This window comes from Embleya sp. NPDC059213, assembly GCF_042754445.1.
GTDB lineage: Bacteria > Actinomycetota > Actinomycetes > Streptomycetales > Streptomycetaceae > Embleya.
This window is the reverse complement of record NZ_JBHZAV010000006.1, coordinates 57672-115342: the sequence shown is the minus strand read 5'-3', so window position 1 is coordinate 115342 and position 57671 is coordinate 57672. Positions and strand designations below refer to the sequence as shown.

General features: G+C 71.3%; 46 protein-coding genes (2 of these 46 cut by a window edge). 35 read left to right on the top strand and 11 right to left on the bottom strand.

What is annotated here, in order from left to right:
• From ACFXMF_RS04465 to ACFXMF_RS04415, 11 genes are all read left to right on the top strand, one after another.
• Positions 1-273, top strand: the final stretch of a protein-coding gene (locus ACFXMF_RS04465; protein WP_360304720.1) for a hypothetical protein. The gene continues 2103 nt to the left of window position 1, outside the view; the window shows 273 of its 2376 coding nt (coding positions 2104-2376); its start codon lies off the left edge, out of view; the stop codon is at positions 271-273.
• A 44-nt stretch (positions 274-317) separates the two neighbouring features.
• Positions 318-1838, top strand: coding sequence for a PucR family transcriptional regulator (locus ACFXMF_RS04460; protein ID WP_360304722.1), 1521 nt, complete (start codon positions 318-320; stop codon positions 1836-1838).
• A gap of 107 nt (positions 1839-1945) precedes the next feature.
• On the top strand, positions 1946-3388 hold the full coding sequence (locus tag ACFXMF_RS04455; RefSeq protein WP_360304724.1) for an aldehyde dehydrogenase family protein: 1443 nt from the start codon (positions 1946-1948) through the stop codon (positions 3386-3388).
• Between the two features lie 233 nt (positions 3389-3621).
• On the top strand, positions 3622-5547 hold the full coding sequence (locus tag ACFXMF_RS04450) for an acyl-CoA dehydrogenase family protein (RefSeq protein WP_360304726.1): 1926 nt from the start codon (positions 3622-3624) through the stop codon (positions 5545-5547).
• 117 nt (positions 5548-5664) lie between these two features.
• Positions 5665-6924 carry a 1-deoxy-D-xylulose-5-phosphate reductoisomerase gene (gene dxr, locus ACFXMF_RS04445; RefSeq protein ID WP_379991151.1) on the top strand — a complete coding sequence of 420 codons (1260 nt, stop codon included), beginning with the start codon at positions 5665-5667 and terminating at the stop codon, positions 6922-6924.
• A gap of 8 nt (positions 6925-6932) precedes the next feature.
• Complete coding sequence (locus ACFXMF_RS04440; RefSeq protein WP_360305449.1) at positions 6933-8225, top strand: site-2 protease family protein; 1293 nt, start codon at positions 6933-6935, stop codon at positions 8223-8225.
• Positions 8226-8381: 156 nt separating this feature from the next.
• A complete protein-coding gene (gene ispG, locus ACFXMF_RS04435; protein ID WP_379991150.1) occupies positions 8382-9539 on the top strand; it encodes a flavodoxin-dependent (E)-4-hydroxy-3-methylbut-2-enyl-diphosphate synthase in 1158 nt (385 codons plus the stop codon).
• Positions 9540-9712: 173 nt separating this feature from the next.
• The gene (locus tag ACFXMF_RS04430; RefSeq protein ID WP_379991149.1) at positions 9713-11167 is read left to right on the top strand and encodes an alpha/beta hydrolase; all 1455 of its coding nucleotides are present in this window, start codon (positions 9713-9715) and stop codon (positions 11165-11167) included.
• The gene (locus tag ACFXMF_RS04425) at positions 11164-12657 is read left to right on the top strand and encodes an alpha/beta hydrolase (protein WP_379991148.1); all 1494 of its coding nucleotides are present in this window, start codon (positions 11164-11166) and stop codon (positions 12655-12657) included. Before ACFXMF_RS04430 ends, ACFXMF_RS04425 begins: the two co-directional genes overlap by 4 nt.
• Before the next feature lie 123 nt (positions 12658-12780).
• On the top strand, positions 12781-13638 hold the full coding sequence (locus ACFXMF_RS04420; RefSeq protein WP_379991147.1) for a GNAT family N-acetyltransferase: 858 nt from the start codon (positions 12781-12783) through the stop codon (positions 13636-13638).
• A gap of 58 nt (positions 13639-13696) precedes the next feature.
• Positions 13697-14224, top strand: coding sequence for a GNAT family N-acetyltransferase (locus tag ACFXMF_RS04415; RefSeq protein ID WP_360304737.1), 528 nt, complete (start codon positions 13697-13699; stop codon positions 14222-14224).
• A gap of 19 nt (positions 14225-14243) precedes the next feature.
• Here the strand turns inward: ACFXMF_RS04415 and ACFXMF_RS04410 are convergent, their stop codons facing one another.
• The 3 genes from ACFXMF_RS04410 to ACFXMF_RS04400 are packed head-to-tail and all read right to left on the bottom strand — an operon-like array spanning position 14244 to position 16113.
• Positions 14244-15161: an aminoglycoside phosphotransferase family protein gene (locus ACFXMF_RS04410; protein ID WP_360304739.1), complete on the bottom strand. Its 918-nt coding sequence runs from the start codon at positions 15159-15161 to the stop codon at positions 14244-14246.
• Positions 15158-15643, bottom strand: coding sequence for a ferritin-like domain-containing protein (locus ACFXMF_RS04405; protein WP_360304741.1), 486 nt, complete (start codon positions 15641-15643; stop codon positions 15158-15160). Before ACFXMF_RS04405 ends, ACFXMF_RS04410 begins: the two co-directional genes overlap by 4 nt.
• Positions 15640-16113 carry a hypothetical protein gene (locus ACFXMF_RS04400; protein ID WP_360304743.1) on the bottom strand — a complete coding sequence of 158 codons (474 nt, stop codon included), beginning with the start codon at positions 16111-16113 and terminating at the stop codon, positions 15640-15642. The genes ACFXMF_RS04405 and ACFXMF_RS04400 overlap by 4 nt, the downstream gene beginning before the upstream one ends.
• Before the next feature lie 221 nt (positions 16114-16334).
• Between ACFXMF_RS04400 and rimP the strand changes: the two genes are divergently transcribed.
• The 9 genes from rimP (at position 16335) to ACFXMF_RS04355 (ending at position 25810) form a co-directional block, all read left to right on the top strand.
• The gene (rimP, locus tag ACFXMF_RS04395; RefSeq protein ID WP_379991146.1) at positions 16335-16877 is read left to right on the top strand and encodes a ribosome maturation factor RimP; all 543 of its coding nucleotides are present in this window, start codon (positions 16335-16337) and stop codon (positions 16875-16877) included.
• A 3-nt stretch (positions 16878-16880) separates the two neighbouring features.
• On the top strand, positions 16881-17903 hold the full coding sequence (gene nusA / locus ACFXMF_RS04390; RefSeq protein ID WP_360304747.1) for a transcription termination factor NusA: 1023 nt from the start codon (positions 16881-16883) through the stop codon (positions 17901-17903).
• 8 nt (positions 17904-17911) lie between these two features.
• On the top strand, positions 17912-18280 hold the full coding sequence (locus ACFXMF_RS04385) for a YlxR family protein (RefSeq protein ID WP_360305451.1): 369 nt from the start codon (positions 17912-17914) through the stop codon (positions 18278-18280).
• Positions 18281-18378: 98 nt separating this feature from the next.
• Positions 18379-21558, top strand: coding sequence for a translation initiation factor IF-2 (infB, locus tag ACFXMF_RS04380; protein ID WP_360304749.1), 3180 nt, complete (start codon positions 18379-18381; stop codon positions 21556-21558).
• A gap of 238 nt (positions 21559-21796) precedes the next feature.
• The gene (locus ACFXMF_RS04375) at positions 21797-22090 is read left to right on the top strand and encodes a DUF503 domain-containing protein (protein ID WP_360304751.1); all 294 of its coding nucleotides are present in this window, start codon (positions 21797-21799) and stop codon (positions 22088-22090) included.
• Positions 22091-22222: 132 nt separating this feature from the next.
• Positions 22223-22708: a 30S ribosome-binding factor RbfA gene (gene rbfA / locus ACFXMF_RS04370; protein ID WP_360304753.1), complete on the top strand. Its 486-nt coding sequence runs from the start codon at positions 22223-22225 to the stop codon at positions 22706-22708.
• A complete protein-coding gene (locus ACFXMF_RS04365; RefSeq protein WP_379992668.1) occupies positions 22705-23832 on the top strand; it encodes a bifunctional oligoribonuclease/PAP phosphatase NrnA in 1128 nt (375 codons plus the stop codon). Before rbfA ends, ACFXMF_RS04365 begins: the two co-directional genes overlap by 4 nt.
• Positions 23829-24722, top strand: coding sequence for a tRNA pseudouridine(55) synthase TruB (gene truB, locus ACFXMF_RS04360; protein ID WP_360304757.1), 894 nt, complete (start codon positions 23829-23831; stop codon positions 24720-24722). The genes ACFXMF_RS04365 and truB overlap by 4 nt, the downstream gene beginning before the upstream one ends.
• Positions 24723-24859: 137 nt before the next feature.
• Positions 24860-25810, top strand: a complete 951-nt coding sequence (locus tag ACFXMF_RS04355; RefSeq protein WP_379992669.1) for a bifunctional riboflavin kinase/FAD synthetase — start codon at positions 24860-24862, stop codon at positions 25808-25810.
• 95 nt (positions 25811-25905) lie between these two features.
• Here ACFXMF_RS04355 and ACFXMF_RS04350 read toward each other — a convergent pair whose 3' ends face one another.
• The 3 genes from ACFXMF_RS04350 to eccE form a co-directional block, all read right to left on the bottom strand.
• Complete coding sequence (locus tag ACFXMF_RS04350; protein WP_379992118.1) at positions 25906-29685, bottom strand: AAA family ATPase; 3780 nt, start codon at positions 29683-29685, stop codon at positions 25906-25908.
• Positions 29686-29871: 186 nt separating this feature from the next.
• The gene (locus tag ACFXMF_RS04345) at positions 29872-30714 is read right to left on the bottom strand and encodes a hypothetical protein (RefSeq protein ID WP_360304763.1); all 843 of its coding nucleotides are present in this window, start codon (positions 30712-30714) and stop codon (positions 29872-29874) included.
• A 40-nt stretch (positions 30715-30754) separates the two neighbouring features.
• Positions 30755-31945, bottom strand: a complete 1191-nt coding sequence (eccE, locus tag ACFXMF_RS04340; RefSeq protein ID WP_379992120.1) for a type VII secretion protein EccE — start codon at positions 31943-31945, stop codon at positions 30755-30757.
• A 258-nt stretch (positions 31946-32203) separates the two neighbouring features.
• On the opposite strand from eccE, the gene eccB reads away from it, so the two are divergent.
• The 7 genes from eccB to ACFXMF_RS04305 all read left to right on the top strand — a co-directional run bounded on the left by eccB (position 32204) and on the right by ACFXMF_RS04305 (position 40056).
• Positions 32204-33682, top strand: coding sequence for a type VII secretion protein EccB (eccB, locus tag ACFXMF_RS04335; protein WP_379992119.1), 1479 nt, complete (start codon positions 32204-32206; stop codon positions 33680-33682).
• 287 nt (positions 33683-33969) lie between these two features.
• Entirely contained in the window at positions 33970-34275 is a 306-nt protein-coding gene (locus ACFXMF_RS04330; RefSeq protein WP_360304769.1) for a WXG100 family type VII secretion target, read from the top strand.
• A gap of 100 nt (positions 34276-34375) precedes the next feature.
• Complete coding sequence (locus ACFXMF_RS04325; RefSeq protein WP_355536648.1) at positions 34376-34663, top strand: WXG100 family type VII secretion target; 288 nt, start codon at positions 34376-34378, stop codon at positions 34661-34663.
• Between the two features lie 359 nt (positions 34664-35022).
• Positions 35023-36174 carry a type VII secretion-associated serine protease mycosin gene (gene mycP / locus ACFXMF_RS04320; protein ID WP_360304771.1) on the top strand — a complete coding sequence of 384 codons (1152 nt, stop codon included), beginning with the start codon at positions 35023-35025 and terminating at the stop codon, positions 36172-36174.
• Between the two features lie 201 nt (positions 36175-36375).
• Positions 36376-36765 (top strand): hypothetical protein, encoded by a 390-nt coding sequence (locus tag ACFXMF_RS04315; protein ID WP_360304773.1) that lies wholly within the window; start codon positions 36376-36378, stop codon positions 36763-36765.
• Positions 36766-36774: 9 nt separating this feature from the next.
• On the top strand, positions 36775-38925 hold the full coding sequence (locus tag ACFXMF_RS04310; RefSeq protein ID WP_379992137.1) for a hypothetical protein: 2151 nt from the start codon (positions 36775-36777) through the stop codon (positions 38923-38925).
• 36 nt (positions 38926-38961) lie between these two features.
• Positions 38962-40056, top strand: a complete 1095-nt coding sequence (locus tag ACFXMF_RS04305) for a hypothetical protein (protein ID WP_379992138.1) — start codon at positions 38962-38964, stop codon at positions 40054-40056.
• Between the two features lie 24 nt (positions 40057-40080).
• Here the strand turns inward: ACFXMF_RS04305 and ACFXMF_RS04300 are convergent, their stop codons facing one another.
• From ACFXMF_RS04300 to eccCa, 3 genes are all read right to left on the bottom strand, one after another.
• The gene (locus ACFXMF_RS04300; protein WP_379992139.1) at positions 40081-41385 is read right to left on the bottom strand and encodes a S8 family serine peptidase; all 1305 of its coding nucleotides are present in this window, start codon (positions 41383-41385) and stop codon (positions 40081-40083) included.
• 1690 nt (positions 41386-43075) lie between these two features.
• Positions 43076-43549: a hypothetical protein gene (locus tag ACFXMF_RS04295; RefSeq protein ID WP_379992140.1), complete on the bottom strand. Its 474-nt coding sequence runs from the start codon at positions 43547-43549 to the stop codon at positions 43076-43078.
• A 162-nt stretch (positions 43550-43711) separates the two neighbouring features.
• Positions 43712-47662 (bottom strand): type VII secretion protein EccCa, encoded by a 3951-nt coding sequence (gene eccCa, locus ACFXMF_RS04290; RefSeq protein WP_379989332.1) that lies wholly within the window; start codon positions 47660-47662, stop codon positions 43712-43714.
• A gap of 277 nt (positions 47663-47939) precedes the next feature.
• On the opposite strand from eccCa, the gene eccD reads away from it, so the two are divergent.
• The 6 genes from eccD (at position 47940) to ACFXMF_RS04260 (ending at position 54955) form a co-directional block, all read left to right on the top strand.
• On the top strand, positions 47940-49340 hold the full coding sequence (gene eccD, locus ACFXMF_RS04285; RefSeq protein WP_360304785.1) for a type VII secretion integral membrane protein EccD: 1401 nt from the start codon (positions 47940-47942) through the stop codon (positions 49338-49340).
• A gap of 144 nt (positions 49341-49484) precedes the next feature.
• Positions 49485-49772: a 30S ribosomal protein S15 gene (gene rpsO, locus ACFXMF_RS04280; protein WP_360304787.1), complete on the top strand. Its 288-nt coding sequence runs from the start codon at positions 49485-49487 to the stop codon at positions 49770-49772.
• Between the two features lie 321 nt (positions 49773-50093).
• A complete protein-coding gene (locus tag ACFXMF_RS04275) occupies positions 50094-52316 on the top strand; it encodes a polyribonucleotide nucleotidyltransferase (RefSeq protein WP_379989330.1) in 2223 nt (740 codons plus the stop codon).
• Complete coding sequence (locus ACFXMF_RS04270) at positions 52313-53674, top strand: M16 family metallopeptidase (protein WP_379989329.1); 1362 nt, start codon at positions 52313-52315, stop codon at positions 53672-53674. Before ACFXMF_RS04275 ends, ACFXMF_RS04270 begins: the two co-directional genes overlap by 4 nt.
• Before the next feature lie 49 nt (positions 53675-53723).
• Positions 53724-54476 (top strand): 4-hydroxy-tetrahydrodipicolinate reductase, encoded by a 753-nt coding sequence (dapB, locus tag ACFXMF_RS04265; protein ID WP_360304792.1) that lies wholly within the window; start codon positions 53724-53726, stop codon positions 54474-54476.
• 5 nt (positions 54477-54481) lie between these two features.
• A complete protein-coding gene (locus tag ACFXMF_RS04260) occupies positions 54482-54955 on the top strand; it encodes a hypothetical protein (protein WP_360304794.1) in 474 nt (157 codons plus the stop codon).
• On the opposite strand, the gene ACFXMF_RS04255 is transcribed toward ACFXMF_RS04260, so the two are convergent.
• Positions 54952-55626, bottom strand: coding sequence for a helix-turn-helix domain-containing protein (locus tag ACFXMF_RS04255; RefSeq protein ID WP_360304796.1), 675 nt, complete (start codon positions 55624-55626; stop codon positions 54952-54954). The genes ACFXMF_RS04260 and ACFXMF_RS04255 overlap by 4 nt on opposite strands.
• Positions 55627-55721: 95 nt before the next feature.
• Positions 55722-56267, bottom strand: coding sequence for a GNAT family N-acetyltransferase (locus ACFXMF_RS04250; RefSeq protein ID WP_360304798.1), 546 nt, complete (start codon positions 56265-56267; stop codon positions 55722-55724).
• A 174-nt stretch (positions 56268-56441) separates the two neighbouring features.
• Between ACFXMF_RS04250 and ACFXMF_RS04245 the strand changes: the two genes are divergently transcribed.
• Positions 56442-57194 carry a hypothetical protein gene (locus ACFXMF_RS04245; RefSeq protein ID WP_360304800.1) on the top strand — a complete coding sequence of 251 codons (753 nt, stop codon included), beginning with the start codon at positions 56442-56444 and terminating at the stop codon, positions 57192-57194.
• Between the two features lie 48 nt (positions 57195-57242).
• Positions 57243-57671: the 5' portion of an FAD-dependent thymidylate synthase gene (gene thyX / locus ACFXMF_RS04240; protein ID WP_360304802.1), read on the top strand. It continues 315 nt past the right edge of the window; only the first 429 of its 744 coding nucleotides appear in the window; its start codon is at positions 57243-57245; its stop codon lies beyond the right edge, outside the window.

Below are 57671 nucleotides of genomic sequence, written 5' to 3'. Positions count from 1 at the left end.
TACTGGGGAATGACCAAGGAACAGGAGAAGTCGATCACCATGGGCACGCCCGAGGGCGGCCTGGTCAAGCGGATCCGCTACTCGGTGCTGGGCGCGTTGTTCGGCGAGAAGGCGAGTGGGCGGTCCGAGCGGGTGACCACCCGTACCGTCGAGCGCTTCCGCTGGTCCCCGACCGAGATCACCGGCGATCTGCCCACCCGGCACGCCATCGTCAGCCTGACCACCCGAAAAGGCGAGCGAACCCCTCCCGTGCTGATCGATCTCGGCCGCTGAGTCAGACTGGAAGCCTCTCCCACTCCAGTTTGGACAACACCCACATGCCGCCCACCCTCGCGTCCCTGGTCCGCGCACCCGCCCTCGACCTGCGGGTGCTCGCGGGCAAGGGCGGACTCGACCGCGAGGTGCGGTGGGTGCACACGAGCGAACTCGCCGATCCCACGCCCTATCTGGAGGGCGGCGAACTGCTGCTCACCACCGGGATGAAGCTCGGCCGCAACAACGCCGAGCGCCGCGCCTACGTCGAGCGGCTCGCGGCGGCCGAGGTGGCCGGGCTCGGGATCGGGGTGGGCCTGACCCTGGACCGGGTGCCCGCGGTGATCGTCGAGGTCGCCGAGGCGCACGGCTTCCCGGTGTTCGAGGTGCCGCGGCCGACGCCGTTCATCGCGATCAGCAAGGTGGTCTCGTCGGCGCTGGCGGCCGAGCAGTACGAGACCGTCACCACCGGCTTCGCGGTCCAGCAGGAGTTGACCCGGGCCGCCGCCGGGCGCGAGGGCCCCGCGACGCTGATCCGCCGGCTCGCGGCTCGGCTGGACGGCTGGGCCGCGCTCTACGACGCGGACGGCACGCTGCGCCAGGTAGCGCCCGCCGCGGCCCGGGGGCGCACCGACGGGTTGCGCGCCGACATCGAGAAGTTGCGCGGGATGCCCGCGCCGTCGTCCGCGTCGTTGCCCGGGATCGAGGACACCGGGCGGGTGGTGGTCCAGTCGCTGGGCGCCGAGCGGCGGATCAGCGGATTCCTGGCGGCGGGCACGGACCGGCCGCCGCGCACCGCCGACCGGCAGACGCTGGGCACCGCCGCCTCGCTGCTCACCCTGGCCCTGGAGCAGTCCCGGGTCAGTGCCGACGCGGGCGCCCGGATGCGCACCGCGCTGCTGCGGTTGTTGCTCACCGGCGAGCGGGCGACGCCGGCCGAACTGGCCCACGACATCGCGGCGGACCTGCCGCCCGGGCCGTGGCGGGTGGTGGTGGCCACCGGGCCGGAGCCGGTGGTGGCGGCGTTCGTGGAGCGACTGTGCGCGCGGGCGGTCCGGGCCGGCACCCCCGCGCTCACCGGCGAGCTGGGCGGGGCGAGCGTGCTGGTGTTGCCGGAATCGGTCGAGCCGGTCGAGCCGGTGGACCTGCCCGGCCTGATCGCGGGCGTGTCCGGTCCGGTGGAGCCGCCGGCCGCCGCCGACGGCTACCGGCAGGCGCTCGGGGCGCACGCGGTGGGCCTGCGCTCGGAGAAGGCGCTGACCGTGCACGGTCGCGACGCCGGCGGGTTGTTGCCGCTGCTGGACGGGGACGCCGTGCACGCGTGGGCCGAGCAACTGCTCGCACCGTTGCGCGCGCACGACGCGGGCGGCCGGGGCGACCTGATCGGCTCGCTGCGCGCGTGGCTGGCCCGGCACGGGCAGTGGGACGCGGCGGCCGGCGAGCTGGGCGTGCACCGGCACACGTTGCGCTACCGCATCCGGCGGGCCGAGGAGATCCTCGGCCGTACCCTGGACGATCCGGACACCCGCGCGGAACTGTGGTTCGCGCTGCGCGACCCGAGCGTGGTCCGTGAGGACAAGTCGTAGCACCGGAGATGCGGGAATGGCCGGGATGGACAAAAACGCGGACGCCCGATCGGCCTACCGTTGAGTCACCGGGATCATCGGCACCCGTTGACGGAGAAGGAGCAGCAGTGACCACCACCCACGCGTTCTGGCAGGCAGGCCGACAGGCCACCGGCGAGACGGCCTTCGACGTCACGAACTCGTACGACGGCCGGCTCGTCGGCCGCGTCTCCGAGCCCACCGACGCGCAGATCGAGGAGGCCGTCGCCGCGGCGCACGCCGTCGCCCACGAGTTCGCCGCACTGCCCGCCTACCGGCGCGCCGCGGCCCTGGACCACGTGGCCAAGCGGCTCGGCGAGCGCACCGAGGAGATCGCCCGGCTGATCACCGCCGAGAACGGCAAGCCGATCAAGTGGGCGCGCGGCGAGGTCGGCCGTGCGGTCTCGGTGTTCCGCTGGGCGGCCGAGGAGGCCCGCCGGTTCAACGGCGAGGGCATGCGGCTGGACACCGACGCGGGCGGCACCGGTCGTTACGCGCTGGTCCGCCGGATCCCCAAGGGCGTGGTGCTGGGCATCGCGCCGTTCAACTTCCCGCTCAACCTGGTCGCGCACAAGGTCGCCCCGGCGATCGCGGTCGGCGCCCCGATCATCCTCAAGCCCGCGCCGGCCACCCCGCTGTCCGCGCTCGTGCTCGGCGAGATCCTGGCCGAGACCGACCTGCCGAACGGCTCGTGGAGCGTGCTTCCCGTCCCCAACGACCGGATGCCGGCGCTGGTGAAGGACGAGCGGCTGCCGGTCATCTCGTTCACCGGCTCGGGCCCGGTGGGCTGGAGCATCATGGACTCGGTACCGCGCAAGCACGTCACCCTGGAACTGGGCGGCAACGCCGCCGCCGTCGTGCTCGCCGACTGGTCCTCCGAGGCCGACCTGGAGTGGGCCGCACAGCGGATCGCGACCTTCTCCAACTACCAGGGCGGCCAGTCCTGCATCTCGGTGCAGCGGGTGATCGCCGACGCGAGCGTCTACGACCGCCTGGTCGAGAAGGTCGTGGCGAAGGTGGCCGCGCAGGTCACCGGCGACCCCGAGGACGACACGGTCGACGTCGGCCCGCTTGTCAGCGTCGCCGCCGCCGAGCGGGTCCAGTCCTGGGTGGACGAGGCCGTGCAGGCCGGCGCCAAGGTGCTCACCGGCGGCACCCGCGACGGTGCCGCCTACGCGCCGACGGTGCTCAGCGAGGTCCCGGCCGGCGTCACCATCGCCTGCGAGGAGGTCTTCGGCCCGGTGCTCACGCTGACCCGGGTGGATGGCACGGACGCCGCGTTCGCCGCGGTCAACGACTCCGAGTTCGGTCTCCAGGCCGGCGTGTTCACGCACGACATCCAGACCGCCTTCCGGGCCCAGCGCGAGCTGGAGGTGGGCGGCGTGATCATCGGCGACGCCCCGTCCTACCGCGCCGACCAGATGCCCTACGGCGGCGCGAAGAACTCCGGCGTCGGCCGTGAGGGGGTCACCTACGCGATGACCGACTTCACGTACGAGCGCGTCATGGTGCTCACGGGCCTGGACCTGTAGACACCCCACCGACGAAGGGCCCGGCCACCTGGGGTGGTGCCGCCGGGCCCTTTCGCATTTCTCCGGGGGCGGTGCGCCCGCGATCCCCCGCGCGACCTCGCGGGCCGGTGATCCGCCAAGTGGCCGTAGCTCTGGACAAATGGGCGTCACGCGGCATTCAGTGGACGTGCACGGGCAGGTAACACCGGTCGGTAACAACGCCGGTTCCGCTGCGAGTCCGCGAGGAGTCCGCCATGCCCCCTGTCAGCGAACGCGAAGCCCGCAAGGTTGCCGAGGAAGCCCGGCAGCAGGACTGGGACAAGCCCAGTTTTGCCAAGGAACTCTTCCTCGGGCGGCTGCGGCTCGACCTCGTCCACCCGCATCCCGAGGCGGACGCGGAGGAGATCCGTCGGGGGGAGGACTTCCTCCGCGTGCTGCGGGAGTTCCTCACCACCCGGGTGGACCCCACCGTGATCGAGCGCGACGCGCGGATCCCGGACGAGGTGCTCAAGGGCCTGGCCGAGATCGGCGCGCTGGGCATGAAGATCGACACCGAGTACGGCGGCCTGGGCCTGAGCCAGCTCTACTACAACAAGGCGCTGGTCCTGGTCGGCTCGGTCAACGCGGCACTGGGCGCGCTGCTGTCCGCGCACCAGTCGATCGGGGTGCCGCAACCGGTCAAGATGTTCGGCACCGACGCGCAAAAGCGCGAGTTCCTGCCGCGTTGCGTGCGCGAGGTCAGCGCGTTCCTGCTCACCGAACCCGACGTCGGCTCGGACCCGGCCCGGCTGGCCACCGCCGCGGTGCCCACCGAGGACGGCGAGGCGTACGTCCTGGACGGCGTGAAGTTGTGGACCACCAACGGCGTGGTGGCCGGGCTGCTCGTGGTGATGGCCCGGGTGCCCAAGGCGGAGGGTCGGCGCGGCGGGATCACCGCGTTCGTGGTGGACGCGGACAGCCCCGGCATCACCGTGGAGAACCGCAACGCGTTCATGGGCCTGCGCGGCATCGAGAACGGGGTGACCCGCTTCCACAACGTCCGGGTGCCGGCGGCGAACCGGATCGGCGCCGAGGGTGCGGGCCTGAAGATCGCGCTGACCACGCTCAACACCGGCCGCCTCTCGCTGCCCGCGATGTGCGCCGGCGCGGCCAAGTGGTCGCTCAAGGTGGCCCGCGAGTGGGCGGGCGAGCGCGAGCAGTGGGGCCGCCCGATCGCCGGCCACGAGGCGGTCGCGGGCAAGATCGCCTACATCGCGGCCAGTGCCTTCGCGCTGGAGGCGGTGCTGGAGCTGACCGCCCGGATGGCCGACGAGGATCGCCGCGACATCCGGATCGAGGCCGCGCTGGCGAAGCTGTACGCGTCCGAAGTGGGCTGGACGGTCAGCGACGAACTCGTCCAGATCCGCGGCGGTCGCGGCTACGAGACCGCCGCCTCGCTGCGCGCCCGGGGCGAACGCGGGGTGCCGGCCGAGCAGATGTTGCGGGACATGCGGATCAACCGGATCTTCGAGGGCTCGACCGAGATCATGCACCTGCTGATCGCGCGGGAGGCGGTGGACGCGCACCTGGCCGTGGCCGGCGACATCATCGACCCCGACGCCGACCTGAAGGCCAAGGGCAAGGCCGCCGCCGACGCGGGCGTCTTCTACGCCAAGTGGCTGCCCAAGCTGGTCGCCGGAAAGGGCCAGGTGCCGACCTCCTACCGCGAGTTCGCCCCGGTCGGCGCACCGAGCCTGGCCGCGCATCTGCGCTTCGTCGAGCGCGCCTCGCGCCGGCTGGCCCGCTCCACCTTCTACGGGATGGCCCGCTGGCAGGGCGCGATGGAGCGCAAGCAGGGCTTCCTCGGCCGGATCGTCGACATCGGCGCCGAGTTGTTCGCGATGAGCGCGGTGTGCGTACGGGCCGACATGCTGCGCCGCCGCGACGTCGAACAGGGCGGGGCCGCGTACGAACTCGCCGACCTGTTCTGCCGGCAGGCCCAGGTCCGGGTGGACGAGTTGTTCGGCCGGTTGTGGACCAACACCGACGTGTTGGACGTCAAGGCGACCGAGGGTGTGCTGGCGGGCCGGTATCTGTGGTTGGAGGAGGGCGTCCTCGACCCGTCCACCGAGGGCCCGTGGATCGCCGACGCGACGCCCGGCCCGGCCAAGGTGGCCAACGTGCACCGACCCGTCGGCTGAGCCGCGCGCGGCCGGCGGGAGCGCCCGCCGGCCGCCGCCGCACGGTCCGCGGGCGGTCGCCGCGGGCAATCGTCGACCTGGGCTCGGCGCCGGGCCGGCGCGGGCCACAATGGTCGGATGGACTCCCTGGCCGATCCGTACGCGCCCTTCGCCCCCGACCAGTCGACCAGCCGACGGGACATCGTCCTGCTCGGCTCCACCGGGTCGATCGGGACCCAGACCATCGACGTGGTTCGCGCCCACCCCGAGCTGTTCCGGATCGTCGGCCTGTCCGCCGGCGGCGGGCGGGTGGACGAGCTGGCCCGGCAGGCACTCGAACTGGGGGTCGAGGTGGTCGCGGTGGCCAAGGCGTCCGCCGCACAGGACCTGCAATTGGCCTTCTACGCCGAGGCGCAACGCCGCGGCTACGCCAAGGGCCGGTACAAGCTGCCGCGCATCCTGGCCGGCCCCACCGCCGCCACCGAGCTGGCCGCACACCCGTGCGACGTGGTCCTCAACGGCATCACCGGCTCGATCGGCCTGGCCCCCACCCTCGCCGCGCTGACCGCGGGCCGCACCCTCGCGCTGGCCAACAAGGAGTCGCTGATCGTCGGCGGCCCGCTGGTCAAGGCGATCGCCAAGCCCGGCCAGATCGTCCCGGTCGACTCCGAGCACTCGGCGCTGATCCAGGCGCTGCGCGGCGGCCGGGCGGACCAGGTCAAGCGGCTCGTGGTGACCGCCAGCGGTGGCCCGTTCCGCGGTCGCAGCCGCGCCGACCTGGTCGACGTCACGCCGAAGGAGGCCGCCGCCCACCCCACCTGGGACATGGGCCCGGTGATCACGATCAACTCGGCGACCCTGGTCAACAAGGGGCTGGAGGTGATCGAGGCGCACCTGCTCTACGACATCCCGTTCGACCGCATCGACGTCGTGGTGCACCCGCAGTCGATCGTGCACTCGATGGTCGAGTTCGTCGACGGCTCGACCCTGGCCCAGGCATCGCCGCCGGACATGCGACTGCCGATCGCGCTCGGCCTGTCCTGGCCCGACCGGGTGCCCGAGGTCGCGGCCGGCTGCGACTGGACCAAGGCGGCCACCTGGGAGTTCTTCCCGCTCGACCACGAGGCGTTCCCGGCCGTCGAACTGGCCTGCGCCGCGGGCCGCGCGGGCGGCACCGCGCCGGCCGTGTTCAACGCGGCCAACGAGGAGTGTGTCGACGCGTTCATCGCGGGACACCTGAAGTTCAACGGCATCACCGATACCGTCGCCGCCGTCGTGAGCGAGCATGATGTACGTGGGGACGGCAACCGGCTGACACTGGAGGACGTCCTCGACGCGGAGGACTGGGCGCGCCGACGGGCACGCGAGATCATCGCCCACGGAGGAGAACCCCGTTGACCCTGTTCATGACGATCCTCGGCATCGTCGTCTTTGTCGTGGGCCTGCTGTTCTCCATCGCCTGGCACGAGGCGGGCCACCTGATCACCGGCAAGATGTTCGGTGTGCGGGTGCCGCAGTACATGGTCGGCTTCGGCAAGACGTTGTGGTCGAAGAAGATCGGTGAGACCGAATACGGGCTCAAGGCGATCCCGGCGGGCGGCTACTGCCGGCTGATCGGCATGTTCCCGCCCGACGCGTCGGGCAAGGTCCAGGCCCGCAGCACCTCACCCTGGCGCAGCATGATCGAGGACGCCCGCGAGGCGTCCTACGAGGAGGTCGGTCCCGGCGACGAGGACCGGATGTTCTACCAGCGCAAGCCGTGGCAGCGCACGATCATCATGCTGGCCGGTCCGTTCATGAACCTGGTCCTGGCCATCGCGCTGTTCGCGGTGTTCCTGATGGGCTTCGGGATCAACCAGCCCAGCACCACGGTGAGCAGCGTCTCCGAGTGTGTGGTCAGCGCCGACGCCAAGACCGACAAGTGCCCGGAGAACGCGCCGGACGCGCCGGGCAAGGCCGCCGGGCTGCGCGCGGGCGACAAGATCGTCAGCTACAACGGCACGAAGATCACCGGTTACGACACGCTGCGCGATCTGATCCGCAAGACCGAGGGCCAGGCCACCATCGTGGTCGAGCGCAAGGGGGAACAGCTCACCCTGACCCCGACGATCGCCCGCAACAAGGTGGCCAAGCTCGACAGCCACGGCGCCCCGATCCCCGGGCAGTTCCTGGAGAACTCCGGCTTCCTCGGCTTCAGCCCGGCGAGCGGCATCCAGCGACAGAGCGCGTCGCAGTCGGTCACCTACATGACGGACATGGTCGACAACGCCTTCCACAGCATGTTGCGCATCCCGCAGAAGGTGCCCGCACTGTGGGGCGCGGCCTTCCAGGGCGACGACCGCGACCAGGACTCGCCGGTGGGCGTGGTCGGCGCGGCCCGGGTCGGCGGCGAGGTCGCCGCGCTGGATGTGCCCGCCTCCCAGCGGGTGGGTCTGATGATCTTCATCATCGCGGGCTTCAACCTGTCGCTGTTCCTGTTCAACATGCTTCCGCTGCTCCCGCTCGACGGCGGACACGTGGTCGGCGCGTGGTGGGAGTCGATCCGTCGGCGGATCGCGAGCCTGCGCAAGCGGCCCGATCCGGGCCCCTTCGACGTGGCCAAGCTGATGCCGGTGGCCTACGTGGTGGCGTCGATCTTCATCGCCTTCACCGTGCTGGTGTTGATCGCCGACCTGATCAACCCGGTCAAGCTCACTTAGCGCGGTACGCCCCACCCCGTCCGGCTCCCACTCCGGCCCACGTGTGTCGATCAGGCAACAGGTGGGCCGGCATGGGGGTACACGCGCGTCCGCACCTCGTCGCGGTGGCGTAGCTTTGAGGACGACCTACCGCGCCGACCCACGGGACCGAAAAGAATGACCGCGATCCAGCTCGGAATGCCGTCCGTACCTGCCCGGCCCCTCACGCCGCGCCGCAAGTCACGGCAGATCATGGTCGGCAGTGTGGCCGTCGGTGGAGACGCTCCGGTGTCGGTGCAGTCCATGACCACCACCCTGACCTCCGACGTCAACGCCACGCTTCAGCAGATCGCCGAGCTGACCGCCTCCGGCTGCCAGATCGTCCGCGTCGCGGTGCCCTCGCAGGACGACGCCGACGCGCTGCCCGCGATCGCCCGCAAGTCGCAGATCCCGGTGATCGCGGACATCCACTTCCAGCCCAAGTACGTGTTCGCCGCGATCGACGCCGGCTGCGCCGCGGTGCGGGTGAACCCGGGCAACATCAAGCAGTTCGACGACAAGATCGCCGAGATCGCCAAGGCCGCGTCCGCCGCCAGCACCCCGATCCGGATCGGCGTCAACGCCGGGTCGCTGGACAAGCGGCTGCTCGCCAAGCACGGCAAGGCCACCCCCGAGGCACTGGTCGAGTCCGCGCTGTGGGAGTGCTCGCTGTTCGAGGAGCACGACTTCCGGGACATCAAGATCTCGGTCAAGCACAACGACCCGGTCGTGATGATCGAGGCATACCGGCTGCTCGCCGAGCGCTGCGACTATCCGCTGCACCTGGGCGTCACCGAGGCCGGTCCCGCGTTCCAGGGCACGATCAAGTCCGCGGTCGCGTTCGGCGCGTTGCTCGCGCAGGGCATCGGCGACACCATCCGGGTCTCGCTCTCCGCTCCGCCGGTCGAGGAGATCAAGGTCGGCAACCAGATTCTGGAGTCGCTGGGCCTGCGGCAGCGCGGCCTGGAGATCGTCTCGTGCCCGTCCTGCGGTCGCGCCCAGGTCGACGTGTACAAGCTCGCCGAGCAGGTCACCGCCGGCCTGGACGGGCTCAAGGTGCCGCTGCGGGTGGCCGTCATGGGCTGTGTCGTCAACGGCCCCGGCGAGGCCCGCGAGGCGGACCTGGGTGTGGCCTCCGGCAACGGCAAGGGGCAGATCTTCGTCAAGGGCGAGGTGATCAAGACCGTGCCCGAGTCGAAGATCGTCGAGACCCTGATCGAGGAAGCCCTCAAGCTCGCCGAGCAGATGCAGGCGGACGGCGTGCTCAGCGGCGACCCGATCGTCGACATCGCCTGAGCCGAGTCCGATCCGCCGCGGCCGCTCCGGCCCGCCCGGCCCGCCGCTCGACCGGATCAATCCACTCGGCCACCCGGGTGACATATCGTTGATGCGCCCCTACCCCCGGTAATCGCGCCCTGATCATCGAGAGATGTGATCGGGGCGCCGCCCCGGGGGGAGGGGCGTCGCGCGTGGGACGCATCATCGTGGCCGCACTGGCCGTCGTCGGCATGGTCGTGGGCACCGCGGCGGTTCCCGCGAGCGGACCCGACCCGGGCGCGAGGCGACCGTCCGCCCGGGTGCCGGCCGCGATCGCCTGGGGTGCGTGTCCGGCCGACGTGGCCGCACCCGGACTGCGTTGTGGAACGCTGGCGGTCCCGGTCGACCACACGCGCGCCGACGGGCCCACCACGACGCTGGGCCTCTCGCTCGCACCGGCCGGCGGCGGTGCGCCCCGGCGCGGCACGATCGTGGTCAATCCCGGCGGTCCGGGCGGCGGCGGCATGTGGCCGGCCGACCTGGTCAGGCGCGCGATGCCGGAACGGGTGCGGCAGAGCTACGACATCGTCGGCGTCGACCCGCGCGGCAACCACCACAGCGACCCGATCTCCTGCGTCGACGCGAGCTTCGACCGGGCCCCGAAGCCGGACCCGGTGCCCGCCACGGCGCAGGACGAGCAGCGGCTGATCGAACGTGCCCGCGACTACGCGCGCGGCTGCGCAGAGCGGGCCGGCGACCTGCTGCCGCACCTGGGCACCCTGGAGAACGCGCGCGACCTCGACCTGGTCCGCGCCGCGCTCGGCGAATCGCGGATCTCCTTCATCGGCTGGTCCTACGGCACCTACCTCGGCGCGGTCTACGGGCACCTGTTCCCCGAGCGGGTCGACCGGATGATCCTGGACAGCGTCGTCGACCCGCGGCCGGACCAGGTCTGGTACCGGATCAACCTGCGTCAGGACATCGCCTTCCAGGGCCGCTGGCGAGACCTCGTCGCGGCCGAGGGCGCCGACCTGGACGACCTGTTCGCCCGCACGCTCGCCGGCGTCCGAGCCGAGCCCGCCGGCGGCCTCGTCGGCCCCGCCGAACTGCGCGACCTCGCCACCCGCGCCCTGTACAACTCGCGGAGCTGGCCGGAATTCGCCGCGGCACTGCGCGCGCACGATCGAGGCGACCCGGGCCCGCTGGCCGCGCTGTACACGCCGGCCACCGCACAGGACGCCAACGGCACCGCGATCTACACCGCCGTCGAATGCCACGACGGGCCCTGGCCGCGCGACTGGTCGGTGTGGGACCGCGACGCCCGCGCCGTGGACCGCACCGCGCCCCTGACCACCTGGTCCAACACCTGGCTGAACGCACCCTGCGCGTTCTGGCCGGTGCCCGCCCGCACACCGCCGACGATCGACGGCCACGACCTGCCACCGGTGCTGCTGGTCCAGGGCACCCGGGATCCGGCCACCCCGCCCGCCGGGGCGAGCGCGCTGCACCAGGCACTGCCTTCCTCGCACCTGATCACCGTGCTCGACGAGGGCGACCACGGGATCCTCGCGTTCCAGCCCGCCCCATGCGTCCTGCGGGCCGCCTCGGCCTATCTGACCGACGGCACGCTCCCGCCGGGCCGCGACACCACCTGTGAGGCATCGTGATCCGCGCCGTCCGCGTCCTGTTGGCGGGCGTGCTGACCGCCGCCGTACTGACCGTCGCCGGCCCCGCCGGGGCGGACCCCGGGCCGATCACGTGGGGCGGCTGCCCACCGGGCACCGCGGCGGGGGAGCGCTGCGGCACCATCGGCGCCCCGCTGGACCACGCCCGTCCGGGCGGCCCGCGGATCCGGGTCGGCGTCTCCAAGGTCGCGGCGAGCGGGACGAAGGCGGAGTACCAGGGCATCCTGATGGTCAACTTCGGCGGCCCGGGCGCCGCCGGCGTCGGCTCGATGGGAGCGCTCGCCGGTGGTCTGCCCGAGCGGCTGCGCCGGGCCTACGACCTGATCGGCTTCGACCTGCGCGGGCGCGGCACGAGTACCCGCGTGGAGTGCACCGACCCGGAGACCTTCGGCCGCTCCCCCCGGCCCGACCCGGCGATGCCCGGCAGCCGAGCGGCGCACCTGGCCGCGACCCGCGCGTTCGCCGACGGTTGCCGCAGGTCCGCCGGCGACCTGCTGCCGCACCTGACCACCCGGGACATCGCCCGTGACCTCGACCTGGTCCGGGCCGCGTTCGGCGCCGACCGGATCTCGATCCTGGGCTACTCCTACGGCAGCTACCTGGGCGCGGTCTACGGGCAGCTCTTTCCGAACCGGGTACACCGGATGTTGCTCGACAGCCTGGTCGACCCGACCGAGGTCTGGTACGGGACCGGCTTCCTGCAAGCCCGCGGGTTCGACGCGCGTCGGCACGACTGGGCCGCGTGGACGGCCGAGCGCGCCGACCGCTTCCACCTGGGCGACTCCACCGCGGCCGTACTGGCCGGCTGGGACCGGCTGCGCGGGCAACTCGCCGAACACCCCGCCGGCGGCGTGTTCGGCGGCGTCGAACTCGACCAGTACACGCTCGGCAAGCTGTACACCGACCGGAACTGGGCGAGTCTGTCCGGCGCACTCGCGGACTACGCGTCGGGCGATCCGACCGCGCTGATCGCCGGGCGCAAACCGGCCACCGCGGACGAGGTCAACTTCGAGTCGGTGTTCCAGACCGTCGCCTGCGCGGACGCGCCCTTCCCGGCCGACGAGGCGGTCCTGGAACGGGACATGGCCGTGTTCCGGGCCCGGCACGGCGCGCTGGGCGCGGCCATCGCCGCTCCGGGCGCGTGCCTGTACCTACAGAGCAACACCGCCCCGCCGACCCGGATCGACGGCGCCGGTCTGCCCGGTGTCCTGCTCGTCCAGTCCGTCGGCGACCCGGCGACGCCCTACGAGGGGGCCCTGCGCATGCACGCGGCGCTGCCCTCGTCGCGGCTGCTCACCGTGCGCGGCAACGGCAACCACGGGCACTACCTGGTCGAGGGCTCGTGCGTCGACGACCGGGGCACCGCCTACCTGGTCGAGGGCACCCTGCCCGCGACCGACGTCGAGTGCACCGGCCCCGCGTCGGCCGATTCCGACCCGCGCCGATCGCCGGTCCCACACCCGCGCCGCTGACCCGCCCACAGGCCGCACCGGCCCCGGTCGCCGATCCCGTCGCCTCCCGGGCGGCGCGGGCGGCCCGGACCTGCATAGGGTGGTGCCGCAAGACTGGCATTTCCCCAAGGTCCGCCTGATGGCATGGTGAGGCACGTGCTGAGCTCGGTTTCCACCAAAGTCCTGGACGGGAGCGACCTGTCCGCCGTCCAGGCGCTGCTCGACCGTGACCCCGTCACGAACGTCTTCGTCGCGTCCCGGGTTCGACTCGCCGGCGTCGACCCGTGGCGACTGGGCGGCGAGCTGTGGGGTTATTACGAGGGTGGTCGGCTCACGTCGCTGTGCTACGCGGGGGCGAACCTGGTCCCGGTCGAGGCCGGCCCGGACGCCATACGTTCGTTCGCCGAGCGGGCCCGCCGCCAGGGCCGACGCTGCTCGTCGATCGTCGGCCCGGCCGAGGCGGCCGGCGACCTGTGGCGTCTGCTCGAACCGGTGTGGGGACCCGCTCGCGACGTGCGGCCGGTGCAGCCGCTCATGGTCGCCGAGGAACCCTCGCGCGAGGTCGCCCCGGATCCGCTCGTGCGCCGGGTGCGTCCGGACGAGCTGGACCTGGTGATGCCCGCGTGCGTGGCGATGTTCACCGAGGAGGTCGGCATCTCGCCGCTGATCGGCGACGGCGGCACCCTGTACCGCGCTCGGGTGGCCGAACTCATCGCGGGCGGGCGAGCGTTCGCCCGGATCGAGGACGGCCGGGTGGTGTTCAAGGCGGAGATCGGCGCGGTCACCCGACACGCGTGCCAGATCCAGGGCGTGTGGGTCGCGCCGGAGCGGCGCGGCGAGCGCCTGTCCGAGATCGGCATGGCGGCCGTCCTGCGGCACGCGCTGAGCGAGGTGGCCCCGATCGCCAGTCTCTACGTCAACAGTTACAACGGCCCCGCGCGCGCGGCCTACCGGCGGGTCGGCTTCGCCGAGACCGGGGCCTTCATGAGCGTGCTGTTCTGATCCGGCCCGTGGTGTCCGGACAGCGGCGGCGACCCGATTCCAGGGAGTGCGTGTGCTGATGGAGTGGACGTGCCGGGTCGTCGATCTCGCCGAGTACGCGGACGAGGCGGTCGACGTCCAGGCCGGCGCGTTCGGTCTCGCCGACGACGAGATCGCGGTGCGGCAGCGGATAATGCGCCGGCACGCGACCTTCGCCGGGGTGCGTTCCCTGGGCGCGTTCGACGACGACGGTCGACTGGTCGGCTTCGGCTACGGCTATCCCAATCTCACCGACCAGTGGTGGAGCCTGGTGATCGAACCGCACCTGGCCCGGGCCGGATACCGGGCCTGGCTGGACGAGTCGTTCGTGGTCGGCGAACTGCACGTGTTGCCGCGCTGGCAGGGGCACGGCATCGGACGCACCCTGATCACCCTGCTGTGTCGGGGCCAGGACCGGTCGCACATCCTGCTGTCGGCGATCGACGAACACACGCCGGCCCGCCGGTTGTACCGCGGTCTGGGATTTCGGGACCTGGCCCGTCCGGTCCTGTTCCCGGGCAACGACCGCCCCTACGCGGTGATGGGCGCGGTGCTGCCGTTCACGTGAGGCGTCCGCACCGCGCGGATCAGGACAACCACTCCGCGACGGACAGCAGGTCCTCGCCCGCCGGATCCTCCACCGACACGCACCACAGGCCGAGCGCCAGCGCCTGCACCAACGCCCAACCACGCACCCGCTCGGCGTCCAGGTCCAACGCGTTCGCCAGCCAGGTCACCCGCCGCCGCACCAGCGCCTGCGGACGCGGCTCGGCGACCACCGTGGCCATCCGGTCCCGGACCAGCGCGCCCAGGTCGAAGGCCCGTTCGCCGAGCATCGGGCGCGGGTCGATGGCCAGCCACTTCGTCCGCTCGGCGGCCAGCACGTTGCCGTGGTGGAAGTCGGTGTGCAGGACCACCACCTCCGGCTGCGACGCGGCCAACTCGCGGCACAGCGACACCGCCTCGTCGACCAGTGCCCGGGGACACGGGCCGGCCAGGTCCGCGTAGCGGCGCGGGATCGATTCGCCCCAGTGCTCGGCCCGATCCGCGACCGGTTCGATCGCGCAGTCCGCGGGCGGGGTCACCCACAACCTGCGCACCACCTCGGCGGCCTCCAGCATCGCCCGGTCCTCGGCCAGGGAGCGCAGCGACACGTCCGGCTGGAGTCGCTCCAGCAACAGCGCGCCGCGCTCGGGATCCGCGTCGAGCAGGCGAACCGCCCCGACGCCGTTCCACAACGCGAGCGCGCTCGCCTCGTGCGCGGTGTAGCGGTCGATCAGGCCGAGCTTGAGGGTGGCCGGCGTGTCGTCCGCGCGCCGGACGAGGAAGGTCAGGCTGAGTGCGCCGCCGGGAATGATCGCCCGTTCCACGGTCAGTTCCCAGCGCCGCGCGTATTCGGCGACCGCCTCCGGCAGCCCCGCCAGCCAGGGGCGGGCCACCTCCTCGCCGCACCAGCGCAGCGCGGTCCGGGTCAACCGCTCCGGGACCTCGACCGGATCGTTCACGTGCGGCTCCCGGCCGCCGGTGCCGCCGGGTCGCTCGGCGCGGGCAACCCCGGGAACGCGGTGCTCGCGCCCCGCCACCGCACCGCCCACACGGCGCTCTCGCGCAACCAGCCCGCCGCCTCGTTGCGCAACGGCGCCCCGCTCGCGGCCACCAACTCGCCCAGATGCAGGGCGACCGCGTCCTCCAGGTGGATCGCGAGCCGGGTCGCGTCGGCGGGCGTGGCCACCGTGAACGGGATCGTGTACGCGGCCGCCGCCGGTTGCGCGACCGCGCCCCGATCGCCGATCAGCCGCGCGATGGTGTCCCGGCGGGCCCGGTGCGCGTCCAGCGCGCTGCGGGCCTGGGTGCGCTCGGTACCGGTCAATCGGCCGCCGGCCACGCCGTAGCCGTAGACGGCCGCGTGCTCCGCGTCCAGCGCGTCGCGCAGCGCCTTGACCTCGGGGGTGGCGGACCCGGACGGGGTCGGCCGCGGCGTGCTCACGATGTGCTCCGAAGCAATTGGGCGTGTCCGGCCAGGCACGCGGCGGTGGCGGCCAGGGTGCGGGCCAGTTCGGGGGAGACCGCGTCCAGTCCGCTCAGCCGCTCGTCGGACGCCTGCCGGGCCCAGTCGGCGATCGCGGTGCCCGCCGCGGCGGCGTCCTCCGGCGCGTTGCCGGCGGGCGGCGCGGAGTGCGCCGCGCCCTTCGCGAAGACGGTCAGGTGCTGGCGCAGCTCGACCGAAAGCGGCCGGATGTGTTCGGCCAGCGTGGCGTGTCGCGCGGCGACCGCGTCGTAGCGCGCGAGCAGTGCCCCGGTCGCCGCGTGGGCCCGCTGCCGCGCCGCGTCGTCCGCCTTGCGTCGTCCCTGGCCCGAACCCCCGCCGCCGTCGTCGCAACCCACGACGCCGGCGGCGATCGTCGCTGCGGCCACGGCGCCCAGGACGGCCCGTCGCGTCGGCCCCGCGTCGCGCATGCGTCCCGCTCCTGACCCTCGTCCGTGATGTCCGTTGCCGGCCTCCGGCCGTGTCGGACGCTATCGCATCCGCGGTCGTGCGGACCCCGGTGGACATCCGGCGTACGCCGGGCGGACGTGCGCGAGATGGGCTCCGGACCGGATACTGTTGTCCTTCCACGACCCGCCCCGGCGGTCGACGCACCTGAGACAACAGCACACGCAGCCGAGGAGTCACCCGGATGAGCACCACCACGTTGGACCGGCTGCGGGAGTTGCTGGAGCCGGTGGTATCGACGGTGGGCGTGGATCTGGAGGATCTCTCCCTCACCCCCGCCGGCAAGCGCCGGGTGCTGCGCGTGATGGTCGCCGCCGACGGCGGCGTGGATCTGGACAAGGTCGCCGAGGTCAGCCGGGCCGTCTCGGACGTGCTGGACCCGAGCGACGTACTGGGCAGCCTGCCCTATCAGTTGGAAGTCACCACCCCGGGCGTGGACCGTCCGCTGACGCTGGAGCGCCACTGGCGCCGCGCGGCGGATCGGCTGGTCCAGGTCCAGTTGCACGACGGCGACGCCGTGACCGGCCGGATCGGGGCGAGCGACGCCGAGGGCGTGGATCTGGACGTCGAGGGCAAACCGCGCCGGCTGGGCTACGCCGAGATCGCCAAGGCGGTCGTGCAGGTCGAGTTCAACCGCAAGAGCGCGGACCCGGCGGTCGACGCCGAGGACGACGAGGTCGAGGACATCGACCCCGACAACGACGACACCAAGGACGAGGAGGCGTAGGACGTGGACATCGACATGAGCGCCCTGCGCGGGCTTGAGCGCGAAAAAGAGATCAAGTTCGACCTCCTGGTCGAGGCCATCGAATCGGCCCTGTTGATCGCCTACCACCGCACCGAGGGCAGCCTGCCCAAGGCGCGGGTGGAACTGGACCGCTCCACCGGTCACGTCACCGTGTGGGCGACCGAGACCGACGAGGCCGGGCAGCGCGTTCGCGAGTTCGACGACACCCCGGACGACTTCGGCCGGATCGCGGCGACCACCGCCAAGCAGGTGATCCTGCAGCGGCTGCGCGACGCCGAGGAGGAGATCACGTTCGGCGAGTTCGCCGGCCGTGAGGGCGAGATCGTCGCGGGCGTGGTCCAGCAGGGCAAGGACAACCGCAACGTCCTGGTGGACCTGGGTCGCATCGAGGCGATCCTGCCGCCCCAGGAGCAGGTACCGGGCGAGCGGTACGCGCACGGCATGCGCCTGCGTTGCTATGTCGTACAGGTGCGGCGTGGGCCCAAGGGGCCGTCCATCACGCTCTCGCGCACCCACCCCAACCTGGTGCGGAAGTTGTTCGCGCTGGAGGTCCCGGAGATCGCCGACGGCAGCGTCGAGATCGCCGCGATCGCCCGCGAGGCCGGCCACCGCTCCAAGATCGCCGTCTACTCCACGCGGGCCGGGCTCAACCCCAAGGGCGCGTGCATCGGGCCGATGGGGGCACGCGTGCGTGCCGTCATGGCCGAGTTGAACGGCGAGAAGATCGACATCGTCGACTGGTCGGACGACCCCGCGCGGATGGTGGCCAACGCGCTGTCGCCGGCGCGGGTGAGCAAGGTGGAGATCGTCGATCTCGCCGCGCGTTCCGCCCGGGTGACGGTGCCCGACTACCAGCTCTCGCTGGCGATCGGCAAGGAGGGGCAGAATGCCCGACTTGCCGCGCGATTGACCGGATGGCGCATCGACATCCGGCCGGACACCGAGACCGGTGATTCGGACGACCGGGGACGGTCGGCCGAACCAGGTCGCGGTGAGGAGCGGTAGACTTGAACATGTCTGGTCGCAGGCGTGGCCGAGCATGCCCTCGTACACGGTCGGAAAAGCAGGAAATCACTGCCTTTCCGGTCCGGACATGCGTAGGTTGTCGGCAGCGTGCGGCCAAGGCCGACCTATTGCGGGTCGTGGCGGTGGAGGGCAGTTGTGTCCCCGACCCCCGCGGCCGAAAGCCCGGGCGGGGCGCGCATCTGCATCCCGACCCGGAGTGCCTGGCCCAGGCGGAACGTCGCAAGGCGTTCGTTCGGGCTTTGCGCGTGCCGGGGCCGCTGGACTCGGCACCACTGCGTGCTTTTTTGAGCGGTGATGGGTTGTCAGAGGTCGGTCGGACAGGTCCAGCGAAGCAGTACCTCGCGAGTCGGAAGTAGGTCGAGATTGCGATGAGCACTCGATGAGTACGCGATGAGTACAGACATGCGGTAGTGACGGTCCGGCGGACGACCAACCCCGGACCAGAAGGAGCGACGTGGCAAAGGTCCGGGTATACGAACTCGCCAAGGAGTTCGGAGTCGAGAGCAAGGTCGTCATGGCCAAGCTCCAAGAACTCGGTGAGTTCGTTCGTTCGGCGTCCTCGACGATCGAGGCGCCGGTTGTTCGCAAACTGACGGAAGCACTCAAGACGGAAGGCGGGCCCTCCCGCCGGCCCCAGCGTCCCGCCCCCTCGGGCGCGCCGCAGGGTGCCACCCCAGGTTCAGCGCAGGGCGCCGCGCGTCCTGCCCCCGCTCCGGGCCCGCGCCCGGCGGGTGCGCCGACTCCGGGCCCGCGCCCGGCGCCGCGCCCGGCCCCCCAGGGCAGCACCGCCCCGCCCGTGGTGCCGGCTGCCCCGGCCGCCGAGGCGGCTCCGGCCGCCCCGCGTCAGGCGGAGCGTCCCGCGGCCCAGTCGGGTCCGCGTCCGGCCGGTGCGCCGGCTCCGGGCCCGCGCCCGGCAGCGCGTCCCGCCGAGCGTGGTCCGGCCGAGCGTGGCCAGAGCGACCGCGGTCCGGCCGAGCGCGGTCCGCGTTCGGACCGTCCGGCGGCGGCCTCCTCGGGTCCCGGTGCGGGCAACCGTCCGGGCCCGCGTCCGGCCGGTGCCGGCCAGGGCGGCCCCGGTGGCCGTCCCGAGCGCGGCGATCGTCCCGAGCGTGGCGAGCGTCCCTCCGGTCCGCGTACCGGTGGCGCTCCGTCCGCCGGTGGCGCGCGTCCGTCGGGTCCCGGTCAGGGTGGTGCACCCCGTCCGGGTGGCACCCGTCCCGCCGGCCCGCGTCCGGGCAACAACCCCTTCACCTCGGGCAGCACCGGCATGCCGCGGCCGCAGGCCGCCGGCGGCGCCGGTCGACCCACCCCCGGTGGCATGCCGCCGCGTCCGCAGGGTCCTGCGGCCGGTGGCCCGCGTCCGGGTGGTTCGGGTGGTCCCGCGGGTCCCCGTCCCGGTGGTAGCGCAGGCCCCGGCGGCCCGCGTCCCAACCCGGGCATGATGCCCAACCGTCCGGCGCCCGCTCGTGGCCCGGGTGGTCCCGGTCGTCCCGGCGGTGCGCCCGGTCGTCCCGGCGGTCCCGGTGGCGGCGGCGGTCGTCCGGCGGGTGCCGGCGGCGGTGGCGGTCGTCCCGGCGGCGGCGGTGGCGGCTTCGGCGGTCCCCGTCCCGGTGGTGGCGGCGGCGCTCCGGGTCGTCCCGGTGGCGGCGGCGGCTTCGCCGGTCGTCCCGGCGGCGGCGGTCGTGGTGGCCCCGGTGGTCGCGGCGGCACGCAGGGTGCGTTCGGTCGTCCCGGTGGGCGTCCGGGCCGCGCGCGCAAGTCGAAGCGTCAGCGTCGTCAAGAGTTCGACAACATGCAGGCTCCGTCCGCCGGTGGCGTGATGGCTCCTCGCGGCAACGGACGCGTCGTCCGGATGTCGCGCGGTGCCTCGCTCACCGACTTCGCGGAGAAGATCAACGCGAACCCCGCGGCACTGGTCCAGATCATGTTCAACCTGGGCTCGCTGCTGACCGCGACGCAGTCGGTGAGCGACGACGAGCTGCAGACCCTCGGGGCCGAGCTCGACTTCGTGATCCAGATCGTCTCCCCGGAGGAGGAGGACCGCGAGCTGCTCGAGTCCTTCGACCTCGAATGGGGCGAGGACGAGGGCGACGAGGAAGACCTCGAGGCCCGTCCGCCGGTGGTCACCGTCATGGGTCACGTCGACCACGGCAAGACCCGCCTGCTCGACGCGATCCGCAAGACGAACGTGATCGCGGGCGAGGCCGGTGGCATCACCCAGCACATCGGTGCCTACCAGGTCGCGACCACGGTCAACGAGGTCGACCGCAAGATCACCCTGATCGACACCCCCGGTCACGAGGCGTTCACCGCCATGCGTGCCCGCGGTGCCAAGTCGACGGACATCGCGATCCTCGTGGTCGCGGCGGACGACGGCGTGAAGCCGCAGACGATCGAGGCGCTCAACCACGCGCAGGCGGCCGGCGTGCCGATCGTCGTCGCGGTCAACAAGATCGACAAGGAAGGCGCGGACCCGACCAAGGTTCGTGGCCAGCTCACCGAATACGGGCTCGTGGCCGAGGAGTACGGCGGCGACACGATGTTCGTCGACATCTCGGCGAAGCAGGGCCTGGGCATCGACGAGCTGCTGGAAGCGGTCGTGCTGACCGCGGACGCGGCTCTCGAGCTCACCGCGAACCCGCACCAGGAAGCCCAGGGCATCGCGATCGAGGGTCACCTCGACAAGGGCCGCGGCCCCGTCGCGACCGTCCTGGTCCAGCGCGGCACGCTGCACATCGGCGACGCGATCGTGGTCGGCGAGGCGTACGGCCGGGTCCGCGCGATGATCGACGAGAACGGCAACAACCTCACCGAGGCCACGCCGTCCCGTCCGGTCATGGTGCTGGGTCTGACCTCGGTGCCGGGTGCCGGTGACAACTTCCTCGTGGTCGAGGAAGAGCGCACCGCGCGTCAGATCGCCGAGAAGCGGGCGGCCCGGGAGCGCAACGCGACCCTGGCCCGCCGTTCGAAGCGCGTCTCGCTGGAGGACCTGGACAAGGCCCTCAAGGCCGGCGAGATGCAGCAGCTCAACCTCATCCTCAAGGGTGACGGCTCCGGTTCGGTGGAGGCGTTGGAAGACGCGCTGCTCAACCTGGATGTCGGCGAAGAGGTCGAGCTGCGGATCATCGACCGCGGCGTCGGTGCGATCACCGAGTCCAACGTCAACCTGGCGATGGCCTCGGACGCGATCATCATCGGCTTCAACGTCCGGCCGGAGGGCCGGGCGCGGACGATGGCGGACCGCGAGGGCGTCGACATTCGCTTCTACTCGGTGATCTACCAGGCCATCGAGGAGATCGAAGCCGCGCTCAAGGGCATGCTCAAGCCCGAGTACGAAGAGGTCCAGCTCGGCACGGCGCAGATCCGCGCGGTGTTCCGCTCCTCCAAGCTCGGCAACATCGCGGGCTGCATGGTCACCGGCGGGACGATCAAGCGCAACACCAAGGCGCGGATCATCCGGCAGGGGGCCGTCGTCGCCGACAACCTCAACGTCGAGGGCCTGCGCCGCGAGAAGGACGACGTCACCGAGGTCCGCGAGGGCTTCGAGTGCGGTATCAACCTCGGTTCGTTCAACGACATCAAGGTCGAGGACACCATCGAGACGTTCGAGATGCGGGAGAAGCCGCGAGGCTGACCCGGTAGGTCGAACCGATCGAACCGCTGATCGATGCGACGGATCCGCCCGGTACCCACCGGGCGGATCCGGCGTGTCGCAGGATGAGCGGTGGCACACCGGCAGTACGTGGGCCGGCGATACGAGTGATCAGCGTGACCAGTGGTATCCCGGGCCGCGACGTGTGTGCCCGGTTCTTTCGTCGGTGGCCTCAGCGGCCCCGACCCGAGGCCTCCCGGGCCGGCCAGGCCCGTCGCCTATGTTTGTGGGAACCATCAGCCTCGATGTGCTGTTCGGCGATGTGCACTCGTTGAAGGAAAAACGATCTTTGATCCGCCCCATCCTGGCGGACCTTCAGCGCAAGAATGCCGTTGCCGCCGCCGAGGTGGAGCATCAGGATTTGCATCGGCGCAGCGTGATCGGCATCGCGGTGGTCTCCGCGAGCGTCGAGCGATGCGCCGAGGTGTTGGACAACTGTGAACGGCTGGTCGCCGGCCGGCCCGAATTGGAACTGCTCTCCGCCCGCCGCAGGGTGTACGGGGAGGACGACTGACGATCGTCGGACCGCCGTCGAACGAGCGGTCGGGCGGGCAGTCGAACGGAACAAGCAACGAGAGCGGCCTCGCGTCCGGTGATCCCGGGCGCGGGGATCCCGCCGAAATGCCGAGCAATCGCAGGAGGATCAGTGGCCGACACCGCGCGGGCGCGCAAACTCGCGGACCGTATCCAGGTTGTGGTCGCGGAGACCTTGGAGCGCCGGATCAAGGACCCTCGTCTGGGGTTCGTGACGATCACCGCCGCACGAGTGACCGGTGACCTCCGTGAGGCGACCGTGTTCTACACGGTCTACGGCGACGAGACCGAACGGGCGGCGACCGCCGCCGCGCTGGAGAGCGCCAAGGGCGTGCTCCGCAGCGAGGTGGGCCGCCAGACCGGCGTGCGTCACACCCCGTCGTTGACGTTCATCGCCGACGCCCTTCCGGACAACGCCAAACTCATCGACGATCTCCTCGCCCGGGCACAGCAGGCCGATGCGGCGGTACGCTCAACCGCCGCAGGCGCCGGCTATGCCGGTGACGCGGACCCCTATCGGACCCCGGCCGTGGGCGACTCCGACGACGAGTCGGAGGCGGAGCCCAAGGCGGAAACACAGGAGGGCGACCGACCTTGACACCAGGCGTGGCGGCGGACCGGGAGCCCGGCCCGACCGCGGGAGGGAAGTCGCGGACCGGCGACTTCGACGCGCGGACGGTGCCGCCGACCGCGCCGGGTGCGGCCGAGTGGGACGAGGCGGTCCGCCTGCTCCTGACGGCCGGCGACATCACCCTGCTGGCACACGTCAGCCCCGACGGCGACGCGCTGGGTTCGGCGCTCGCCGTCGGGCTGGCGCTGCGCGAGTTGGGCCGCACCGTCCGGGTCTCCTACGGCGACGATCCCCTGGTGGTGCCGTCCTCGCTGGAGTTCCTGCCCGGTCAGGACCTGCTCGTGGCGCACACCGAGGTGCCCGAGGAACCGGAGCTGGTCGCCGTCTTCGACGCGGCGGGCTCGGCGCGGCTGGGCCTGCTGGAGGCCAAGGCCAAGGCGGCCGGCACGCTTTTGGTGGTCGACCACCACGCCTCCAACACCCGCTTCGGCACGCATCACCTGATCGACGTCGAGGCGCCCGCGACCGCGGTGCTCGCCGACGAGCTGATCACCCGGCTCGGCGCGACGCTGACCGCCGACATCGCGACCGCGCTGTACACCGGCCTGGTCACCGACACCGGCTCGTTCAAGTACGTGGGGACCACCCCCGAGACGCACACCTTCGCGGCTCGGCTGATGGCCACCGGGATACGACACGACCTGATCCAGCGGGCCATCTGGGACACCTGCCGGTTCGGCTATCTCAAGGTGCTCGCCACCGCCCTGGCCGCCGCCCGACTGGACGCCGACGCGGCGGGCGGTCTGGGCCTGGTGTCCACCGTGATCACCCGCGCCGAACGTGCCGCGCACGGGATCCGTCTGGACGAGATCGAGGGCGTGATCGACGTGGTGCGCAAGAGCGGCGAGGCCGAGGTCGCGCTGGTGCTCAAGGAGGACGATGACGGCGCGCTGCGCGCCTCGGCGCGCTCCAAGGGCGCGGTGGACCTGGGCCGCGTCTGCGCGGCCTTCGGCGGCGGCGGGCACGCGTTCGCGGCCGGCTTCACCGCATACGACCCACCGGCCGAGGTGGTGGCCCGATTCCGGGACCTCCTGGCCGACGCACTACTGCCGGTCGCTCCGGCGCACGCAACCCCGGGAGACGACGCGTGAAGCGCCGCAACGCAGGACCCCCGCCGCCCGACGGTCTGGTGATCGTGGACAAGCCGGCCGGACTCACCTCGCACGACGTGGTGGGCCGGCTGCGCCGGATCGCCGGTACCCGCCGGGTGGGCCACGCGGGCACGCTGGACCCGATGGCCACCGGCGTGTTGGTGATCGGCATCGAGAAGGCCACCCGCCTGCTCGGCCACCTCGCGCTCACCGAGAAGGAGTACACCGGCACCATCCGGCTCGGGCAGAACACGGTCACCGACGACGCCGAGGGCGAGGTCACCTCGACCACCTCGGCCGCGCACGTGGACGACGCCTCGATCGCGGCGGGCGTGGCCGAGCTGACCGGCCCGATCCTGCAGGTGCCCTCGAAGGTGTCGGCGATCAAGATCGACGGCAAACGTTCGTACTCGCGGGTGCGCGACGGCGAGGAGTTCGAACTCGCCGCCCGCCCGGTCACGGTGTCCGCGTTCGAGGTGCTCGCCACCCGGCGCGAGGGCGAGACGCTCGACCTGGATGTGCGGGTGACCTGCTCGTCCGGCACCTACATCCGGGCGCTGGCCCGCGACCTGGGCGCCGGGCTCGGGGTCGGCGGCCATCTGACCGCACTGCGCCGCACCCGGGTGGGGCCGTACTCGATCGATCGGGCGCACACGTTGGCGGAGCTGGAGGAGTCCTTCGGCGTGCTGCCGATCGCCGACGCGGCCACGGCGGCCTTTCCGCGCCGCGAGGTGACCGAGGACCAGGCGCGCGCCGTCTCGCACGGCGGCCGGCTGCCGGCCGACGACCGGGAGGGGCCGGTGGGTGTGTTCGGCCCCGACGGCACCTTCCTCGCGCTGGTGGAGAACCGGGAGGGCGTGGCCCGACCGCTCGCGGTGTTCGTGGGCTGAGACGTTCGCGGCCGAGGCCGGGCACGGCACCGCCGGGCCCGGGGTGACGGTCGCCACGGCGGGGGTGGGACCGAGCGACGGCGCCTGCGTGGGAAGCTGGACCCGCGACACGTCACGAAGAACGAGGAGCGGTTACGGTGCAGCGTTGGCGGGGCTTGGAGGACGTCCCCAGCGATTGGGGACGCTCCGTCGTCACGATCGGGTCCTATGACGGTGTGCATCGCGGACACCAACGGACGATCGGCCGGGCGGTCGCGATCGGTCGCGAGCGCGGGCTGCCGGTGGTCGTGGTCATGTTCGACCCGCACCCCAGCGAGGTGGTCCGACCGGGCAGTCACCCCCCGCTGCTCACGCCGCACCACCGGCGCGCGCAGCTCATGGCGGACCTGGGTGTGGACGCGGTGCTGGTGCTCCCGTTCACGCTCGAATTCTCTCGGCAGAGCGCGGTCGACTTCGTGCGGCAGGTCCTGCTGGACACGCTGCACGCGGCCGTCGTGGTCGAGGGGCGCAATTTCCGATTCGGCCACAAGGCGACGGGCAACGTCGCGCTCTTGGAGGAGTTGGGCGTGGCGAACGACTTCACCGTCGTCGAGCCGGAGCTGTTCGTCTCCGGCGAGGTGACCTTCTCGTCCACCGTGGTCCGGGCCCGGGTCGCCGAGGGCGACGTCGCGGGTGCGGCCGAGCTGCTCGGTCGCCCGCATCGGGTCGAGGGCGTGGTGGTGCGCGGCGATCAGCGCGGCCGCGAACTCGGCTACCCGACGGCCAACCTGGAGGTGCTCCCGTACACGGCGATCCCGGCCGACGGGGTGTACGCGGGCTGGCTGGTGATCGAGGGCGAGCGCTTGCCCGCGGCGATCTCGATCGGTACCAACCCGACCTTCGACGGCACCGAGCGGCGGGTCGAGGCGTACGCGCTGGACCGGACCGACCTCGACCTGTACGGGATGCACGTCGCGGTGGACTTCCTGGAGTACCTGCGCGGGACCGAGCGCTTCGACTCGATCGACGACCTGCTGGAACACATGGCCCGCGACGTCAAGCGCGCGCGTGAGCTGATCGACGCGGCGGACCTGGGCCCGACGGGCTGAACCGGCGCCGCGCGGCCCGGTCGCCGCGCCGCCTTCGCTTCGCGACGGATGTGCCAAGGGCCGCCCCGGAATCTCCGGGGCGGCCCTTCGGCGTGTCAGCCCTGTCGCGGTGGTTGCCAGTCGCCGGGCGGGGGCTGCTGGTAGTACGGCTGCTGGGGCTGCGGTTGTTGTGGGTGGGGCTGTTGGTGGGGGTGCTGTTGTGGCTGGTGCTGCGGCTGCTGCTGCTGGGGGTACGGCTGCTGTTGCGGGTATGGCTGGGCCTGCTGCGGTTGGCCGTAGTAGGGCTGTTGTTGCGGTGGTTGCTGCTGTGGTTGCTGGTACTGGGGCTGCCACTGCTGCTGGTCGGCCGGCGGCTGGGTGCGGTGGAAGTCCTCGGCGACCAGCGCGGCCAGCTCGAAGTACGCCTCGCGGGTCTTGGGCCGCATCATGTCCAGGTCCAACTCCGCGCCCGCCGACAGGTGTTCGTCGAACGGGACGACCACGACCGCACGGCAGCGGGTCTCGAAGTGGGCCACGATGTCCTCGGTCTTGACCATCTTGCCGGTCTCGCGGACACCCGAGATCACCGTGATGCTGTTCGCGACCAGGTCGGCGTAGCCGTGCGCGACCAGCCAGTCGAGCGTGGTGCTGGCGCTGGTCGCGCCGTCCACGCTGGGCGTGCTGATCACGATCAACTGGTGGGCCAGGTCGAGCACACCGCGCATCGCGCTGTAGAGCAGTCCGGTGCCCGAGTCGGTCAGGATGATCGGGTACTGCTTGCCCAGCAGATCGATCACCGAGCGGTAGTCCTCGTCGTTGAACGTCGTCGACACCGCCGGGTCCACGTCGTTGGCCAGGATCTCCAGGCCGCTGGAGGACTGTGAGGTGAACCGCCGGATGTCCATGTAACTGTGCACGTGGGCCATCGAGTTGACCAGGTCGCGGATGGTCGCGCCGGTCTCCCGGCGGACCCGGCGACCGAGCGTGCCGGCGTCCGGGTTGGCGTCGATCGCGATCACCCGGTCCTGCCGCTCGGTGGCCAGCGTCGAGCCGAGCGCGGTGGTCGTCGTGGTCTTGCCCACGCCGCCCTTGAGGCTGATCACCGCGATCCGGTAGCAGCCCAGGACGGGCGTGCGGATCCGCTCCAGGCGTTCGGCCCGGCGCGCGTCGGCGGACTTGCCGCCGAGCCGGAAGCGCGGGGTCTGCCGGCGCGGTTGCGGTTGCTTGCGCAGCAGTCGGTCGCTGGTCAGCTCGACGGCGGCGGTGTAGCCGAGCGGCGCGCCGCCGACGGTTCGGGCGGGGGCGCCGCCGCCGTCGGGGGACCAGGACTGCGGTTGTTGGCTGCCCTGGGGCGGGGTGCCCGGGGCGTACGGCTGCGCGGGGTCGTACGGGTTGGGCTGCTCGGGGGCGCGCTCGGCCGGTGTGGGCGGCCCGGGCTGCCGGGTCTGGTGTTGCGGGGGCTGGTGTTGCGGGGCTCCCGGCTGCGGGGCCTGGGCCTGGTGGGGCGGGGCCGGTTGCGCGTGCGGGCCGGGGGCGCCGTGTGGGGGCGTGCCCGGCTGGTACGGCGACTGCGGGTCGGGGCCGGCGGGCGGTTGGCCGTACGGGTTGTGCTGCGGGGCCGGTGCGCCCTGCGGCGGGGTGCCCTGGGCGTACTGCTCGGGGCGGCCGTAGGGGGCGCCCTGGGCGTGCGGCGGTTCCTGGCCCTGGGGGCCGGGTCGGCCGTACGGCGCCTGGCCCGGGCGGCCGTCGGCGGGCGGGGCCTGGGCGTACGGGTGGTGCGCCTGGTTGGGGTCGGGCTGCGGGTAGGGCGCGGGGGCCTGCGGGCCGGGGGCGCCGTGCGGCGGGGTGCCCGGCCGGTACGGGTCCGGGGCCTGCTGGTACGGGCCGGGCGCCTGGGCGTACGGCGGTTGGCCGCCCTGCTGCTCGGGCGGGCCGGCGGGGGCGTTGTTGCCGCCGAACGCGCGCCGCATCCACGAGCGTTCGTCCTGCGGGGGCGGCGCGGGCGACTGCTGCTGCGGAGGCGCGAGCGGCTCGCCGCTGGGCGGCGGCAGTGGTGCTCCGGCCGGCGGCGGGGCGCCGGTGCCCCAGGCCTCGCCGTGCGCGGGGGCCGTGCCGGACCAGCCCGGGGGCGGCATGGGCGAGCCCTGCGGCGGGGTCGTCGGGCGCGGCGGGGCGCCGGTCGGCATGGGGTATTGGCCGGGGCCGGGGGGCGGCGCCTGCTGCGGGACGCCGGGCGGCGGGGCCATGTCGTCGGTGATCGGCGCCATCAGCCGAGTGGCCGGGTCGGGCAGCGGGGCGCCCTGGGCCTGGCCGGGGTAGGGCTGCCGTTGCTGCCGGTCCGGGCCCGGGGGTGGGCCGCCCTGGTACGGCGGTTGGTCGGTCTGCGGCGGCGCGGGCTGCTGTCCGTACGGCGGTTGGCCGACGGGGGGCGGCGGTTGCCGGTCCGCGGGGGCCTGGCCCGGAGGCGGGTACGGCCGGTCGTCGGCCGGCTGCGGGGCGGCGGCCGAGGGGGCCTGCGCGGCGGGCTGCGGCTCGGCGGTGCGGATCTCGGGCGGGCCGGACGGGTCGCCGGTCGGGTGGTGGGTGGGGTCGTACGGCACGGGCGTCGGTGGTGCGTCGGCGGCCGGCGCGTACTGGTCGTACCCCGGCGGCTCGGGGGCGGGCCGCTGCTGTGGCGCGGGGCCGCCGGCCGCCTCGACGGGCGGGGTACCGGGTGCCTCGGGGGCCGGTCCGGCGGCGGACAGGCCGGGGATCGGGGTGCCGCCGGCGGGGGTGGTGGGCACGTCGTGCGGGTCGAACGGCGCGTCCTGGGGCGCGTCGGCCCGGTCGGTGGGCGCGGCGGGCTCGGAGTCGGGCCCGGGGCCGGCGTCGTGCGGCGGCTGCTCGGCGGGCGCGGCGTCGTGCGGCCGGGAGGCGGGCGGGGTCTGCTCGGCCTGCTCGGCGTGATCCGGGCCGCGGTGGTGCGACTCGGCGGTCGGCGCGGTCGGTTCGCCGACCTCGCGTGGATCGGCGGCGGGGCGACCCTGGTCGAACGAGGGCGGCACGACCATGGTCGGCTCGCCCGGGGTGAAGGGCGGCTCGGCGTCCGTCCCCCGGTTCGGCTCGAACGAGGGCGGCACGACCATCGTCGGCTCGCCCGGCGTGAACGGCGGCGGACCGGCCGGGTCGTCGGTGGGGCGGCCCTGATTGACGGAAGGCGGCGCGACCACGGTCGGCTCGCCGGGGGTGAACGCCGGGTCCGCGGCGGTCGGCGGGCCGGCGGGGGGCTGTTCGGCCGACGGCGTGCCGTACGGCAGCGGCGCCGAGGGCTCGGGCGGGGTGAACTGCGGCGGCACCACGGTGGTCGGGTCACCCGGGGGCGGGCCGAATCCGTTCGGCGCGCCGTCGGGCGCGGTACCCGGCTGCCCGGGGTTGTACGGAGACTGGGCGTCGCCCGGGCGCGATGCGGCGTGATCGACCCCGTAGGGCTCGGCCGCGGGTCGGTGCGTCGCGGGCGGCTCGGCCGGCGGCGTGCCGTAACCGGGCGGGGCCTGCGCCGGGCGGGCCGGCGGCACCGACGCCCGGCCGGGCTCTCCCGGGCCGGAGCCGTACGGACCCGGGGCGGCGCCGGTCGGCCCACCCGGGCCGGGCCCGGTCCCGTACGGCAGCGGTGCGGGCGGCTCGGGCGTCCGCGCGGGAGGCACCAGCGTCGCGTCGTCGCTGCCGTAGCGGGGCGCCGCCGGCACCTGGGCACCCCGCCGAGGGGGTGCGGGCGCGCCCACTCCGGACGGTGGTGGCGCGGGCGCGCCGCCGTCCTGGTGCGTGTACCACGAGGGCATGGTGAAGTCGGGTCCCGACCACTCCTCTTCCTCGTCGGTCCCCGGCTCGATGGGTGCGCCGTCCTGCTCGCTGCTCACGGTGTGGTCCTTCCGATCGTCCGGAGGCGGCTCGGCTCGGATCACACGGCGCCGCGCCGTCCGCCGTACCTCGACCGGAGTCGAGGCTGCCCCCTACACGAGTCTCACAGCGTAGTCAGCGGTGTCGGCAACCGTCGCCGGTCCGTCCGCCTGTTCGCGCGGAGCCGGTGTCGCGACCGCGCTCGGTCAGTCCATCCGCCGCGGCGGGCCGAGCAGGCCGACCTCGGCCTGAGTGGGCGTCAGCAATACGTACTTCCGGGCCTTCCTGGTACTCCACAGGGTCAGTTCGTCGGCGAGGGTGGGCAGCGCGGCCTCGTCCTCGCCGGGCAGGGACAACACCGACGAGGCGGCCTGCGCCTCGATCGGGGAGACCCGCTGGATGCCGACCAGGCCCGCGCCCACGCCGATCCGCTGCCGGGCCTGCGCCGGGTCCAGGAACGGCAGCAGGGTCAGCGTGGTCTGCCACGCCGCCGGCGCGAGCCGATTGCGCGGCGGGCGGGCGCCGCAGTCGCGGATGACCAGGACCGGGCTGCCGGCGGTGGGGCCCTGCGGGCCGAGCCGGCCCACCTGATGCACCGTCACGCACGGCTGGGCGCCGCCCGCGGCCTGGGCCATCGCGGACCACAACTGCGGACGACCGGACTCGATCGCGACCCGCGCGCCGATCGCCGCCGCCCGCAGCGCGATGATCTGCACCACGTAGGCACCGCCGACGAACGCGACGTCCAACGCCTCGGGCCGGAACAGGCCGAGCACCGCCGGATTGCGCTCGGGGTCGACCCCGATCACCACGCCGTCGTCGCCCACCGGCAGACCCAGGGCGGGCAACTGGGCGGCGGTCAGCAGGTGCCGTTCGTGCCGGGGCCCGACCAGTCGGGCCAGGCCCTTGCGCCGCGAGGGCGGCGGCACGGGAGTGCCCGAACCGGGGGTCGGGTTCGGCGTGGGGGCGGGCGGCGGGTTCGGGTTGCGGTTGTTGCCACGCCCGTTCGGGGCCCGGCGTCGGCCCCGGCCGGTGTTGGTGGTGCTCACTGGTCGATCCTCCCCGTACGTAGGCACCTGTGCCGGTTCGTCACGACAGGCCACCGAGCGGCAGGGTGGCCAGCAGGGCCGGTTGCTGCTCCCAGTCGAGTCGGGTCAGGCCGATCTTCTCGGCTCGGGCCCGGCGTTCCAACTGCCTTGTCACGTCCGCGAGTTCGCTGCCCGAGCGGGCGGCGATCCGGACGTGTGTGGTGAGCGCGGTGGTGCCGCCCACGCCGTGCGTGGCGGTCAACGCGAAGGTGGTGGCGATCGCCGGTGTCGCGGTCAGCGCGCCCACCAGGTCGGAGGTGCGGCCCTGGGTCAGTTGCGGCCAGCGGTTGGCCCAGTAGGTGGTGTGCCACCGGTCGTCGCAGCGCCAGGCCCGCTTGGACTCGGTGGTGCGCCGGCCGCCGCGCCCGTACTGGCGGGTGGTGCGGTTCACGCTGCACGAGGTGGCCAGCGCCTGGATCAGCTCGGCTTCCTCCAGGGCACGGGCGTCGAAGCCCGCACCGGTCAGGTTGCCGGCGAGTTGGTTGACCGCGCGCAGCAACGCCCGCTGGGCCCCCTCCTCGCCGCCACCGCGGGCGGCGACCGCTCCGGCACACAGCTCGGGCTCGAAGCGCAGCGCGATCCAGGTCAGCCGCAGCGCCGGCACGTCGTGCAGCCCCTGCTCGACGAGTTGGCGATACGACCGGGTGGCCAGCGCCTCCTCGGGCAGGTGGGTGGCCGGCGCGGGCTGGGTGTGCTGGACCACCTGGACCGAGGCCAGCGTCACGTCGTCGACGTCGAGCGTGCTCACGATCGTGGGCAGTGGCAGCGGTCGTTGCGCCCGGGTGGGGCGCAGCGGTTCGTCGCGCGAGGTGACCAACAGCACGGCGGTGAGGAAGGTGCCGTCGCCGATCAGGCCGATCGAGCGGCGGTCGCGGTCGGTGACCGAACTCGTCGCCAGCTGCGGTGCGCACTCCAGCACCGGGACCAGGACCGGATCCGCGTCGTCCGGGACGGCCGGCATCCGGTGCCGGCGGCGGAAGTCGAACACGATCGGCAACCACTGCACGAGCCAGCGCCCGCGCAGCCGCACCAGGGCGGGCGCCACGAGCAGGACCGCGAGGGCGCCCAGGCCGATCAACACCGCCGGATTGGTGGCCAGTCCGATCGCGACCAGCAGTACACCGAGTTGGATCAACACGATCTGCTGGACCAGGACGCCGCCGATCCGGCCGGCGCGCGGGTGCACGCGCAGCACGGCACGCTGCGGCGGTGGTGGTGACGTCCCGTCGGGTGTGGGTGGGCGGGTCTGCCGATGCGTCCCTACCGGCGCGGGTGCGGCCACGTTTGTAGATCCCCCATGCTCACGACTTGTCCCCGTATGCCGTCGCCCGGCTGTCACGGCGGGTGCGGCACACCGTACGGTACGGGCCCGGGGGTTTGCCCGCGACCCTGTGGCCGCGTCGGTGATAGAACCTTCAGCCGGAGCGCACGGTCGATCACGGGGAGAACGATGGCATCGCGCCGCGAGCAACTTGAGGCGTACATCTTCGCGCGCCGCCGCATGGTGGCGGCGTTCCTGCAACCGGCGCCGGGTGGTGGCACCGAGGAGAACGCGCCCAAACCGATGCGCATGGTCACGCCGAGCATCGTGGTCGCGATGCTGGTGCTGGTCGGGTTCGGGGTGGTCGGGCTGATCAAGCCCGGGACGCCGCCGGGTTGGAAGGACAAGAGCAGCCTGATCGTGGGCCGCGACTCGGCGAGCCGGTACGTCTTCCTCGACGGCAAGCTGCACCCGGTGCTCAACATCGCCTCCGGGCGACTGCTGCTCGACCCGGGCAAGTTCAAGGTCAACATGGTCCCGGAGAAGCAGCTCAACAGCGTGAGTCACGGTGCGCCGCTGGGCATTCCGAACGCGCCGGACCGGCTGCCCACGGCCAAGGAGGTCAAGGAGCGCAAGTCCTGGACCGTGTGCGAGCGGCCGGCCGTCGGCAAGGACGGCAGGCCCGACCCGGCCGGCGAGCCGCAGCGCAGCGTGTTCATCGGCGCGTCCGCGGCGGACGGGGGGCTGCGGCCGGGCGAGGCGCTGTTCGTCCAGGACCGGACCCAGCACAAGTACCTGGTCTACCAGGGCAAGCGCTACCGGGTGGACGCGCCGACGGTGATCGTCGCGCTGAACCTGATCGGGATACCCGCGCAATCGGTCGGCGACGCGTGGCTGGCGACGCTGATCGACGGCGGCACCATCGACCACCCGATGCCGGCCGACTACGGCAAGGCGACCCAACTGCCGCTGGATCGGCAGTACAACAAGGTCGGCATCGTGCTGCGCGCCGAGGGCAGTGCCCAGCGGCAGAACTACGTGGTCACCAAGGAGGGCGTGATGCCGGTCAGCGAGCTGACCGCCGTGCTGTTGACCACGAACCCCCGGGCGCGGGAGGCGTACGGGAACATCCAGCCCGTCGCGTTCCCGGTCAACATCGGCACGCTCGGCGGCGCTGTGGTGCAGGACCGCACGTTCGCCGCGGACAAGGGCTGGCCGGAGATCCCGCCGACGCCGATGAACCGGGTGGAGCGCAACGACCTGGAGTTGCCGCGCAACGTGGTGTGCAACACGTTCTCCGGCGAGTGGCGCGGCAATCAGCCGGTGACCAGCCAGTCCGCCGGGATCCGGCCGCCGGAGCAACTGGTCGACGGCATGGGCGGCGTGTGGGTCAAGCCCGGTGCGGGGGCGCTGTATCGCGAGGTGACCGGCACGCCCGACGAGGGTGGTCCGACCTACCTGGTGGCCGACTCCGGGCTGCGCTACCGGGTGCCCGAGGAGGCGCAGGCCGGCGGCGCGCCGGCCGGTTCGAACCAGGAGAGCGAAGCGAAGCAGCGCCTGGGCTACAAGGGCGTGGAAGTGCGGGCGTTGCCCCGGGCGTGGTCCGAACTGGTCTCGCGGGGCCCGCAATTGAGTACGGCCGATGCGAAGAAGCCACAGGGTTCCTGAGCCGGGGTGCGGGAGTTGGGGTAGCGTCGGGTGGGTCGTGAGTGGTGACGACTTTCGACCCCGAGACACCGGAAGGCACCAGTGCAGACCGGCGCATTGCACAAGGCCGCAGTGGTATCGACCGGGTCAAGGTTCCGTAACCATGCGTAGGGCGTCGCTTGGGTGGCGTCCCGGGTTGCGGTTAGAGTTCCCACGACGTCGCAACGGTGACGTTGGTGCGGGGGCACCCGACACGGGTGACACGAGCCTTCCCTCGCGCACGTCTGTCTCATGGGGGATGGTGAAACATGGCAGGTGAAGCGTTCAAGATCACTCCGCAGATGTTGGCGGAGTTGTCGAAGAAGGTTCAGGGCGTGGCGACCGACCTCGAAGCGGCCATCCAGGAGATGAACCGCAAGGTCGACGCGATCGAGGGTCAGTGGCAGGGCGCTGCCCGGACCCAGTTCGACCCGCTGCAGGAGCAGGCCGTGCAGAAGGCGCTCGGCGTCAAGCGCGCTCTTGATGCCATTTCCGGGGCCATGGGCCACAACGCCAACTCGTACGACCAGACCGAGACGACCGTGTCCGGCAACATCTCGAAGTTGATGTTCTGACCGAGGTTCGCCTCTCGGTCGCAGGCGGTCGTACTCGCTCTCGTACTGCTCGGGGCGATGCCCCGGTCGCAAGCCGGTCATCCGACACTGGGGAGAAAGCATGTCGCAGGTAGTTGTCACTTTTGCTGCGCTCGAACAGGCCGCAGCCGATATTCGTGCCCTCAACGCTCGTCTCGCCGACATGCAGTCGGGCCTGAAGCGGGACATCGCGCCGGTCACCGAGTCGTGGTCCGGTGACGCTCGCGAGGGTTACCTCGTGCAGCAGGCGAGCTGGGACCAGAACGCGCAGGGTCTGCAGGACGCGCTCAACGGCATCGCCGACGGCCTGATGCGTGCGGCCGACGCGTACCGCCAGACCGAGGCGTCCAACGCCAAGATGTGGCACTGACACCGGGAATTCCGGGGGCACCGGCGATCCGTCCCGGCGTGGTGGCGCTCGTTCGACAGCGCCACCGACGTGGTTTCGGTATCGGCGACAGCGGTATCGGCCCGGGGGCAGTCGCCGGGTCGGCGGCCGGTGCCATCGTTGTGACGCGGTGAGAGGAGGCGGGCCGGTGCCCGCCTCCTCCCGCGTCCGTCATCGGTCTCACGGGGGCCGGGACACCTACACGACAGACCTGGCCGGCCCGGGAGTCCGGGCCCGGCCCGGTGGTGATCCGGAAGGCGAACGAACCGATGCGACCCGTGCGGCGACGGTGGGCGGCACCTCTTCTCGCGTTTGGCCTGCTGCTGCCGGCGGGGTCGGCGGTGGTCGGTGCAGGGCCGGCGGACACCGGCCTGCTCGCGGGCAGTGATTGCCAATATCCGTCCAAGCCGATGCCCGGCAAGCCGTGGTCGCTGCAACGCGTCCTGCTCGACGAGCTGTGGCAGAAGTCCACCGGCAAGGGCGTCACGGTCGCGGTGATCGACAGCGGGATCGACGACGACAACCCGCAGTTGGGTCCGGCGATCGTGCCCGGCAAGGACTTCTTCAACGACAAGGCCAACGGCACCGACGACACCAACGGCCACGGCACGATGGCCGCGGGCATCATCGCGGCCCGCCCGGGCAGCCGACTGACCCCGGCGATCGACACCGGCTTCGTGGGTCTGGCGCCGGAGGCGATGTTGTTGCCGATCCGGCAGAACGGCGGCGACGACGCGACGAAGGGCAACGAGGACAGCCTGGCCGCGGCGATCGACTACGCGGTGGCGGGCGGCGCCACGGTGATCAACATTTCGCAGGACACCGTGGGCGGCCAGGAGCCGGGCGTCAAGCTGCGCGACGCGGTGCAGCGCGCGATCGCCAAGCAGGTGGTCGTGGTCGCCGCCGCGGGCAACTCCGGCGACAAGGACAACCTCGACTCGTGGCCGGCGAAGTATCCCGGCGTCCTGGGCGTCGGCGCCTCCGACCGCAACAACGAGCGGGCGCCGTTCTCGCAGAACAAGCCGTACGTGGGTGTGTTGGCCCCCGGCGTGGACATGTGGTCGACGGTGCCCAAGGGCGGCCACTGCCGCGGTGACGGCACCTCCTTCGCGACCCCGTACGTGGCCGCGGTCGCGGCGCTGATCCGCTCGGCACACCCGAACTACACCGCGGCCCAGGTGATCACGCTGATCGAACAGACCGCGCAGCGCGGCGCCCCGGGCCACACGGTCGGCGTCGGCTGGGGGGTGGTCGACCCGCTGCGGGCCCTCAACTCCACGGTGGTCCCCGCGTTCGCCCCGGTCCCGGACCCCCAGGTCGACCGCAGCACCGAACTCGTCAACGTCGCCCCGCTGGCCCACGGCCCCACCCGCGCCGACCGCGACCGCCGCCAAGCCTCGGTCGTCCTGTTCCTGGCCATCGGCCTCACCATCGTCGTCACCTGCACCGCCACCGTCATCCGCGACGCCCGCAGGCGTCGCGCGTCCGGCTGACGCACCACCGCACCCCGACGTAACCGTTCGGCGGCAGGTCGGTCACCGCGACGGCGCGTCGACGATTCGTCGTTTCGGCGAGGCCGGTGAGGCTTCGTCGAGGTCGCCAGAGCAGCTGGGGGAAACGTGTCAGAGGGCATACCCGATACCAACCTGAGTCGTATCGCCTTTCCCGATCAGTCGCCGAAGAGCGACCCGCCCGTGGCACCGCCCGGTTCCCGGCAGCCCGCGGCCGGCCCACCGAACCCGCCTCCGGGTGTTCCGCCGATCCAGGATCCCGGCGGCTCGTTCGACGTGCCCGGCCGGACGTATGTGGAAGCGGACGCATTGACCCGCCTGGCCGGCACGGCCGACGGTTTCCAGGGCGAGATCCTCAAGATCAACCGGGACGCCGACGCCACCGCGCAAACGGCAGCCGGCGGGTTGGAGGGTTTCACGATGCAGGCGGCGCTACGCGAGTTGGCCCACGACTGGCCTTTGCAGGCAGCCTCCGCCGCGGCTCAGTTCACCCTGGCGGCGGAAGCCCTGCGCGCCAATGCCGACCGGTACCGGCACACGGAGCACGTCAACACCAACCTGTTCGGCTCCTGAGGAGAAGCGATGAACCTCGCACAGTTTCGACAGGCCAACCTCGACGGCCTGTCGGCGGCCGTGGCGTACTGGGACACCCTGGCCGGACAGATGCAGGGCGTCGAACTCCGCCTGGGAACCGAGTTGTCGGGGCCGATCAAGAGCGGCACATGGCTGGGACTCTCCGCCACGTTCGCCGGCCTGCGCATCGACACGGTGCACAAGCAGTTGGAGAACGCCACGCTGGAAAGTCGGGCGGTCGCCTCGGTGCTCAGTGACGTCAACGGTGATCTTCGCAAGCTGCGTGAGGAGTTGCGGAGCATCGAGGCGGAGGCGGCGGCCAAGAAGCTGGTGATCGCGGCGGACGGCTCGGTCAACTGGCCGCCGATGCAGGTCGCTCCCGGGCAGGAGGTGAGCAAGGAGGCCGGTGATCGTTACACCGCGGAACAGCGCTCGCACGCCGAGGAGATCGGTCGTCGGATCACCGACCTGCTGCGTCGAGCGGGCGACGCCGACGAGCGGGGAGCGGCGGCCTTGCGGGCCACGCGGGGCAAGGACGCGAGCACCTTCGACTCGCCCGACGCGCTCGGCGGTGGCGCCGAGGCCGATGCCAAGCGTGCGTCCGACCTGTTCACCCGCCTGTCCTCACTGGACGCGGGTGATCTGGACCTGTTGCGCAACATCATGCAGGCGAACTCGGGCAACCCGAACTTCGCCGAGGCGCTGACCCGGAGCATGAAGCCGACGGGTCTCTACGACGCCACCGGCCTGATCGCCCAGATGAACGCGCGGATAGCCGCCGGAGACAGGAACGACCCCAGGCTCGCGGACCTGAAACAACTCCAGACCGACCTGGGCAATTCGCTGGCCGCGGCCAGTCCGCGCCTGGCCAAGGACCCGGCGTGGATGGCCTCGATGACGGAGGCGGGCCGCCGATTCGTCCGGGTCGGCGACGGTGACGCCTACCCGGGCCGGGCCACGGTCTACGGCTACCAGTTGCTGGGCACGCTGCTGAGCCATGGCACGTACGACACCGGCTTCCTTCGGCAGACCGCCGACGAGGTGATCGCGTTCGAAAAGGCCGCCGGCAAGCCGTCGATCTGGAGCACGACCCTCATCCCGCCGCCCCGCTTCGGCCTGGACCTCTCCCGCCCCGGCAGCGGCTACGACCCGGTGACCGGCGTACTGACCGCGATGAGTTGGAACCCCGAAGCGGCGAAGGGCTTCTTCGGTGACGGCGGCCCGGCCCGACTCGACTACCTGTTCAAGGGCCGCGACCCGATCCCGGACCATGTCGGCGGCGGCGGTGAGCCGACGAGTTTCGACGCCTTGGGGAACGCGCTACAGGCCGCCACGACCGGCCGAATCCCGACGGGCGGTGTGGGGCTGCCGGACTCTCCGATGTTGCCGCACGACGATGTGATGCGACGCATCGCGAAGGACTCCGTCGCCTACCTCGGGAGCCACGCCTCCTTGGGTGGAGCGGTCCCGGGAAGCATGAGCGACAGCGTCGCGAACATCCTCTCGGAGTACGTGGAGGATACCCACCGCAGCCTCGCTCAGAATGAAGGCGGAAACGCCTTTTTCGATGTCGGCGACCTGGTCCGGGTGATCAAGGGGACTGCCGAGAATCCTGAGGCTTTCCGGTCTATTTACGATCAGGAACTGGCCTATACGGGTGCCACGTTGTCGGTCACCCCGGCGGGAGATCCGCTGCGGATCGAGAATGAGATCAAAAGCGGTTCCGAGGCGTTGGGGGCGTTGGATGAAATCCGCGCACAGGTGATCAAGGATCAGGGCGGTGATCAGGACAGCGCGAAGAACTGGGAAAGCAAATACTGGTATCACGGAGTGGGTGGCGGCTCGAACGCGCTGGCGGGATACGTTCTCCCGCCGCAATTTGCATTTCTGGGCGACGTGGCGCAGCGGTCGGTCAACTTGTTCACCGACGGTTGGTACGGTGACCAGAGTGCTCAGATCGCCGAGCGAACCGCCCTGGATGTGGAGGCGCTTCGCCGAGAGAATAAGGATCGTCTGGACGCAGCTTTGCGATCGTGGGCGACCAATAATCCCCAATCGGGCACCCCGTATTTCAGGGAGCAGCTTGAGAATTGGATCCACAATTCCCACGACAGTTATGTGACCGGAAGTGCGACCGCAAAGTCAAATCTTGGCCAGTGATTCGCCCATGGTGCTCGACTGCGAAAGGTTTTACGAATGGCCGCCGGTCCGACGATTTCGTTCCGCAAAAAGCGTGGGCTGATCATAATACTTGCAGTCTGCATCTCACTGGTTGCCGGCGGCCTTGTTTTGTGGCGCAACCATGAACTGCCGTGGCAGAAAAAAGTTCATTCCGCACCGAAGCGCGTTTGCCTTGACGTACTGTCCGGGGCAGAGGTTGTTCGTCTGGTCAGTGGTTCGGCGGGGGGCAAGCACGGTGAGGTACGCGCCTTCGATACCGTCGAATCGGTGTCCGAGAAATCCAACGGACTGGCGATCTGCCAGGTCAAGGTGCCTGTGACGCCCGGTACCGTCCGTGCGCAATCAACCCTGATCAGCCATCCTGACGGTGATGCCAGGGCGACGTTCGATTTCGCGATGTCGCTGGGCAATGCGAACGTCGAAGGAGCGATCCGGCGAGATTTCCCAAGTGGCGCAACCCCGTTCGGCGGCGGCCTCAGCGGAGCGGTCACCGACAGTGAGGCGTGGCTTCGGATGCCCGAATGCGCCAAGGCGCCACAGAGATTTCGGGGTACGCCGCAGTTCGCCAAGGTCGGCATCATCCGGTCCGATAACGCCCCGTTGGAGAACGTGCGGCCGATCTTGACATCGATGCTGACTCGGTTGACGAATCGCTCGCTTGAACTCATCGGTTGTGACGAGCGGATACAGGAGCCGAATATCTCCGCCGGGCCGGTCCGACGAACGCCGCTCGGAGACGACCGAACGTGTCTGCCGATCGCAGCGGCGGATCTCGGCATCCCGAACACCGCCGGCTGGACCCGAGAAAGCTTCCGCACCGACCCCGACATCGTGTCGTGGTGTGACGTTTTCAACGAGAAGGGCGAACGGGCCCTTCGATTCACGAAGATGCACTCTCTTCTCCGTGGTCCGGAGAGCCCGGTGAACAGCGAACTATCCGGCGGAAAGGCTTTGCAGTGGGGCTGCGAACCACGCTCCTACCCCGATTACGATGCCCCCGTCCGCGTGCTCGAACGCTTGGATGACCGACTGCGCCCGGTGGGTGAGCTGAAGGCGGCCATCGTGGCGGCCGCCCCCGAACCGGCGGCCTGCGCGGTGGCGGCCAAGTAGGTGGGGTCGCCTGCGGAGACGGGCTCAGCGGGGTTCGTAGGGGCCGGGGCCCGGGTGGTAGTAGGTCGGCGGTGGTGCCGGGGGCCAGGAAGGCGCGGCGACGGCTTGCCGGCGGGCGACCTCGCGGGCGCGGCGACGGCGGGTGGCGATGACGGCGGCGCCGGCGACGAGGGCGGCTGCGGCGATGCCGCCGACGAGGATGGGGACGAGGAGGCTGTCGTCGTCGGACTTGGGGGCGGTGGCTGCGGCCGGGGGAGCGGTGGCGCTCGGCGGCGCGGACGCGGCGGCCGAGGGGGCGCTTGGTGCGGTGCCGGCGGGAGCACTCGGCGCGGGTTTGTCGCCGCGCACGCCGACGAGCGGATTGACGTCGGCGGGACCGGGTGTGTCGGTGGCGGCGAGGGCCTTGCGGGGGCTGACGATGCCGTAGCCGAAGGCGTCCGAGGGGATGGGCTCATTGGGCCGGTTCGCGGTGTCGAGCAGCCGCCGGATGACCTGGTTGGCGGTCCAGTCGGGGTGAACCGACCAGACGAGCGCGGCGACGCCGGAGGTTAGGGCGGTGGCGTCGCTGGAGCCGGTGCCGAGACAATAGTGGGTCTGCGTGACGCAGGCACTTGGGATGTCTTCTCCGGGCGCTGCCAGTGAGATCCACGACCCCTGAACGCTGTTCTTGGCTGGCGTTCCGTTGCGATCGACTGCGCTCACCGACAGAACACCCGGATAGGCGGCGGGATAAACCGGTGCGCCGTTTCGGTCCAGTGGCGTGTTTCCGCCGGCCGCAATCAGCAGTTTTCCCTTACTCAGCGCGTATGCGACGGCATCGCCCAATGCTGGAGTATTTATTTTCGAGCCGACTGAGAGGTTGATGATTCGGGCCTGCGAGTCGGCGGCGAGACGAACGCCCTCGGCCAAAGATGTTTGATCGACCCCTCCAACCGGAGCAGGGTTGGTACGGAAGGGTAGGACTTTAGCCTTTGGGGCAACGCCGAAGACACCTTGGCCGCCACCTGTTTGGCCCTGCCCCACAATGAGACTGGCCATGGAAGTCCCGTGCCCGTCTTGATCTCCCGAAGTGTTCAGGCTCGGGAGAATCTGTCCGACGAGGTCCAAGTGAGTGGTGTCCACGCCCGAGTCGACCACGGCAACTGTGACTCCTGCGCCGCGCGTGGTTTTCCACACGTCATCGATCTTCCAAGCGTCCAAGTACCACTGTTGTGCCCGGATGGAATCGGCCAGAGCGGGCGTAGCAAATTGGCCCGCGCCGATCAGGAAGATCACAAGCATGCGGAGCGTGACGGACATCCGGGAGGTTCGGGTGGGGCGTCCGCTCATGCGGCGAAGGTGTCCTTTCTGAGATGAGGGGTGTCAGTCGATGACCGGTGGGACGACACCCGGGCGGCGTGGGCCGTCCCAGACATTGTCGTCATCTTCTTCGGCGCGCGGAGTGCGACGTCGGACCTGCTCCGAGCGGGCACCGCCTGTGAAAGGCGTCCGCTGTCCGGGCGATCGCCTTGAAGACTGGCTGCCCGTAGCCTCCGATGCCGGGTTGCTGCCCTCGACCGGCAGCGCTCGCAGTCTGGGCGAATTCCGGTTGGACGCGGTTCCCGAGGCGTTTCCAACGGAGCCGCCTCGGGACGCGGCAAGCCTGCGGCTCGCACCACCGTTCGAGGACGGGCTACCGGGGGCTCCAGCCGAACCCGGGGAGCCTGGCATCCCTCCGGGGCGCATGGAGGAGTTGGCGCCGGACGGACTATTGGTCCCCGGTGTGTTCGGGTTGCGTCCTTCCGGATGCGCGCTGAACGACCCTCGTCCACCGCCGGTTCCCGGAGAGTTGCTGCCACGAGGCGAGACCCCGCCGCCACCCGGCACCGTTCCGGGGACGCCTCCGCGTAGAGGTGTGCTGCCGGTACTCCCGCCTCCGCCTCGCAGACCGGGACCGCCACTGACGTTTGTGCTGGGGTAGGTCCCCGAGAACGGGTTCGAACCGCCCGAGGGCACTACACCGGGACCATTGACGTTGGGGGCATTTACCGATCCCGGGCCACCGCCGGAGACCTGCGGCATCCACGGAGCGTTTGCCGTGGCGTCGGGGGCCGTGAGTGAACCGTTGCCTTGCAGATTGGTTGACTGTGGTACGTAGGTGGGTTGGGGCGCGTAAGGGGTATTGAGCCCCGTCGTTGCTCCGCCGCCGGGACCTCCGCCGCCAGGACCTCCGCCGTTGGGTGCAGAGCCTCGTGGGGCGGAGTAGATTCCCGAGCTAGGGTGGCCTGTTCCTGCACGTGACTGTGACGTGCCTCTTCCACCACCAGCTTGGCCACCGGAGCTACCGGTTGGGCCACCAAGAGACCTGACGTCATGTTGAAAGTCACCCGGCGGATCCGGAAACGCCGGGGGCGGTAGGGCCTTCAGGTCCTGTGCCGTCACCCGATACGTCGAAGCAAGCATCCGCATCTGTGCCACCGCCTCGCGGTGGGCCGCGTCGACCTGGGCCTTGGCTTCCTGTTGGGCCTTGACCGGGTCCACGCCGCCGGGAGGTGGGCCACCGGCGGCCTGGGTCGTCACGGCCAGGGAGACCGTGGCCACCGGGCCCTGGTTCGCCTTGGCCACGATCGCGGGGTCCATGCGGGCCGGCATCCGGGCCTTGGCCACGAAGATCTGTTGGCCCACGTGATTGACGTGGTTGCCGGCCGCCGCGACGTAGTCGCCGAGTCCTGATGCGGCAGCGGTGAGACCGCCCGCCCAAGTGCGGAAGCTGTCCGCGCTGGGGCCCTCCCAGACACCGTCGAGAGCCTTGATGCACTGGCTGAGGCCCTCCGTCGCGGTCTGGATCCGCCGTGCCGTGCCGTTCAACTTCTCGGCGTACTTGCCCAGTGTCGAAGGATTCGCCTGCGCGATCATCGCCTGCAGTTGTTCCAGCGAGAAACTGTCGAAGTCGGTTTCCCCGCCGCCCGGTCCGTTGGTCGGCGCTCCTTCTGCATGCACCATCAGATTCCCCCCACGCCGCCCGGATCGCGTAGTCGCGTCATTCCACGGCCCCCTTGCGCACCGGCGGCGTGCCCGGCGCCGAGCCCGCCGCCACGGGCGCCTGTCCACCGGTGGTGATCCGCTGCATCACTTGTTGCAGCGACCGGCGCGTGTCGTCGTCCACGTCGGCAGTGTTCACGCCCGTGACCTTGATCGCCAACTTCATCGCCGTGATCTGGTCCTGCAACTTGTCGATCAGTTGCCGCAATTGCGTCGCCGTCGCGGTGACGACCGCGCCCATCATCGGGGCCTCGGCGAACGACACCCCGAAGTCGCCCGCACCGATTCCGTGTTCCCCCGGGTTGGCCCCCGCGTCCGGGCCGACCAAGTCGGCCAGTACGCCCTCCAGCGCGCTCTGGAACTTTTCGAGCATCTCCAGGCTGATCTGAAAACCGGATCCCGCCATAGCCAACGCTTCCCCCGCGCTTGATGACCTTCGGCCGCGACAGCCTCCCCGGCGCACGTCGGACACGCCTGCGTGTCGCAGCGTCGACTATTGATCCATGGATCGTCAGCGGATCGCAAGAGGAGGCTGACGTTCCGTTATAACTATTCGGATGGTCGGGGTGGCATACCGGCGTAAAGCGGGGCCCGGTCGCTGTGGCGACCGGGCCCCGCTTGCGGGTTCTCGACGTCAGCTCTCCGCGAGCCAGGCCGTCTGGATCAGTTCGACGCCGCGTCGACGGGTGATGAACTGGCCGCGTCCCGGCGGCAGTTGAGCCGGTTTCACGTTGGCCATCAGGGCACCCTCGTCGCGGTTGCCGGACAGGATCAGGCCGGACGTGCCCAGGTCGAGGAGCTTTTGCAGGACCGGCTCGTACAGGGCGCGGCCCGCGCCGCCGCTGCTGCGGGCGATGATCAGGTGCAGGCCGACGTCGCGGGCCAGCGGCAGGAACTCGGCGATGCTGCCGACCGGGTTGCCGCTGGAGGAGGCCACCAGGTCGTAGTCGTCGACCAGCAGGAACAGCTCGGGGCCGCTCCACCAACTCCGGTTGCGGAGCTGGTCCTGGGTCACCTCCGGTCCGGGCAGGCGGCGTTCGATGCCGCCGCGGATCTCGTTCATGAACGAGGTCAGGGCCGGCGCCGCCGCCGCGTACTCCAGCAGGTGCGACTCCGGGACCACGTCCAGGAGCGTGCGCCGGTAGTCGGACACGATGATCCGCGCCTCGGCCGGCGTGTAGCGCTCGGAGATGCCGCGGGCCAGCAACCGCAGGAAGTTGGTCTTGCCGGACTCGCTCTCGCCGAACAGCACGAAGTTCGTGTCGACGTTGAAGTCCAGGTAGACCGGGCTGAGCGTCGCCTCGTCCACCCCGATCGGGATCGCCCGACCGGGCACCTGCGCCGGCGTCGGCAACTGCTCGTAGGGCAGCAACATCGGCAACACCCGCACCGGCGGAGCGGGCGGCCCCGCCCAAGCGGCCTTGATCGCGCCCACCATGGCCGCCATGCCCTCGCCCAGGTCCTCCGCCGTGGAGGCCCCGTCGATCCGCGGCAGCGCGGCCAGGAAGTGCAGCTTGTCCGGGGACAGGCCGCGGCCCGGCGCACCCGTGGGCACGTTCGCCGCGAGCCGCCGGTCGACCTCGGACTCCATCGTCTCGCCGAGCCGCAGCTCCAACCGGGTCTGGATCTGGTCCTTGAGCGCGGGCCGGATCTCCGGATGCCGGGACGCGGTGAGCACCACGTGCACGCCGAAGCCCAGGCCGCGCGTGGCGATGTCGGTGACCTCGGCCTCCAGCGCGTCGAAGTCGTTCTTGAGGGTCAACCAGCCGTCGACGAACAGGAAGACGTCGCCCCACGCCTCGTCCGGCAACGTCCCGGCGGCCCGGCGCCTGCGGAACGTGTCGATCGAGTCGATGTTGTTGACCCGGAACATCTCCTCGCGGCGGTCCAGGATGCCCTTGACCTCGCTGACGATCCGGCGCACCCGCTCGGCGTCGAGCCGGCCCGCCACCCCGCCGACGTGCGGCAGATCGCTCAGCGCGACCATGCCGCCGCCGCCGAAGTCCAGGACGTAGAACTGCACTTCGGCCGGCGTGTGGGTCAGCGCGAAGGAGGTGATCATGGTGCGCAGCAAGGTGCTCTTGCCGCTTCGCGGACCACCCACCACCAGCGCGTGACCGGCCGCGCCGGACAGGTCCGCGTACATCACGTCGCGGCGCTGCTCGAACGGCTTGTCCACCAGGCCCAGCGGCACCACCAGACGGCCGTTCGCGCCCCAGTCCGGCGAGCACAGCCCGCGGTCCGCGGTGACCTGCAGCGGCGGCAACATCTGGTCGACCGAGTTCGACTCGGACAGCGGCGGCAGCCACACCTGGTGCGCGGGCGGACCCTGGTTGACCATCCGGCGCACGATTACGTCCAGCACGGTGTCCGCGAGCGCGCTGTCGATGTCCGGCTCGGGCTCGGGCTCCGGCGGCAGATCGGGCTGCCGGTTCCACATGTTCGCGGCCGTCCACCGACTCCCGAACAGCACCGGCATCGGGGCGCCCGACCGGTTGCGTCGAATCCGGTCGGAGGCCCGGTAGGTACCCGACACGTACGCGGCCTTGAACTGCACCATCGACTCGGTGTCGAACTTGAGATAGCCCGCGCCGGGCACCGACGGCAGGTGATACGCGTCCGGGACGCCGATCGCCGCGCGCGACTCGGCGGCGGAGAAGGTACGCAGACCGATCCGGTAGGACAGGTACGTGTCCAGACCGCGCAGCCGGCCCTCCTCCAGACGCTGCGACGCGAGCAGCAGGTGTACGCCCAGCGATCGGCCGATGCGGCCGATCTGGATGAACATGTCGATGAAGTCCGGCTTGGCGGTCAGCAGTTCGCTGAACTCGTCGATGATGATCACCAGCGAGGGCAGCGGCTCCAGCGCGGCGCCCGCGACCCGGGCCCGCTCGTAGTCGTGCATGTTGGCGTAGTTGCCCGCCGAACGCAGAAGCTCCTGCCGCCGGTTCAGCTCGCCGGTGATCGAGTCGCGCATGCGGTCGACCAGGGTCAGGTCGTCGGACAGGTTGGTGATCACCGCCGCGACGTGCGGCATGTCCGACATCCCGGAGAAGGTCGCGCCGCCCTTGAAGTCGGCGAGCACGAAGTTGAGGATCTCCGAGCTGTGCGTGGTGGCCAGGCCCAGCACCAGGGTGCGCAGCAGTTCGGACTTGCCGGAACCGGTGGCGCCGACGCACAGGCCGTGCGGGCCCATGCCCTCCATCGCCGCTTCCTTGATGTCCAGCATGATCGGCTCGCCGTTCTGGCCGATCCCGATCGGCACCCGCAGCCGGTCGTTCGGCGGCCTGGGCCGCCAGGTCTGCGACACGTCCACCTGCGCGGCGTCACCGATGCCCATCAGGTCGGTGAAGTCCAGGTTGGCCAGCAGCGGCTCGTCGTCGTCGTTGGCCGACAACCGCAACGGGGCCAACTTCCGGGCGAGCGCCTCCGCGTCGCCCGCCGACAGGAAGTCCGGCACCCCCTCGTACGCGCCCGCCGTGGACTCCAGCGTCAGCCGGTCCTCCTCGGCGATGATCGCCAGGCCGCCGCGCAGTTCGTCCAGCGGGCCGGGCACCACCTCGACGATGGTCACACCCTGCAGCCCGTCCGCCCCCGCGAGCAGCGAGTTGGCGGGCACGCCGCCGCCGTCCAGGACCACCACCAGATGGGGCTGGTCCAGTACCGGCTGCGCGCCGGCCGCGAAGCGCGAACGCCCGGCCAGGTCCTCCGCCAGCCACTCCTCGATCTCGCCGAGGTCGCCCGCGATCATCCGGATCGAACCGGCGCCGTCCGACTGGGACGGGTGCTGCACGTGCGGGAGCCACTTCAGCCATTCCCAGTGCGGCAGCGAGTTCGCGTCCGTGGCCACCACGATGCGCACGTCGTCCGGCGAGTGCAGCACCGCGAGTTGGCCCAACATCGCCCGGGTCAGCCCGTATACCCGCTCCGGCTCGCCGGAGACGGTCAGGTGGTAGAAGGAGCGCAGCGACACCGCCATCGGCAGGTCGTCCAGCGTCGCCTGGGTGCGCAGGAAGCGCCGCATGGCATCCGCGCACAGCGGCTCCAACTCCTCCAGCGGCGCGGTACTCGGCGCCACCAGCGCAGTGGACAACTGCTGCTGGCCCACGCCGACCCGGACCTGTCCGAAGTCGGCGTCACCGGCCCGGCGTTCCCAGATCCGTCGCTCGCCCGCCGCCACCGACCACAACTGCGCCGGGTCCGGGTGCGTCCACAACTGCGCGTCGCGCTGCTTGCGGGCGGTCCGGCGGACCTCCTTGCGCTGCTGGGCCAGGTACTTGAGGTAGTCGCGTCGGGCGTCGAGCATCTGGACCCGGTTGCCACCGCGCGACTTGATGATGTTGGCGACCACCATGACCAGCGACGAGATCATCATCATGCCGCCCATGACCATCATCATCTTCGGTGCACCAGGCATGAAGAAGAAGCCGGCCGAGCCGAGCATGCCCATCATCGGGAGCACGCTCATGATCCAGTTCTGGTCGGTCGGGCGCTCCAGTTCGGGGGGTGCCTGGAGCTGGATCTCCTCCGCCGGCACAGGCGAGGGCAGCACCCTGGGCGGGCGCTTGACGATGACCACGGTCAAGGTGAATCAGCCTCATCCGTCGCGAGGATCCTGGACATGGATCGAGCCCGCCGCAGAACACGGAAAAGGAGCAGGTGATGTGAGTCAACCCACCCCGTCAGGGTCGTCTCCATGCACACGTGAGGGCGGTTGAGCCGTTCGTGTGTGCGCCGCATACTACTGGCCGACCGCGTCGGCGCCAGTGGCGAGCCGGGTCGCGGCGTATAGAGTGCGTCGTCATCCCGGCCCCTCGGGGCCGCGGGACACGGGGCAGCTACAAGCAGGGGGATCTGCACAGGTGAACTCCACGACCACGACGGTCACCACCGGGTTCGCCCGGATCACCGTCATCGCGCCGGACTGCCGAGTCGACCTCGCGCTGCCGGAAGAGGTCCCGCTCGCCGAGCTGTACCCGGAGATACTCCGGCTGTCCGGGCAGACCCAGCGCAACGGCGCGGTGACCGGCTTCCAGCTCACCCGGCTCGACGGCGAGGCCCTGGACAGCGCGCTCACCCTCGCGGGGCAGCACGTGCGCGACGGGGAACTGCTGCGCTTCACCGCCCTCGCCGACGCACCGCCGCCGCCGGTCTACGACGACGTGGCCGACTCGGTGGCCACCTCGGTCACCGGCGACAACCGGCTGTGGACGCCGGAGATGTTGCGGATCGCCGGCCTGTCCGGTGCCGCCGCCTTCTTCACCCTGGGCGCCATCGTGCTCTGGCGGATGACCCCCCTGCCGCACGGCCTGCCCGCCATCGTCGGCGGCTCGCTGGCCCTGGTGCTCACCGTGGTCGCCGGCGTCCGCTCGCGGGTCTACGGCGACCACGTGGGTGGCGCCGTGCTCGGCCTCGGCGCGCTGCCGAACGCCTTCCTGGCCGGCCTGGGCGCGATCGAGCCGCCGGTGCGCGAGGGCCCGGGCCGGGTGCAGTTCCTGACCGCCTGCGTCGCGGTCCTGGTGGTGTCCACGCTGATCGCCGCGCTGCTGCCGGAACGCGGCGCCGTCTACATCGCGGGGGCCGGCGCCGGTGCGCTGGGAACCCTGGCCACCTTCGGCCTGATCACCTTCGAGAGCGGCCCGCGCGAGGCGGCGGCCGTCGCCGGCACCGTCGCGCTCGCGATGATCGCCTTCCTGCCCTCCTGGGCCGCCCGCCTGGCCCGCCTGCCGATCGGCTTCCTGCCCTCGGACGCGCCCACCGCCCGGCAGAGCGACACCCTCGACCATGCCGACGTCGCCGCGCGCGCCCGCAACGGACACGAACTGCTCAGCGGCCTCACCGGCGCGTGCGCCGCCGTGATCGTCGCCTCGTGCGTCGTGCTGGGCAACGTCGACACCATGTGGACCCGGGTCCTGACCGCCGTGCTGGCCCTGGTCACCCTCGGCCGCGCCCGCCTGTTCCGGCACACCACGCAGGTCACCGTGTTGTACACGGCCGGCCTGCTGGGCCTGGCGATGCTCTTCATCGGCCTGACCCTGGACACCGGATTCCTGGACAAGGAGCGGCAGGGCTGGATCTTCGCGCTGGTCTGCGCGGTCGGCGCGCTCCTCGCGATCGTCGCCACCACCGTGCCCACGCGCGGCCTGTCCCCGTTCTGGGGACGCGCGATGGACGTGCTCGAAGGCATGTTGATGGTGTCCGTCGTCCCGCTGTGCCTGGCCGTGCTGGATCTGTACGACAAGCTGCGGAACATCACGGCCTGATGCGCTCCTGCTAGGGTTGTCCGTATCCCGGAGCCTCGTGCCCGGGATGCGCGCTGTCCACGGGCCGCGCGCCCGCACCATGTGAGCCAAGTTGCCTCCGTGAGTCAGACCGGGGGCGCTCACCACCTTGCAGAGGGAGAACACGTGTCGCTCGACACCGCAACGAAGAAGCAGATCATGGCCGACTACGCCACCAAGGAAGGCGACACCGGCTCCCCCGAGGTGCAGGTCGCGATCCTGAGCTTCCGCATCAACGAGCTCACCGCCCACCTCAAGGAGCACAAGCACGACCACCACAGCCGCCGGGGCCTGCTGCTCCTGGTCGGCCAGCGTCGTCGCCTGCTCGGCTACCTGGCCAAGAAGGACATCGAGCGCTACCGCACGCTGACGGACCGCCTGAGCATCCGCCGCAGCGGCGTCGGCATCCGCTAGTAACGCACGACGGGGGAGCGGCTTTCACGAGCCGCTCCTTCGCCGTATCCGGACACGGTCTTTGTAGGCTGTGTCCCGCGCGCGGGCATCCCGCGCTGCGATAGAACAAGACAGCACGAACCCCCTTCCCGTGCATCGGCACGAGGGAGACGAACAAAGACTGGGAGCGCCGCGTCGCGACCAAGGCGCCGACCTACAGCGCCGGTCCTCGGTAGTGGCCCCCGGGTAACGCACCCGGGTGCTTCGATCGAAGACCGGCTCGGCCGGCCCTGTGGCGTCATGCGCCGCGGACCTCCCTCGAAACGAACGAGGAGGGCACCCGTGGAGGGTCCCGACATCAGCTTCGCCGAAGCAGTCATCGAGAACGGCACGTTCGGCAACCGCACCATCCGCTTCGAGACCGGCCGGCTCGCCCGGCAGGCCGCCGGTTCCGCCGTGGTCTATCTGGACGACGACACCATGGTGCTCTCGGCCACGACCGCCTCGAAGCGCCCGAAGGACCAGCTCGACTTCTTCCCCCTGACGGTGGACGTCGAAGAGCGCATGTACGCCGCGGGCAAGATCCCCGGCTCCTTCTTCCGTCGCGAGGGCCGCCCGTCCGAGGACGCCGTCCTCACCTGCCGCCTGATCGACCGTCCGCTGCGCCCGTCCTTCAAGAAGGGCCTGCGCAACGAGATCCAGATCGTCGAGACGATCATGGCGCTCAACCCGGACCACCTGTACGACGTCGTGGCGATCAACGCGGCCTCGATGTCCACCCAGCTCGCCGGCCTGCCGTTCTCCGGCCCGATCGGTGGCGTCCGGGTGGCGCTCATCGACGGCACCTGGGTCGGCTTCCCCACGCACACCGAGCTTGAGCGCGCCGTGTTCGACATGGTCGTCGCGGGCCGCGTGCTCGAGGATGGCGACGTGGCGATCATGATGGTCGAGGCCGAGGCCACGACCGGCACGATCGAGCTGGTCAAGGGCGGCGCGGAGGCGCCGACCGAGGAGGTCGTGGCGGACGGCCTCGAAGCCTCCAAGAAGTTCATCAAGGCGCTGTGCGCCGCGCAGGTCCAGGTCGCCGAGAAGGCGGCCAAGGAGACCGGCGAGTTCCCGGTCTTCCTGGACTACCAGGACGACGTCTTCGAGGCGCTGGCCGCCGCGGTGACCGACGAGCTGTCGGCCGCGCTGACCATCGCCGGCAAGCAGGCCCGCGAGAGCGAGCTCGACCGGGTCAAGGACCTGGCCGCGGAGAAGCTGCTCCCGGCGTTCGAGGGTCGCGAGAAGGAGATCGGCGGCGCGTTCCGCTCGCTCACCAAGAAGCTCGTGCGTCAGCGCGTGCTGCGCGACAAGGTGCGCATCGACGGTCGCGGCCTGACCGACATCCGCACCCTGTCGGCCGAGGTCGAGGTCATCCCGCGCGTGCACGGCTCGGCCCTGTTCGAGCGCGGCGAGACCCAGATCCTGGGCATCACCACGCTGAACATGCTGCGCATGGAGCAGATGCTCGACACGCTCTCGCCCGAGACGCGCAAGCGCTACATGCACAACTACAACTTCCCGCCGTACTCGGTCGGCGAGACCGGCCGGGTGGGTTCGCCCAAGCGCCGCGAGATCGGCCACGGCGCGCTCGCCGAGCGCGCCATCCTCCCGGTCCTGCCGGCCCGCGAGGACTTCCCGTACGCGATCCGTCAGGTGTCCGAGGCGCTCGGCTCCAACGGTTCGACCTCGATGGGCTCGGTCTGCGCGTCCACGATGTCGCTGCTCAACGCCGGTGTGCCGCTCCGGGCGCCGGTCGCGGGCATCGCGATGGGGCTGATCTCGGACGAGGTCGACGGCAAGACCGAGTACGTCTGCCTGACCGACATCCTCGGTGCCGAGGACGCGTACGGCGACATGGACTTCAAGGTCGCCGGCACCAAGGAGTTCGTCACCGCGCTCCAGCTCGACACCAAGCTCGACGGCATCCCGGCGTCGGTGCTCGCCGGTGCGCTCAAGCAGGCCAAGGACGCCCGCCTGCACATCCTCGACGTGATGATGGAAGCCATCGACACGCCGGACGAGATGTCGCAGTTCGCGCCGCGCATCATCACCGTCAAGATCCCGGTGGACAAGATCGGCGAGGTCATCGGCCCGAAGGGCAAGATGATCAACCAGATCCAGGACGACACCGGTGCCGAGATCACCATCGAGGACGATGGCACGATCTACATCGGTGCCTCGGACGGCACCTCGGCCGAGGCCGCGCGGGCGACGATCAACGCGATCGCCAACCCGACGATGCCCGAGGTCGGCGAGCGGTACCTGGGTACGGTTGTCAAGACCACCACGTTCGGCGCGTTCGTGTCGCTGATGCCCGGCAAGGACGGCCTGCTGCACATCTCGCAGCTGCGCAAGATCGCCGGCGGCAAGCGGGTCGAGAACGTCGACGACGTGATCAAGGTCGGCGACAAGGTGCAGGTCGAGATCGCCGAGATCGACCAGCGCGGCAAGCTGTCGCTCGTCCCGGTCATCGAGGGCGAAGACAACGCCGAGACCACCGAGGACGCTGCCGCCAAGTGACGTTCTCCTCGTCGAAGAACCAGGTCGCTGCGTCCGCGCAGCGGCCTGGTTCCACGAAGACCCTGCTGCGTGACGCGGACGGCACCGGTGCCGTCCGCCGCACCGTCCTGCCCGGCGGCCTTCGGGTGATCACCGAGAACATGCCCTCCGTGCGCTCCGCCACGTTCGGGATCTGGGTCGGGGTCGGCTCGCGGGACGAGACACCCGCGTTGGCCGGCACCTCGCACTACCTCGAACACCTGCTGTTCAAGGGCACCGAGAAGCGCGACGCGCTGGAGATCTCGGCCGAGCTGGACGCGGTCGGCGGCGAGATGAACGCGTTCACCACCAAGGAGTACACGTGCTACTACGCACGTGTGCTCGACACCGATCTCCCGCTCGCGATCGACGTGATCTGCGACATGGTGACCGGCTCGCTGATCGACGCCGAGGACGTGGACGCCGAACGCGGCGTGATCCTCGAGGAGATCGCGATGAACGAGGACGAGCCCGGCGACCTCGTGCACGAGCTGTTCTACGACGCGATGCTCGGCGACGCCCCGCTCGGTCGTCCGGTGCTGGGCACGGTCGAGTCGATCAACGCGCTCACCCGGACCCAGATCAGCGGCTACTACAAGCGTCGCTACAAGGCGCCGAACATGGTGGTGACCGCGGCCGGCAACGTCGACCACGCCAAGGTGGTCCGCCTGGTCAAGAAGGCGTTCGCGCAGGTGCGCGTGGACGAGCAGGCGGTGCCCGCCGCGCCGCGCGCCGGTGGGCGCGGGGCCCGGGCGACCGGCAGCGTACGGGTGCTGAACCGGCCGACCGAGCAGGCCCATCTGGTGCTGGGCATGCCGGGGTTGGCCCGGGACGACGATCGGCGATTCGCGCTCAGCGTGCTCAACACCGCGCTGGGCGGCGGGATGAGTTCGCGGCTCTTCCAGGAGATCCGGGAGAAGCGCGGCCTGGCCTACTCGGTCTACTCCTTCCACTCCGGCTATGCCGACCTGGGCGTGTTCGGCATCTATGCCGGTTGCCAGCCCAAGAAGGCCCGCCAGGTGATCGAGATCTGCCGGACCGAGCTGGACCGGGTGGTCCGCGAGGGCCTGCCGCAGGACGAGATCGATCGGGCCATCGGGCAACTGCGCGGTTCGACCGTGCTGGGCCTGGAGGACACCGGGTCCCGGATGAGCCGGATCGGCAAGAGCGAGCTCGTCTACGGCGAGCACCTGTCCGTCGACGAGGTACTCGCCCGGATCGCGGCGGTCACCGCCGCCGAGGTCCACGACGTGGCGAAACACCTGCTCGCCGCGCGGCCCACCCTGGCCGTGGTCGGACCGTTCGCCGACGACGGGGACTTCGTCGCCGCGTCGGCCTGATCGCGGCGCGATCGAAGTCGAAACACGTTCTGACTGGAGAGTGCACGACATGACTGCAATCCGGGTGGGTGTGATCGGTGCGGCCGGCCGCATGGGTTCCGAGGCGTGCCGGGCCGTCGAGGCCGCGGCCGACCTCGAACTGGTGGCGCGCGTCGACGAAGGCGACGACCTCGCCGAACTCGCGAAGGCGGGCGCGCAGGTCGCCGTCGACTTCACCCACCCGGGTGTGGTCATGGGCAATCTCGAATATTGCGCCGGCGCCGGCATCCACGCCGTCGTGGGCACCAGCGGTTTCACCCCCGACCGCCTGGCGCTGCTGCGCGAGTGGCTGGCGAAGAGCCCGCGGACCGGCATCCTGATCGCGCCGAACTTCGGCATCGGCGCGGTGCTGATGATGCAGTTCGCGGCGAAGGCGGCCCGGTTCTACGAGTCGGCCGAGATCGTCGAACTGCACCACCCGAACAAGCTGGACGCGCCCAGCGGCACCGCCCGCCGGACCGCCGAGTTGATCGCCGAGGCACGCGAGCGGGCGGGCCTGGCGGACATGCCCGACGCGACGGTGGACGACCCGGACGGCGCCCGCGGCGGCAAGGTCGACGGCGTCCCGGTGCACGCGGTGCGCCTGCGCGGTCTGGTCGCCCACCAGGAGGTCCTGCTCGGCGACGAGGGCGAGATGTTGACCATCCGGCACGACTCGTTCCAGCGCACGTCGTTCATGCCGGGCGTACTGCTCGGGGTGCGTCGTGTGGTTTCCGTGCCCGGCCTGACCGTGGGCCTGGAACACTTCCTCGATCTGGACTGAGCATCGTGAAGCAACGTGTCACCGCGCTCGTGCTGATCGCGGTTCTGGTGTTCTACGTCTTCCTGGTCGGCAGTCGTGGCCTGATCGCGATTCGCGACGGGGAGCCGGTCACCATCGTGCTGGGTCTGGCGATCCTGCTCGTGCCGATCGTCGGCGCCTGGTACATCTGGCGCGAGGTGCGTTTCGGCTTCGCGATGCAGCGCCTGGCCCGCGAGTTGGCGGCCGAGGGCGCCCTGCCGCCGGACGAGTTGCGGCGCACGCCGGGCGGCCGGGTCGACCGGGACAGCGCGGACGCGGTGTTCGAACGACGCAAGGCGGAGGTCGAGGCCGCCCCCGAGGACTGGCGGGTCTGGTACCGGCTGGCCGTCGCGTACGGCGACGCGCGCGACAACGCGCGCGGGCGCCGGGCCATGCTCACCGCGATCCGCCTGCACGCGGGCCGACCCGCGGCGAGGGCCCAGGGCGCGTCTTCGCCCTAGGTTCGCAGGGCCGGCCGGCCCGTCGGCGGTTCCAGCGCGGCCAGCACCTGGGCGGACACCGGCGCGGCCAGAATGCCGACCACCGCGTCCACCAGGTCCGCCACGAAGGCCGCCGGCGGCAACACGTCGTGCGCCTGCCCCTCGTACACCCGCTGTTCCCGGTCGGCCGTGGCGTGCACCGCCAGACTCCCGCCCAGCCGCAGCCGGTTGCGCCGCACGGCGGTCGGCAGATGACCCAGCGCGAGGTCGATCAAGGCGCCGAACTCCGGTGAGCTGCCCTCCAGGCCCATGGCCGGCAGCGCGTACGTGCTCGCGCCCATGTGCTGGTGCACGCGGGCCAGAAAGCGCAGATAGAAACTGCCGCCGACATCGATCTGTTCGGCGAGCGGTCGCACCATGGCCTCGGCCAGCGTCCTCGGCTGTGCGTCCAGTCCGGTGCGCACCGACTCCCGGACCAGATCCTCACGGCGCGCGTTGATCGCCACGAGTCGGAATCCGAAGATTGCCCGGATCAACTCCTCTTTGTTGCCGAAGTGGTATTGCGCGGCCGAATTGTTGCGCTGACTCGCCGCGACACTGATCTGTCGCAGCGAGACCGCGTCGATTCCGTGCACGGCGAAGAGCCGCTCGGCGGTGAGCAGAAGGCGCTCGCGGGTCGGAGTTCGGCTCACGGCGCCCACGTTAAGACGGCTGACTTACCTTGTTCAATGGCACATCGGTGTGGTGTTCACCGTGTTCGTCGGCCGTTTCGTCCGCCGATCCGCGCTCACTCGCCGATGGCCACCGCCGTGTGCAATCGCACCTGTCGGATCACCGAGCCGCCCGCCTCGTCCACCCACAGTTCGCGGGTCGCGCCGTCGGGTGCCCAACCGGTGCCGACCAGGAAGTCGTACAACGGCTTGTCGCTCTCCAAAACCCAGGTCACCAGCGTTTCCACCTCGTCCGTCGCGGCGTCCGCGACGACCGCCGTCAGCAGCCGTGAGGCGTGCCCCTCGCGCTGTCGTGGCGGGTCGATCACCAGGATCGCCAACTCGCCGGAGCGGGCCGGGTCGAGATCCTCGTCCGAGCCGGGCACCAGGGCCGCGAAACCGGCCACGGTCGGCCCCGCACAGGCCACCAGCAGGCGGTGGCGGGGCGAGGGTGGCGCGATCGCCGCGTCCTCCCACTCGGCGGCCAGCGCCCGGGGCGTCGCCGCCTCCAGCGCGGCGGCCGGCAACACTCCGGTATACGCGTCGTGCCAGGCCCGGGCGTGCGCGGCGCCCAGGGCGGCACCGTCGCCGGCGTGGGCCGGGCGTACGTACGGATCGGTCATGTGGCGCCCCCATCGTCGAGTACGGCCGATTCTCGCGCGCCCCGGCGGCCCGTGTCCCCCGCTCGCCGAACGCGCACACGGGTGGGCGACACGCGGGACAGGCGCTCCCGACCGCGCGCGCGGCGTGCAACGCTGTCCGCCAAGGATTGGTGGGCGCGGCAGCGGAGGATGGTCATGGGGGTCCGGATCCGACGAATCGCCCCGGCGTGTGCGGTGGTCGTGCTGCTCGCGAGCGGCTGCATGGTCGGTCCGACGATCGACGACGAGAAGCCGAAGGCGGCGGGCGCGGGCGCGACCGGCAATCCGCCGGACCTGCCGGGCAAGAACCCGACGGGTGGTTCGGCGCCGAGCGCGGCGCCCCCCGGCGCGGCGGTCCCACCCGGCCAGGTCCCGCCGAAACAGGGCTCGCACACGTACTCGAACGGATTGACGGTGGCCACGCTGCCACTCGCGGTGACCCGCTCGGTGGGCGTGCCGAACGAGAAACGCGAGACGGTCGACGTCGCGATCCCGATCCGATACACCAACCGGACCGGCTCCAACCTGGTGGCCGACCTGTTCGGCGTGACGCTGTACGCCGGGCCCGACGGGTGGCCGTGCGGGCCCGCGAAGACCGGGCCCCTGCGCAGCGGCCCGGATCAGGCGGCGCGCAACGCCGACACGGTGTTCACCTACAACTTCGCGGTGCCCCGCGAGCTGGTCGGCAGGCTGGTGATCCAGGTGCAGCCGTTCATGTCCCGGCTGGACAAGGCAACCTTCGAGACGTCCGTGGCGCTGCCCGCGAGTGCCGCCACCCGGCCCGCCGAGGGTCCGGCGACGCAACCCGGCACGGTGGTGGTGCCCAGATCCACACCGACGGCGGGCGCCTCGGCCACCGCGTCCGCCGGCTCGGCCACGGCGTCGAGGGATGTCGGTGGGCGTGGTTAGGCTGGAGCGCCCGTCCACCCCGACCTCATCGACGAGGAGCAACTCCGCGTGACCGAAACACCCCAGGAGAATCCGTCCGCCATCCGCTTCCGCAGCGACGTCACGGTCGAGCTGATCAAGCACAGCGCCGCCGACCAGGACGTGTTGTGGGCGGCTCGGGTCTCCACGGCGGGGGAGAAGTCCCTCGACGAGCTCGAAAAGGATGCCTCGCGGTCCAGGGGGCTGATCAACTTCCTGATGCGGGACAAGCACGGCAGTCCCTTCGAGCACAACTCGATGACGTTCTTCGTGAGCGCGCCGATCTTCGTCTTCCGCGAGTTCCACCGGCACCGCGTCGGCTGGTCGTACAACGAGGAAAGCGGCCGCTACCGCGAGCTGCAGCCGGTGTTCTACGTGCCCGCCGAGGACCGCAAGCTGGTCCAGCAGGGCAAGCCCGGTGCCTATGTCTTCGTCGACGGCACCCCCGAGCAGTACAAG

Bases quoted from the DNA above. Each gene is read 5' to 3' on its own strand.
- ACFXMF_RS04460 (WP_360304722.1), top strand. From the start codon at position 318: ATGCCGCCCACCCTCGCGTCCCTGGTCCGCGCACCCGCCCTCGACCTG.
- ACFXMF_RS04450 (WP_360304726.1), top strand. From the start codon at position 3,622: ATGCCCCCTGTCAGCGAACGCGAAGCCCGCAAGGTTGCCGAGGAAGCC.
- dxr (WP_379991151.1), top strand. From the start codon at position 5,665: ATGGACTCCCTGGCCGATCCGTACGCGCCCTTCGCCCCCGACCAGTCG.
- ACFXMF_RS04440 (WP_360305449.1), top strand. From the start codon at position 6,933: ATGACGATCCTCGGCATCGTCGTCTTTGTCGTGGGCCTGCTGTTCTCC.
- ispG (WP_379991150.1), top strand. From the start codon at position 8,382: ATGACCGCGATCCAGCTCGGAATGCCGTCCGTACCTGCCCGGCCCCTC.
- ACFXMF_RS04420 (WP_379991147.1), top strand. From the start codon at position 12,781: ATGGTGAGGCACGTGCTGAGCTCGGTTTCCACCAAAGTCCTGGACGGG.
- ACFXMF_RS04415 (WP_360304737.1), top strand. From the start codon at position 13,697: ATGGAGTGGACGTGCCGGGTCGTCGATCTCGCCGAGTACGCGGACGAG.
- ACFXMF_RS04400 (WP_360304743.1), bottom strand. From the start codon at position 16,113: ATGCGCGACGCGGGGCCGACGCGACGGGCCGTCCTGGGCGCCGTGGCC.
- rimP (WP_379991146.1), top strand. From the start codon at position 16,335: ATGAGCACCACCACGTTGGACCGGCTGCGGGAGTTGCTGGAGCCGGTG.
- ACFXMF_RS04385 (WP_360305451.1), top strand. From the start codon at position 17,912: ATGTCTGGTCGCAGGCGTGGCCGAGCATGCCCTCGTACACGGTCGGAA.
- ACFXMF_RS04375 (WP_360304751.1), top strand. From the start codon at position 21,797: ATGTTTGTGGGAACCATCAGCCTCGATGTGCTGTTCGGCGATGTGCAC.
- eccB (WP_379992119.1), top strand. From the start codon at position 32,204: ATGGCATCGCGCCGCGAGCAACTTGAGGCGTACATCTTCGCGCGCCGC.
- ACFXMF_RS04330 (WP_360304769.1), top strand. From the start codon at position 33,970: ATGGCAGGTGAAGCGTTCAAGATCACTCCGCAGATGTTGGCGGAGTTG.
- ACFXMF_RS04325 (WP_355536648.1), top strand. From the start codon at position 34,376: ATGTCGCAGGTAGTTGTCACTTTTGCTGCGCTCGAACAGGCCGCAGCC.
- ACFXMF_RS04310 (WP_379992137.1), top strand. From the start codon at position 36,775: ATGAACCTCGCACAGTTTCGACAGGCCAACCTCGACGGCCTGTCGGCG.
- ACFXMF_RS04305 (WP_379992138.1), top strand. From the start codon at position 38,962: ATGGCCGCCGGTCCGACGATTTCGTTCCGCAAAAAGCGTGGGCTGATC.
- ACFXMF_RS04300 (WP_379992139.1), bottom strand. From the start codon at position 41,385: ATGAGCGGACGCCCCACCCGAACCTCCCGGATGTCCGTCACGCTCCGC.
- dapB (WP_360304792.1), top strand. From the start codon at position 53,724: ATGACTGCAATCCGGGTGGGTGTGATCGGTGCGGCCGGCCGCATGGGT.
- ACFXMF_RS04250 (WP_360304798.1), bottom strand. From the start codon at position 56,267: ATGACCGATCCGTACGTACGCCCGGCCCACGCCGGCGACGGTGCCGCC.
- ACFXMF_RS04245 (WP_360304800.1), top strand. From the start codon at position 56,442: ATGGGGGTCCGGATCCGACGAATCGCCCCGGCGTGTGCGGTGGTCGTG.